The sequence below is a fragment of the Vibrio fortis genome (assembly GCF_024347475.1).
GTDB lineage: Bacteria > Pseudomonadota > Gammaproteobacteria > Enterobacterales > Vibrionaceae > Vibrio > Vibrio fortis.
The window spans coordinates 173,014-230,684 of the sequence record NZ_AP025488.1; the positions used below are offsets into that span (position 1 = coordinate 173,014).

Consider the following 57,671-nt stretch of genomic DNA (forward strand, 5'->3'; position numbering starts at 1 on the left):
CGGTATGGCTGCAACGCCTAAGCGCGCCGCTCGTTGTGAAAATACGTTATTAGGCAGCCCTTGGACAGACGCTACAATTAAAGAAGCGATGCAGGAACTGTATCAAGACTTCGAGCCACTCTCTGATTTTCGAGCGAGCCAAGAGTACCGTTCACTGTCGGCCGCCAATATGTTGCGCCGTTACTTCATTGAACAGCAGAACAAGCACAATCAAATCGAAACAAGGGTAACGTCTTATGTCTAACAAAAACAAACAGGCGATGACCCACGAAGAGATGGTGACCATCGCAAAACAAGATCTAAAAACTGGCGTGGGTAAAAGCGTTAAACACGACAGTGCACCAAAGCAAGTAACGGGCGAAGCGGTATACATCGATGACCGTTTAGAGTTCCCAAATCAACTCCACGTTTACGCGCGTCTGAGCACACAAGCGCACGCAAAGATTACCAAGATCGACGTGTCGCCATGTTACGAATTTGACGGCGTAGCCATTGCCATTCAAGCCAAAGACGTACCGGGTGAACTGGATATCGGCGCGATTCTTCCGGGTGATCCGTTACTGGCTGACGGCAAAGTGGAATATTACGGTCAACCTGTGATTGCCGTAGCCGCCAACGATTTAGAAACCGCTCGCAAAGCCGCACACGCCGCCATTATTGAATACGAAGAGCTGCCAGCGATTCTGGATGTCAAAGAAGCGTTGGCAAAAGAGCACTTCGTGACAGAGAGCCATACACAACAACGCGGCGACTCCAAAGCTGCGTTAGCCAAAGCGAAACATGTGATATCTGGCGATCTTGAGATCGGCGGGCAAGAACACTTCTATCTTGAAACTCAAGTCAGTAGCGTAATGCCAACCGAAGACGGCGGGATGATTGTTTACACCTCGACACAAAACCCGACCGAAGTACAAAAATTGGTTGCAGAAGTGCTAGGTGTGCCAATGCACAAAGTAGTGATTGATATGCGCCGCATGGGTGGTGGCTTTGGTGGTAAAGAAACCCAAGCCGCGTCTCCTGCTTGTATTGCTGCAGTGATTGCGAGTCTAACGGGTCGACCAACCAAAATGCGTCTATTGCGCAATGAAGATATGCAGCAAACGGGTAAGCGTCATCCATTCTACAACCAATACACGGTTGGTTTTGACGACAACGGCGTGATTCAAGGTGCCGATATTACCGTAGCAGGTAACTGTGGCTACTCACCTGACCTTTCGAGCTCGATTGTTGACCGTGCGATGTTCCACTCAGACAACGCCTACTACCTTGGCGATGCAACCGTCGTTGGACACCGCTGCAAAACCAACACTGCATCCAACACCGCTTACCGTGGTTTCGGCGGCCCTCAAGGCATGATGACCATTGAACACATCATGGATGAGATCGCTCGTTACCTGAAAAAAGATCCATTGGAAGTACGTAAGGCGAACTATTACGGCGAAGAAGGCCGCAACGTGACCCATTACTACCAAACCGTTGAAGACAACTTTCTTCCTGAGATAACCGAACAGCTTGAACGCAGCAGTGACTATCACGCTCGCCGTAAAGAAATTGATGAGTTCAACAAGCAAAGTCCTATCTTAAAAAAAGGCTTGGCAATCACTCCGGTGAAATTCGGCATCTCGTTTACCGCAACTTTCTTGAACCAAGCTGGTGCACTTATCCATATCTACACCGATGGCAGTATTCATTTGAATCACGGTGGTACGGAAATGGGCCAAGGCTTGAACATCAAAGTGGCGCAAATCGTTGCAGAGGAGTTCCAAGTCGATGTCGAACGTATCCAGATCACCGCTACAAACACAGACAAAGTTCCGAACACATCACCAACCGCGGCCTCATCGGGCGCCGACCTCAATGGTAAAGCCGCGCAAAACGCCGCAATAACCATCAAGCAACGACTGATCGACTTTGCAGCTTCGCACTTCAAAGTCTCGCAAGAAGAGGTAGTGTTCAAGAACGGTATGGTACAGGTCCGCGACGAGATCATGACCTTCAACGCGTTTGTCGAACTGGCTTGGTTTAACCAAATCTCGCTCTCCAGCACTGGCTTCTACCGCACTCCAAAGATCTATTACGATCACGAAAAAGCGCGCGGTCGTCCGTTCTATTACTACGCCTACGGCGCGTCATGTTCTGAAGTGATCATCGATACGCTTACAGGTGAGAACAAGATTCTACGCGTCGATATTCTGCATGACGTAGGCGCTTCACTGAATCCTGCTATCGATATCGGCCAAGTGGAAGGTGGCTTTGTGCAAGGCGCAGGCTGGCTGACTACCGAAGAGTTGGTATGGAATGAGCAAGGTCGTCTAATGACCAACGGCCCTGCAAGTTACAAGATCCCAGCAATTGCCGATATGCCGATCGATTTCAGAACACATCTATTGGAAAACCGCAGTAACCCTGAAGACACTGTGTTCAATTCAAAAGCGGTAGGTGAACCGCCGTTTATGCTAGGGATGTCGGTGTGGAGTGCACTCAAAGACGCCATTAACTCGGTGGCGGTCGATGGCGCCATTCCGAAACTGAATACACCTGCGACACCAGAGCGCATTCTGATGGCCGTTCAAGCCGTTTCAGAGCCCGCAAAGGCGTCGGTAGACAGTGAACAAGAGACTGCGTAGTGATTAACATCATCAAGGTGTGACAAACAGGTAACAAGGACACTCGCCAGTCCGCAGTATTGAGCAGGAAGCTCTTTAGGCTGGCGTAAGAAGCATCAAGTTGGAGCTTTTGGAGGAAGTATGTTTAAGGATAATTGGATTCACGAACTGGCAAAACTGGAAGAGAACTACGAACCTTGCGTCATGGTGACGGTTCTTGAAGACAGAGGCTCTGTTCCTCGTGATGCTGGAACAAAAATGCTGGTCACCCGCGATCGTATCATTGCGACCATTGGCGGCGGCCACCTTGAACATGTTGCCACCAAAATGGCACGCGAGATGCTGATCGCCAGCGAGAAATCTCTTAAAGTCGAGCGTTTCAATCTTGGTGCTCGCCTCGGCCAATGCTGCGGCGGCATGGCGACTCTGAGTTTCGAACCGATTGGTACTCAGCAGAACCATCTGGTGTTATTTGGAGCAGGTCATGTGGCCAAAGCTCTATTACACATTGTTGCCACCCTGCCTTTCCGCGTGACTTGGATTGATGAACGTGAAGAAGTGTTCCCAGATACCTTACCCCAAGGCGTTAAGAAGCTCGTCACTGATGATCCTGTCGGTGAAGTAAAACAGATGCCACCCAACAGTTACTACCTAGTGATGACGCACAACCACCAGTTGGACTTCGATCTGGCCAAGGCCATCATTGATCGTGAAGACAGTCGCTATTTCGGCATGATTGGCTCGCTAACAAAGCGTAAGAAATTCGACTTCCGCTTAGAGCAGCGCGGCTATAACCAAGATCAGATCAACACCATGATTTGTCCTATTGGTATCAGTGCCGTGAATGGAAAACATCCGGCAGAAATCGCGGTATCGGTTGCCGGTGAACTAATCGCACACTATCAAGGGCAAGCGCTTGAACAGAAACGCCCTACCCAACATTATCAAACTGAGGGTCGTAACGATCCCAACCAAACAAGCGATGTAGACGAACAGCCTCTGGAAGAGAAGATCGCCTAACACAAATCGCAGACTCCCGTCGCCATAACGTGACTGGAGGGCATTAAAAGGAAGTAGACATGACAACGCAACGCAAAGCTTATCGCGCCAGTATTCTTCATAGCGTGGCCGATCCAAAGGATGTCGGTTTAGAAGAGTCATATGAGTATTTCGAAGACGGAATTTTAGTAGTTGAGAATGGCCATGTGGTTGATTTAGGCAATGCCGATGAAGTGCTTGCTCGACAACCGAAAACTCTCAATGTCAAAGAGTACAAAGATAAGCTGATCACCTCGGGCTTTATTGATACGCACATCCACTATCCTCAAACTGGAATGATCGCGTCTTACGGCGAACAGCTTCTCGACTGGTTAGAGAACTACACCTTCCCAGAAGAGAAACGCTTTAAAAACCCCGTCTACGCGCACAAAGTAGCGAAGCTATTCCTAGACGAGCTGGCGAGCAACGGTACTACTACCGCACTTGTGTTCGGCACCGTGCACAAAGAGTCGGTTAACGTGTTCTTCGAAGAGGCAGAGAAACGTAACCTGCGTATGATTGCGGGTAAGGTTTTGATGGATCGCAACGCGCCAGACTACCTCACCGATACACCAGAGTCTGGCTACATCGATTCAAAAGAGCTGATCGATAAATGGCACAACCGAGGTCGCTTGCTGTATGCAGTGACACCTCGCTTTGCACCAACCAGTACCCCAGAACAACTTGCAACCGTGGGTAAGCTTTTGGAAGAGTACCCAGATGTATACATGCACACACACTTGTCTGAAAACGAGAAAGAGATTGAGTGGGTGAAAGCACTCTTCCCTGAGCGTGACAGCTATTTAGATGTGTATGACCACTATGGCTTGCTGCACAAACGCTCGGTTTTTGCACACGGCATTCACTTGTCTGATTGCGAGTGTAAACGACTAGCTGATACCGAATCCGCCATCGCTTTTTGTCCAACGTCAAACCTATTCTTAGGCTCAGGTCTGTTTAGATTACCGGAAATGGAAGAGCATGGAATCCGTGTTGGTATGGGTACCGATGTGGGCGCAGGTACGAGCTTCTCTATCCTCCAGACCATGAGTGAAGCGTATAAGATCATGCAGCTTCAACACAAGAAACTGCACCCAGCTAAATCGTTATTCTTAGCGACTTTAGGCGGCGCTCGCTCTCTGCACCTTGAAGATAAAATTGGCAACCTGGAAATCGGCAAAGAAGCGGACTTTGTTGTACTCGACTTGCACGCAACTCAGTTAATGCGTTTTAGAATGGAGCAAACAACAAATCTTGAAGAAAAGCTGTTTGTGTTAATGAGCTTGGGCGATGACAGAACCGTGAGCGAGACTTATATCTACGGAGAAAAGGCGTACGACGCCAATTTCAAGGAATACAAAAAACTCGTCAGTTAGGCTTAAAAACGAGTAACACCTGCTAGGTACCAACGACAATCGTTGCAAATAATCCGTCCAGATTCGCCTAGCCTTCTAAGACCAGTCGCCCCCAGCTTCTGGTCTTTTTTGCATCCTTATCAAATAACAATAATTAAATCTCTAGTGTGTGCTAAATGCCCACGACGTAAGCAATTTATGTTGGTAACTTAAGATACTTATATAAGCTGCTCACTCTTCCCTGACCATGTGAGCGCACTCTTACTTTACCCGTCACTTAGAAAAGGAATTCTATGTTCGAGCAGGTTGTTGGCATTCTGTTTCCCGTCTTTGCGCTCGCCGCTGCTGGCTTTGCCGTGGGTCGTTGGCTCAAACCCGACTTCAAGCCTATCAACCGCATTAATATGGATGTGTGCATCCCAGCTTTGGTGTTTGCGTCGCTCACGACCATGCCACTCGATACAGAGCAAGTGCCGCTGATTACCGCCTCATTGGTTGCGGTATTAGTGCCTGCTCTATTAATGATTCCTATCTGTAAAATCTTTAAACTCAACTTCAAAGCTTGGGCCCCTCCGCACATGTTCCGCAATAGTGGCAACCTTGCGATTCCCCTATTCACCTACACCTTTGGTGACACCGCACTCGCTCCAGCGGTACTGCTGTTCGTGGTTTCTGCCTGCATCCACATTAGCTTGGGCTTGGCGCTGTTGAGTGAAGGAAACCCGATAAAACAGATCTTCAAGATGCCGATTTTCCTTGCAGCAGCCGTAGCAATGACTCTCAACTTGTCTGGCGTTGCAGTTTGGAACCCTATCTACGAGGCAACATCGCTACTCGGCCAAGCTGCTGTACCTATCATGCTGTTATCCCTTGGCTCACAAATGGTCAACCTAAGACTCAGTGGACTCAAAGTGGGCTTACTGTGTACGGCTCAATCTCTGTTCACTGGTGCTATCGCATTCGCCATCATCTACTTTTTCATTCCACTGCCAACACTGCATCTACAAATGATGGTTCTGTTCACCATGCTGCCACCCGCAGTGATGAATTACTTGTTTGCTGAACGCTTTAACGTAGAGCCACCTAAAGTGGCGTCTATGGTGCTGTTTGGGAACTTCTTAAGCGTAGTGACCCTGCCTATATTGCTGACGTTTGCACTGTCATTTGGGTAACACCGCAACGTAGGCTAGGTTACATCACACAATATTGTTTTGACCTAGAGCGAGAAAGCTATCACAACCCACTACGACGACGCTTTGTCCAGTTTGAGTTCGGCAGTGACCTTAGTGAGACGAAGCGCAATCGCAAAGCAGACTAAGTAAGGACTAACATACCAGAAAAGGCTTTCTATCGGCTGTTTAAGCTGCGCTTCCCGAGTTTTGATGTATTGATTTTTCTGCTTCTCGTATTGATTTAGCATCCCACTCACCCACACAGAATCGCTCTCTAACAAAGCAATATCAGGGGCTGGAACCATTAATGTTTTGGCGCTCGGCAGCAGAGAAAAATCAACACCTCTAAAGGTTTTGGCGGTTGCGAGGTACCACATGCATGCTTGATGATAATCAGCTTGATCACTTGCTGAGGGCTGACCCGAACAAACATCACCACGTAATCGTTCAAGAGAAAACTGCTCAATAGACTCCAGAATCACTACGGCCCTTGTCTGTTCTGTTTCCACCCAATCACCGGCAACCTTAGCGCGAATCTCAGAAACCGCGCCAAGCATGCCAATCCCTGCCAGAAACGGCCATAAATAGTCCATACGCTTCCACTTTCTTCGGCTCAGATTAAACCCACACCAAATTGGGATATGCAGCAGAAGAGTCAACCCAACAGACAATAAAACAAAGTTAAGCGAGCTAGAGAGCATCAACTCACTTTCAAAGAAATGCTTCATAATTAGACACTTGCCTATATGAATAAGAGTATTTCGATAGTAAATATGAATTGCTTGAAGAGTGTAAGAAACACGTCAGAAAAGAGAGAAATGTCTGACTAAGAAGAGAAAACAAAAAGCCCCGGTATAGGAACCGGGGAAACAGGGTGGGACGAGTTTGGCGCGTGCCCGTGTAACCAAACTCTCCCCAAGCCTCACCTAAGACTCACGCTCTTAGGTAAAGGATTCTGGACAAATTATTGAAGTTTCGCTCCTTGTGCGGCCCAATCACCAATCAGTGCACGTTCGTCGTCTGTCATTTGGGTGAGGTTTCCAAGTGGCATGACTTTCGTAGTAACAGTTTGAGCGATGATTCTCGGTACGTTGGCTTTGATCTCTTCAGGTGTATCTAAGATCACTCCAGCCGGTGCCGCAGCAAAAGCGGCATGAGTTGGTGAAGCTGAGTGACACACCGAACAGCGCTCTTGAATGACCTGGTTGATGGTCTCAAAGCGAATGCCTGCGTCCGACGTTGCTGGAACACTGGTAGCTGCAGTTTGTTGTGCCTGAGCGCCGTTATCAGATTCCACAGCTCCTGCCGCGACTTCCTCTACGACTGGCGCAGCTTGAGCATTGCTTTGTACCTGCTCAACCACAGGCGCTTTGGCGACTGGGGTCGGTGTCATCTGCTTTTTCGCGTAAGGTGAGGTAACGAACGCAAGCGTGATCATTCCGAGAGCTGCCACTGGCACTGTCCAAGCAAATTTCTGGCTACCATGTCGGGTATTAAAGTAGTGGCGAACCAAGATACTGAATACCGCCAAACCCGCTAGAATCAACCAGTTGTACTCCGAACCATAGGTGCTTGGGAAATGGTTACTGATCATGATGAACAATACTGGTAGCGTCATATAGTTATTGTGACGAGAGCGCAGCAAGCCTTTTGCTGGAAGAGCTGGATCAGGCTCGCGCTTCTCTTCAATCGCTTTCACTAGATTGCGCTGCGCCGGCATGATCACGCGGAATACGTTACCTACCATGATGGTACCGATAATCGCACCAACATGGATGTAAGCACCACGGCCACTGAATACTTGAGTTAAGCCGTAGGTTGCAGCCACCAACAGCACGAACAACACGATACCAAGCAATACTGGCGTTTTACCTAATGGAGAGTCACACAATAGGTCGTAAATGAACCAGCCAGCAACAAAAGAACCAATACCAATAGCAATTGCGGTTGTCGAATCAAGGCCAGAGCCCGGTGCAATCAGGTAAATCTCGGCGTTGAGGTAGTAAACAACTCCAAGTAGACACACACCGGTGATCCATGTGAAGTAAGCTTCCCACTTAAACCAGTGCAGGTGCTCTGGCATCTCTGGTGGCGCAAGTTTGTACTTCTCTAGGTGATAGATACCACCACCATGAATTGCCCATAAATCACCAGATAGACCAGTTTTTGGGTTTACTCGGTTTAGGTTGTTTTCAAGCCAAACAAAGTAGAATGATGCGCCGATCCATGCGACACCAACGATCATGTGAATCCAGCGAATCGCCAAATTCAACCATTCTGTAATATGCGGATCCATAATAAACTCCTGTATCACAGCGCATTTTCAACGCGCTGCTCTTCCTTATTGTTGTCCGTCGGCAGGTCTTCCAAGTGCAGTGCCACGAGGTCGCTGTCAAAGTAAACTTCATCACAGTTATGGCCTTCGCCGCCTCTGTCTACAATCAAGAACTGGTCTTGATCGGTAAGCGCGAGAACGGGATGGTGCCACACTCCTTTGTGGTAGTTCACGCCTTGACGACCGTTACTAAGAAACGCTCGGCAGCTGGCTAGTGTCGGGTTTTCGCCCTTTGGCGCGACAACAATTAAATAGGGTTGACCAAGTAATGGAACGAATGCCTGAGAGCCTAAGGGATGGCGCTCTAGCATCTCGATAGTCAATGGGTAACTTAGCGGTGTGGCTTGGAAGATGCTAATGATGGCTTCTCCACCTTGGTCTTGCACATCCGTTGCCGCAAGCTTATGGTAGCGGCGGGTTGACCCATTATTGATCATGAAAAAATCACTGTTATCTGACTCGATAACATCACCAAACTCAGCAAAAGCTTGCTTAGTTAATGGCTCAATCACTAAACGACGTATTCCATTACTCATACTCTTTTCCTTACCTATTTCGCTTTAGTACCAAATAGACGTAAACGGCTAATACCACCATCAGGGAAGATGTTGGCACGTACGTGTGTTACAGCGCCAAGGTCGTTCACTTCGGAAATAAATTCATGAATATTGTGTGCCGAAAGCTTTTGTGCAGGCAGAAGCTCTCGCCAGAATAGGCTTTGTGTTTCAACTTGGTCGTCGGTACCGCCTTTCACGTATGCTGCTTGAATTGAACAGCTATCAGGGAAATTGCCTTTAAAGTGTGCAGTATCGACAACAATACGCTCGATGTTACCCGGGTGGCCTAATGCAACAATCACCCAATCATTGCCCGGTGTACGACGACGCGCGGTTTCCCAACCATCACCCATGTTTTCACCGCGGCCTGGGCCAAGAATGTTCGCTTTGTTCCCATAGTGCTCATCGCTACATGCCAGTGCGCGTCCGCCATGTTCAACCGCTGCAAGATCGATTTGCTGTTGCGCATCAATCGCATCCCAATCAACGCTCGGGCGACCGTAAACGCGCAGACGTGCAACACCACCGTCTGGGTAAATGTTTAGACGCAGGTGGGTAAACACTTGGTCACTTTCAATCTCTTCAAGGTGATGATGGTCGCCTTGCAGACCAATAGAAGGCAGGATCTCTTGCCACTCGGTAGAATCTGTTGGCTCGCCTTGTGGTGAATAGCATGCATCAATCGATGCAGAAGGCGGGAAGTTACCCGTAAAGAATGAAGTATCAATATCAACGCCTGCGATAGTGCCAGCCAAACCAAGGCGAATCACACAGTAGTCATAACCTTCGCCACGTTTACGACGGCTTTCCCAACCGTCCATCCACTTACCATTGTCGTCGTATAGATCATCTTTCCATACTGGCGCGGCGTGGCTAAGTAGGCGGCTTTTATCAGCGAAAAAGTCGTCCGTCGCGAAAGTCGCTTCCGCACCGAGTTTTTCGTCTGCAAGGTTTATGTACTGTTCAAATTTATGGGTCATGTCCGTGTAATCCTATGAAATTAATAAAGTAATAATAAAATGAGAACTTCATGTTTCAGCGACTGACTACTCAGATAGCTGAGGCATCAAGTTGATTCTGAGATAGCTGTTAACTCCGTTAACCTACATATCCCAGAGACGAAACATTGCGATCTTGTTGATCTCTTGAATCGCCGTAGCAAACTCAGTTTCACTATCATTTCCTAATCGCATCTCGAACGACTCAAGAATTTGGTAACGATTGGCTCCCTTTACCGCCATGATAAAAGGGAAGTTGAAGCGACTTTTGTAGCTGTTGTTGTAAGAAGTGAATTTTTCAAATTCTTCGGCGCTGCATTTGTCGATGCCCGCCCCCGCTTGTTCCTTAGTAGACGACTCTGTAAGTTCGCCATTTACTGCTGCTCGACCTGCTAAATCTGGGTGAGCATTGATCAAAGCCAACTGCTTGCCGTGGTCAGCTTGCAAAAGCGTGGATGCCATCTTCAGGTGCAGATTCTCGATATGATCATCTTCTGCATTTAAGCCTTGGTCATACACCGCTTCAGCAACCCAAGGGCTGTGCTCGTACACATCGGCAAAATGGGCGACAAATTCATCGCGAGCCATTTTGGTGGGTTGGCATGATCGAAATACTGTCACTGTTAGCCTCCTTGCTATTGCTCTCTTTGCTTGTGTTGTTTTTATCGTTGTTAGTTACTACTGCTTTTTATTCACTATCCCGCTTTATACGGATGGTGTTCATGCCAGTGATTGGCAATATCGATACGACGGCATAACCACACGCTGTCGTGTTGTTTTACGTAATCTAGAAAACGTCTCAGCGCCATGATTCGCCCCGGACGCCCCACCAATCGACAATGAAGCCCAACCGACATCATTTTCGGTGCGGTTTCACCTTCCATATAAAGAGCATCAAAGGTGTCTTTCAGGTATTGGAAAAACTGCTCACCAGAGTTAAAGCCCTGCGCCGTCGAAAAGCGCATATCATTGACGTCTAGGGTGTAAGGGATCACCAGTTGTGGGCGGCCAGTCTCGGTATGCCAGTATGGTAGATCGTCGTCGTAGGCATCAGAGTCGTACAAAAAGCCACCCTCTTCTGCGACAAGTCGACGCGTATTTGGACCTGTTCGGCCTGTGTACCAGCCGAGCGGGCGTTGACCCGTGACTTGTTGGATGATCTCAATCGCTTTCACCATATGGTCGCGCTCTTCAGACTCATCGATATATTGATAGTCAATCCAGCGGTAACCATGGCTACAGATCTCATGACCTGCTTCGATCATGGCTTTAGCGACATCAGGGTGGCGCTCGATCGCCATCGCAACTGCAAAGACGGTTAATGGGATTTCATATTCATCAAACAGGCGAAGTACACGCCAAACCCCAGCTCGACTACCGTACTCGTAGATCGATTCCATGCTGATGTGACGTTCACCTTTGATCGGTTGTGCTGATGGGATCTCTGAAAGAAATGCTTCTGACTCATCATCACCATGCAATAGACAACGCTCACCGCCTTCTTCGTAGTTCAATACAAAGGAGACCGCGACACGCGCATTACCCGGCCATTGAGGATTTGGAGGGGTCGCTCCATACCCGATCAAATCTCTTGAATAATCCTTATTCATCCAAGTACTCCTAACATTAGTGTTTGGTTTAGTCGCTCATTCACAGGTTTTCTCTATGAGTTGAAAACAGCGAGCAACCTCACCCCATACATTCATTGTATACAATTATTTATCTTAATGTAAAGATTTCGTTATTAAAGTTAAATATTGCAACCACGATCATTAAAAAACAATAACTTAATAAACAATGGTGCAAGATTTTATTGGTATCGCACAGACTTGGTGCATAAAAAAACCGACTTAAAGTTAACATTTTTTCTACAATTGGCTTTACTAATTGTATACAGTTCGTTCATAGTTAGTGCTGACAAAGTGAGCAGACATTCATTTTGTCAGGCAAAAAATCGCAGATGAAACACAGCATAAGGACAGGACGCGACAACGCGCCGTGAAGGATTATGGGAAGATTAACAACACATGTTTTAGATACCACCCACGGCCTACCTGGAGCAGAGATCAAGGTAGAGCTATACAAGGTAAACGAAGGCTCAACGGAAAAACTGGCGACGGTTGTGACCAACTCAGATGGCAGAACCGATGCACCCATTCTTGCTGGTAACGACTTTGTTCCAGGCAAGTATCAGTTGGTGTTCTATGTGGCAGATTACTATAAGAGCAAAGGCATCGAACTTGATGGCGTGCCTTTCTTAGATGATGTCGTGATTCGTTTCGGTCTTGACGACCCAGATGCGCATTACCATGTCCCCCTCTTAGTGTCCCCTTACAGCTTCTCGACATATCGCGGAAGTTAACCCCAATAAAAGACATATAAAGGAAATTTAGCCGCACTTATTTTTTTGCTAGGCCTTCGCTAACCGATATCGTCAGCGAGCTTGGTCAGGCTTGTTCGTGCCCAAGAAAGAGAAATCACCTTAAACACATGAAACCTTAATATTGAAATCTCGCTGTATTCAATACATGGATCACAACATAAAAGGACTTGCTGACATGAGTGAGAGTAAAACTGAAATACTCAACCAAGATGCGAATAACGGAATTTTAGAGAAGTTTTTTAAAATTAAGGCCCACGGAAGCAGTGTAAAAAATGAATTGGTTGGTGGCGTGACCACTTTCGCAACCATGGCTTACATCATCTTCGTTAATCCACAGATCATGGCGGCATCCGGCATGGATTCTGGCGCGGTGTTCGTCGCAACCTGTATTGGTGCAGCGATTGGCTGTCTGTTAATGGGGTTATTTGCTAACTGGCCGGTTGGCCTTGCGCCGGGTATGGGCCTCAACGCCTTCTTCTCATTCACTGTGGTGAGTGAAATGGGTTATAGCTGGGAAGTGGCGCTTGGAGCCGTGTTTATCTCTGGTGTGCTATTTGTCGGGATGAGCTTCTACAAGGTTCGTCAATGGATCATAGAGAGCATTCCAGAGAGTTTACGCTACTCCATGACCGCAGGTGTCGGGCTATTCTTAGGGCTTATTGGTCTCAAAACTGCAGGTATTGTCGTCGAAAACCCAGCAACTTTGGTCTCATTAGGTGACTTTACCAAGCCAGAAGCATTGCTTGCTGCTATCGCCTTTCTAATTATCGCAGTACTGAGTGAGCGCAAAGTGTTTGGTGCCGTACTGATTGGTATTTTGAGCGTCACGCTTATCGGCATGATGTTAGGTCTAGTGCAATACAACGGCTTCTTCGCAGCGCCACCAAGTTTAGCGCCAACCTTTATGGCAATGGACATCGCTGGCGCACTGAACGTGTCTATGATCAGCGTTATCTTAGCCTTCCTTTTTGTCAACATGTTCGACACCGCGGGTACATTAATGGGTGTTGCGGAGCGTGCGCATCTAACTAACCCAGAAACGGGCAAGATTGAAGGTTTGAGCAAGGCATTAAAGGCCGACAGTATTTCGAGTGTTGCCGGAGCTTGTGTGGGTTGTCCTCCTGTAACCAGTTACGTTGAGAGTGCAGCCGGTGTTGCGGCAGGTGCTCGTACAGGCCTTTCTGCAATTGTGGTTGGCGCGCTATTCCTAGCCGCAATTTTCCTATCACCACTTGCTGGTATGATTCCAGCGTATGCGACTTCAGGTGCGCTAATCTACGTAGCGTTTGTGATGATGAGCAGCATGCAGCACGTTGACTGGAAAGACTTCACCAACGGTGCACCAGCAGCCATCACCGCTTTGATGATGCCGCTCACTTTCTCAATCGCGAATGGTATTGCGCTTGGCTTTATCACTTACACGGTATTAAAGCTGGCAACAGGTAAGACGAAAGATGTCTCTATCTCTATGTATTTCTTAGCGGCTATCTTCATCGCTAAATTGGTGTTCATTGGCTAAGTGACTGTTTATTAGTTAACCGCCATTGAGTCACACACCATGAGCGCTTGGTTTATCCATCAATCAAGCCAGGCGCTCATATCACTTTTTAAGAAAGCTAATTGTACGGCGCCAATAGCGTGTCTATGCGCTTGTCGTGCACCTTTTTTATGACCCTACGCAGTTTGTAGAAGTCATTGTTTGACTGTCATTCGCTTGTGCACATAAACACAAACAGAGGAATATCAAATGAAACTTCTGTATACCCTAAATGAAAGACCGCCTCATGGGCTTACCCTCCTACTTGCACTACAACATATGCTTGCCTCTATTGGTGGGATCGTTGCAGTACCATTGATTGTTGGCGCATCCATTGGTTTGCCCAACACTGAAATCGTCTCACTTATTAATGCAGCCTTATTGGCATCGGGAATTGTCACCGTCGCGCAGTGTCTCGGTTTCGGCCCAATTGGTATCCGCTTACCGGTGGTGATGGGCTCTAGCTTCGCCTTCCTCGGCGTAGCAATCTCGATTGGTAATGAAGGTGGCGTGAGCGCAATTATGGGCTCAGCATTGATCGGATCATTCGTAGTGATTGCGGCCAGTTTTTACATGGATAAGGTGAGGAAACTGTTTCCTACCGTAGTAAGTGGTGTCGTAGTGACCTTGATCGGCTTAACCATTTTACCGGTTGCCATGAACTGGGTCGGAGACTCTCCAGCCAATAGTGAACAATTCGCCACACTCCCGAAACTCTTTCTCGCGCTGGTCTCTTTAGGGATTGTGGTTTGTGTCTCTGTCTACTGTAGAGGCGCTGTCGCTGCATCGGCCATCGTGATCGGGCTTGCTGGCGGCTACATAGTGGCGCTATCACTTGGCATGGTAAACCTCGACCAAATTAGCTCTGCAGCTTGGATTGGCGGCCCCGAGCCATTCAAGTATGGCTTCACATTCTCAATGAGTGCCATTATTAGCATGAGCTTGGTGTACATCGTCGTGATTGCTGAAGCGACGGGCGATTTCATGGCACTTGGCAATAACTGCCAAACCCAAGTCAGCGGTAAAGATCTAAAACGCGGCCTATTAGGCGATGGCCTCGGTAGCACACTTTCCTCTGTTTTAACCGCAATGCCGTTGGCATCATTCAGCCAAAATGTCGGCATTGTCGGTATCACTGGAGTTGCGAGTCGCTATGTGGTTGCGGCAACGGGCGGCTTACTTATCCTCGGTGGTCTATTCCCAAAACTCGCCGCTATTGCCGTTACTATCCCTAAGCCAGTATTAGGTGGTGTCGGCTTTGTGATGTTCGGAATGATTGCTTACGCAGGTATTCGCATGCTGATAAAGGCGGCGGACACCAAACGAAACGCCCTTGTGATTTGTGTTGGTCTTGCTTCTGGGCTAGCGGTCACGTTCGAACCAAGGCTGCTACAACACTTACCTCATGATTTAGCCAACTTCCTACACTCAGGCATTACTACCGGCACCATCATGACCGTACTGCTTAATCTAATTTTGCCGAAGTCATCAAAAGCAGAAGAGCAAGAAGCGCTAGCAGAGAGCCAAGCTCAAGTTCAATTAGAAATCCAAGAACAAGCAGAAATGCACGAGCAGGTAGAACGAGAAGAACACGCTGAACTGCAGCAAAAAGAACAAACCGAGACAACGGAAGTAAAAGCAAACTAAAGCGCTTAATCTGGCTAGCGACTTAAGGCTTAACGACTCAAATAGATAATGAGTAAGTGTGCACTCACATTACTTAAACAGAATACTGCAGTGTGTTGAATCAATACACTGCTTTATCACCCTTATCACTAACAATACAAAACCAAAGACCCTCTTCCCTGAAAAGGCTGAGATGGCTAAGGACTATTATGAATGGAAACCATCTGGATTAAGAATCCACTCGCAATCTACACTGGCTCACAAGCTGATGCCGAAGGCGGGATTGTCATTCAAGGCAATAAAATCATTGAACTGGTAGGTAAACACAAAGAGCCTACCTTACCTGTCGATTATAGCGTTGATGCCTCACGTCATGTTGTCACCCCGGGGCTTATTAATGCCCACCATCACTTCTATCAAACCCTTACTCGTGCCTATCCAGGCGCGCTGAATAAAGAGCTGTTCCATTGGCTGCAAAGCCTCTACCCAGTTTGGGCAAACCTTGATGCTGAGATGATGAGCCTAGCAACGGAACTCGCGCTCGTTGAGCTCATGATGTCGGGCTGCACCACCGCATCCGATCACCATTATCTACTCCCCAATGGGCTTGAACATGCAATTGATCTGCAAGTCGAAGCCGCCGAGAAGCTCGGTGTTAGGGCTATCTTTACCCGAGGTTCGATGAGTCTAGGAGAAGATGAAGGTGGACTTCCGCCAAGACACACCATTCAGACCGAACAAGCCATCATCGACGATAGCGAGCGCCTGATTCGTGACTACCACCAGCGAGATGAAGGCGCGATGGTTCAAATCGCTCTCGCCCCTTGCTCACCATTTTCGGTCACCACTGACTTGATGAAAGAGACTGCTAAGATCAGTGAGCGTGAAAACGTAATGATGCACACTCACCTCTGCGAAACCCTCGATGAAGAGGATTTTTGTATTGAGAAGTTTGGTCTACGTCCTGTTGATTATCTCGAAGACGTTGGCTGGCTCAATGATCGAACATGGCTAGCTCATGGTATCCACTTCAACCCTGAAGAGATAAAACGCTTAGGGACGGCTGGCGTCGGTATTAGCCATTGCCCTACGTCGAATATGATGCTCGCTTCTGGCATCTGCAAAAACAACGACCTTGAAGCTGCAGGCGTAAAAGTGGGTCTCGGCGTTGATGGTTCAGCGTCCAATGATGGCTCCAACATGATTGCCGAAGTACGCATGGCAATGTATCTGCAAAGGCTGCAGTACGGCTCTGCCAATGTCTCGCATTTTGATGCACTGCGCTGGGCAACATCCGGTTCCGCACGTGCGATGGGACGCTCTGACATCGGCACTATTGAGGTTGGTAAACAAGCCGATATCGCTATGTTCAAGCTTGATGATATTCGTTTCTCTGGCAGTCATGATCCGCTCGCCGCACTGCTTTTGTGTGGTGCCCAGCAAGCAGATAAAGTCATGGTAGCCGGACAATGGAGAGTGAATGATGGTACGGTCATCGGTGTGGATATGGAACATCTAATGCACCGCCACCATGCTGCCGCAATGAAACTTGGTATGGCAATGAAAAACCACTAGCGTTCATCTTTGTCTATCACAGTCTGAGTAGATGACCGTGATAGACAAAGCGATACACATTTCACGCAAACATCTTTATCTTCTGCTTTGATTGCTCACCCTTTCCTGATGAAAGCTTCCCTCAACCATATCTTCATTTATATCTTTTTTGAATATTTCCTACTTTGAAAACGAAAACATAATAATAAACTAATAAAAAACAAACTAATTTAATGAATACTAATTTACCTTTTAATTAATATAAAGCACGCGCATTATTTGGCACAGATCAAATTTAAAACGATCGTTCTAATTATATATTCATGAAATGAATCAACAGATTTGGTAATAACCACAAAACAATCGATAATTATAGATTTATCACTTAAAGCGACAATGCATAGAATAAAATTCTATTGAGGCCTTTATATGCCTAGCCTGAGAAGAAAAACAGAATAAATGACTTAAATATCACTTAAACCCATAGATCAACAAACGATCAATGTGAATTCAAATATGTGATCTGAATAGAACTTTTCATTATAAATCTGCTATAGATTGAGCGAATCTTATAAAAACAAAATTCACATTAGAGGAGGGAAATTTAAAAACCACATAATTACTACAAGTAATAACAAATAAAAACTATTCAATAACACCTTATAAATATTTAAAAATACCAGAAAAGTGGTAGGGGTATTATTGTCTTTGAACAAATCTAATAACAGATCAAGCAGGGTTAAAAAATGAAAAAAATCACTAAGACACTTGTATTATCTTCGATTTCCATTGGGCTACTTTCCTCTTTTGCACTCACTTCTCAAGCAGCCTCAATTCAAATAAACCAAGCGTCGGTTGAACAAAATATACCTCAAGTGACCTACGAAACGATCATTGGTGAGAATGGTGTCTTTATCGATTTAGATACCGACAACTTTATTCTCAAACAACAAGAGTGGTACCAAATCCAAGCCTATGTAGAGGGTGCATTGGCGCTACCTGTAACTGAAGCGAGTATGAAATCTACGCTCGGCATCCCCAATGATATCCCTTTCTCCAACTTCCAAGCACTCGTTGAACAGTACTCTAATATTCACGATACCGCCTTCTATTGGAAAAAAGACCTCTATCCAAGCATTGTTAACCTCTCATTAAGCTTGTCCAATTACGCACAAATCAAAGACTACATGCTTAAACCGTTAAGTAATGCGCTCAATGAAATGTTAGACAAAGCCTTCTCACCACTACCAGAAGACATTGAAGCTGTTGAGCGCAATAGAAAAATGGCGATTGCTTACCTAAAAAGCCTGCAAAATTTCTCTATGAGATACCAGCAAGAGGTGTCTGATGTAGGCGATAATTTACTGGAGTTTTCTGCCACATTAGACACTCAAAAGCTGCAATTGGATGTGTTGGAAGGCACACATAACGGTTATCTGAGTGATGATGGCAGTGCGTTACAACAGAGAGTGAACGACATAAATGCTCGTATTGCTCAGCTGAATAAAGACTACACTCACTACGTTACTGTCGCTTCAACTGCAGTCACTTATGCTTGGTTCCCGATGGTGGCAGTGCCTATTATGGGTGTATATGGCGACAAAGCAGAGAAGGCACGTAAGCTTCGTAATGAGCTACAAAAAGAGGTGGATGATCTTCAAGATCAATTAACTTACACTCAGAAAATATACAACTCTTACCATCGTTCATCAGAAAGCATCGATATAATTTCTCAGCAGATTGAAAACGCAATTCCACATATTAATGAATTGAAGCTCAACTGGCAGAAAATGAATTCAGATTTCACCTCGTTGCTTGCTGCATTAGATGAAGCTCAGAATAATGCTGACATCATGAAAGATGATGCAATGCTTGGCGCAATAGGCGCTCTAGCCAATACATCGGTAGCCGAAATGAACTGGAATAATATCAGTGAAAAAGCCAAGGCATTTGCAAATAACGCCTATATTCAGAAAATGGAATAGTCTACTTCCAGCTCGATAAAATAATAACCCTAATAAATTAAGCCAAATAATAGAGCCACGCCTTATAACAATAAGGTGCGGCTTCTGCTACCCAAAATTTGGTAATACTCATTTCGACAGGATTTTAATATGAGACTTCTACCTATTGTTATTGCTCTTTCATTTTCTCAACAGGCTTTTGCTAGTGATTGGCTAGAGTTGAATAATTTACCAAACTCCACTGAATACCCAACATGGATTCAATCTGCCTATTCAGAGGTGGGCGTATTAACTCGATCTACATCAGACTTACATATCAACCTTAGTGATTGGATTGCACAGCAGAACCTTTACGTTACCAAACCTTCAAAAATCGTCGTTTTTGCAGATACCATAGAGGTACCTGAGAACTTCAACTTAGTCGTCAATAATCAAAACATCCTCATTTTTGCACGCAAGATTGTTGGTCGAGGCACCCCGACATTTGTGCTTGGGCAACAAGGCTCTGCAGCATCCGTGTCTGTTATCGCGGGAGAGATCGAAACACCAATTAATGTATTGGCCTTCCAAAGTGATGGCAGTATCACCCGAGACGCCGTTTCAGGTGAAGAAGGCAATGGTACGTCTGTGGTATTGGCTGGTTCGCATTATCGAAGAACCACTATCGACTCCAACATTACTGGGCAAATGAAACTGGCATCCGATCCGTTTGCCGACATTGTTAATCGCTCTTTTGATATGGCCGCCACGCTATTCGATACGAACCCCGAGCTTAGTCTCGATCTCATCAACTGGATTGAGCAAAGCTTGCGCCACGCTGGTTCCGTTGTTGAGGATGACCCGATTCTTTCAGATCTGTACCTGCAAACCGTCGCTTTCAAACAGTTCATTAGCTTCAGCACCAAAGAGAGCAATTACGTCCCATATCTCGACAAAGTTTTATACCAAGACAAGTATGAGGCGTATCTGAACGCCATGATCGCCTATCAAACACAATGGGATATTATTCAAGACAGAAATACCGTTATTGAGGACAAGATTGAAGCAGCTAAGTTAGCGCTCGCTAACATTGAGGACGTTCTTAGAGCTCAAAGCTCGATCATCACGCAAACTCAGTCCAACATAGATAAAATCGGTGATAGCCTGACCGAAATCGACGCTCAATACAAAGCACAAGAGCTTGTTACCCTTGATGCCAGAACCACCTACCTAGTGGGGGTAGAGAATTGGAAAACGCAACAACAACTCAATGCCGCTTTAGCGATATTCAAGGCGATAGCGGAAATCGGAAGTGCGGTCAGTGGTGTGTTCACAGGCAATCTTTCTGGAGTGAATGACTTAACCGAGCAGCTAGCAAAAACACCTGAAGCACTGGAAAAGGCAAAGAACCTCGTTACCAACATTAAATCTGTCACTGGTATTATTGATAGTGTGACCAAAACGATTTCTGGTATTTCACAGCTGACTAACGATGTTAAGTCTGCCATCAAATTCCAAAAAGTATCGGAAGCGATGGACAGCTTTAACTTTAATATCCCAACACTCAATGAGAGTAATCTTGCATGGGATCTGATGATCACAGAGATTCGCAGCAATCTCAGATATGCTGATAGCTTAGGTATTAAAGGCGCAAGGCAGTATCTGTTAGAGCTTGAGAAACAAGTCCTACTCGGCAAAGCCATCAACATCACTCAGCTTAACTTTGCCCATGAGCAAGTAAAACTGGTTGACCTGCTATTAACCAATAATGTCACTGTCAATCAACAGCAACGACTGAACGCAGCCATTGATGGTTATCAGCTAGACAGTGCTGGCTTTGAATCCGTTGAACGTGAACTTTCTAGAGTTTTAATGCACTTCAAGCGTCCGATGTACGTTGCTCTATCGAACTACGTTCAAGCATACGAATACTGGGCATTGAAACCAAGCGAGATCACCCCTTCTCTGAACAAGAGCTACCTAGACTATCAATTTGACTTGGCCTCTATCGAAAGTGAGTATGTGAATGCTCTATCTTCATTCCAGCCTGCGCCACAAGACTTCACTATTGATAATTACACCATCTCTAGCCCAGAGCAGTTGGAAAGCTTTGCCAATACAGGGGAATTGAACTTCACGATTCCACTAGAGCAAGTTCAACTCTGTTCATTTGACCGCGTTAGGCTCTCTACCGTTCGAGTGTTCCTTGAAGGTGAAAACTTACCTTACGGCAAGCAACTTAACTTGCGAGTTTCCAGTTCTGGTGCCTATGCTGACCGATATGAGAATCAGGACTACCAGTTCAGCTCTAACCCTGTGTCGCGCGCATTCTACTACCGCCTTGATGATCCAACCACCAATGACGTAAGCATCATCACTGATGGCTCTGTGGCGAATAAGTTTGAGTACGCGTATTTCCAACCAACGCCATTCTCTTCTTGGAATGTCACGCTCAACAACTTTGATAAAACCGACCAAGCCAACAACCATTACCTTAAAGATGTCGAACAGATTCGTGTCGAGTTCCTTGGTAGTGGTATCCCCAATGGCAACAGTTGTTCTCATTAAAGACAGCCTGTTTTTGACCAGAAAAACTTAGGTTCTCACAGGAGAGCACACTAAAAAGGCCGACGAATTGTCGGCCTTATTTGTTCAATCTTAGGTTCAGGCTAAGACCTAATCCATCAAACTCTTTGATTTAATGGCCTTCTTCGCCAACTCCTTTGCAAACTCAGCAATGTCTGCTTCGAATTCATCCACGCTTTGGCGGATGTCATCCAGTTGTACCGTCTGCATCACGCGATTTTCCATCACGATTTGACCGTTAATGATCGTCGTATCGATGTTGCTTGGGTTCGCTTGATAAACCAAGGTGGCGTACGGGTCATAGCTTGGCATCATGTTCGCTGACTGAGTCTCTACAATCACGATGTCCGCTTTTTTACCGACTTCCAATGAACCGATTTGGTCTTCCATATGCAGAGCCTTGGCACCGCCTAGAGTCGCCATCTCGATCACTTGTTCAGGAATCATAATGGTACGGTCTGAGTACTTTAAGCGCTGCATGTTTGCTGCGTAGCTAAGGGTGCGCATGATATCCACTTGGTTAGAGCTCATTGGGCCATCGGTACCCAAACCTACTCGCATGTCTGCGCGGTACATATCCCATGCAGGAGCGATGCCGGTCGCCCCTTTAGCGTTTGCCATTGGATTGTAAGAGATCCCGGCGTCAGCCTGTTTTAAAAGCCTCTGATCGTTCTCAGACAAGTGAATACCGTGAGCAATCACGACACGCTCATCGAGTACGCCGATTTCATCCATGTACTCCACTGGTGAACTTGCTGTGGTTTCATCTTTAATGCGTTTTTCTTCATTAGGAAATTCCGCAACGTGAATCAACACAGGCACATCGTATTGAGCAGACAGTTTATTGATTTCTTGTAGCTTATCTTTGCTCACGGTATAGACGGCGTGTGGCGCATAAGCTGGCGTAATCAAGTCATCATTCTGGTACGCTTCGATGAACCCTTTTGCGTAATCAATACCACCATAAGGTTCTTTCGCATCAACAACCGGGAACTTAATAACAGTTTCACCAAGCACGGCACGCAGACCAACCTCTTTGGTTGCCTTGGCCATCTCATCCATGTGGTAATACATATCGGCATACGTTGTGACACCACTTTGTGCCAATTCAATACTGCCTAGTTTGGTCGCATTATAGATAAGCTCTCGACTCAGTTTTTCTGCTTCAAGCGGAAAGAAGTAGGCAAAAAGACGATTCGAGATCCCCTCTTCTCCCAATCCACGAAATGCAATCATAGGAAGGTGGTTGTGAGCGTTGATCATACCAGGCATGACGATACCGTCTTGAGCATCGATCACTTTCTCCGCGCGATATTGAGTCAACAGCTCCTCACTACCAACCGCGATGATCTGGTCGTCTTTCACCACGACAACCCCATCATCAATCACGTCCTTGTTCGCGTTAATCGTCAACACTTGGCCATTAGTAATCAATAAGTCTGCGTTGTAATCGTTGGTCGCTACAGTCGAGCCACAGCCAGTTAACAGAACGGCGCTAATCGTGTATGCCAAGCTTTTGAGAGTCATCAGTGTACCTTTAAGTTGTGCGTCCATTTATAGAGAGCGATAGCCCCTTGATAAAACAAAGTAGCTTGCCTGCGAGATTTCGCTACTTTCGATTTTGATGGCGGATATGACCTTGCCATTAAATAAAACGACATACTAAATCGAGTCGAGCGGATAATGAAATCGGTTATTGCACAGCAAATCACAATTATGGAAATACGAGGCGCAATCACTGCAATTGAATATCTTGAGGCCAATATGAAAAAGACCTGCAATTGCAGGCCTTGTATGAAACTGAAACAGCTTAGCTCTTAACACCACATCCTTTTATCACCAGCTGTGTGATGAACTTAGCGGCGTCTTCATAATCTTGGTCATCAAGTTGATCTTTTTTCATCACACTGCAAATCTGCCAACCAAAATCAGCATAGGTTTGCGTGGCCGCCCAGATGGTGAACATTAGGTGATGTGCAGGAACGTCATCCATTAGCCCTTGTGCAGACCAAGTAGCGAACTTATCGATGATCATCTGAGATTGCTTATAAAGCTCATCACCAATCTCTTTCGGCAAAACCTTAGCGCCCGACATCACTTCATTGGCAAAAACCTTAGAAGCGTGTGGGTGATCACGAGAGATAATTAACTTAGTTTGAATGTATTGAGACAGTGCTTCGACAGGATCATCGAGCTCTTCAATTGGGCGCGAGGCTTCTAACAACGGTTGCGTCACTGACTCTAACACTGCGTTATAGAGCTTATCTTTTGAACTGAAGTAATAGAACACGTTAGGCTTAGGAATGTCAGCAGCTTTGGCGATATCAACCATCTTTGTCGCTGCATAGCCGTGCGTCGCGAATTGCTCACACGCCACTTGAATGATTAAGTCTTGGTTCTTCTGCCTGATCTTAGACATATCATATCCCTACAACCGATTGATTTAGCTTTAGTGTCCTTCGCGATACAAATAACTTTGGCCGCCCCTTTATTGTGCATGAGACGGCCAATCGATTGGTTCATATATTTTAATAAATGAGAGGGAGGTTAACTTTAAAGTATCAAAATCGCTCGAAAGTCATTCACGTTGGTCAATGTTGGCCCCGTCGTAAGCAACACATCGACCTTATCAAAGAAGGCATAGCTGTTGTTAGCATCTAAATAGGATTCCGCTTTTAAAGACAATGCCTCACTCTGATGCCACGTGTTTGGTGTGATCCAAGCCCCCGCGTTATCTTCAACCCCATCAATACCGTCGGTATCTGCCGCCAATGCGTAGATGTTGTCATGCCCTTTGAGCTCATTAAACAGGCTCAACAAAAACTCACAGTTGCGCCCGCCTCGACCATTCCCTTTTACCGTTACGGTCGTTTCACCTCCTGAGAGCAATACGCAAGGCGTCTCAAAAGGGTGCTGTCGACTAGCCACTTGTTTCGCGAGCGCGGCGTGAACCTTGGCCACCTCCCTTGCTTCACCCTCAATACAATCACTCAAAATATACGCGGGAATGCCAAGTCCTTCCGCTTCTGCAGCGGCAGACTCTAACGCAGACACCGGAGTTGCAATAATATGATGTTCAGCGGTCTTCCAACACGAATCATCGGGTTTGATGGTCTCTGATTCGGGGCTATTAAGCCATTCGAATACTGACGCTGGCAGATCAATTCGATAACGCTCTAAGATAGCGAGCGCATCAAAACGAGTCGTGGTATCTGGAACGGTTGGGCCCGATGCAATCACACTGATGTCATCACCGGGTACATCTGAGATAGCCAATGAAACCACTTTGGCAGGGTACGCTGCTTTAGCAAGACGCCCGCCTTTGATTAGCGATAGGTGTTTACGAACACAGTTCATCTCATCAATTGCTGCGCCAGACTTCAGCAGCGCTTTATTAATCTGCTGCTTCTCGGCAAGGCTAATATCTCCACCAGGCAAACTCAGTAACGCAGAACCACCGCCCGACAACAAACAGATCACGGTGTCATCTGCACTTAAGTTATTCACCAGTTTCAACATTCGCTGGCTCACTTCTAATCCCATTTGATCAGGTACTGGGTGCGCCGCTTCAATCACTTCAATATGCTCACAAGGCGCGGTATGTTCGTAACGAGTCACCACTAAACCTTCGAGCTCTCTTAGTGCTAAGTCTTGTTTTTTCTTGTCACGCCACACGGCTTCTAGCTCTGCAGCCATCGACGCCGCTGCTTTTCCGGCGCCAATCACCACAGTACGTCCAGCCTGATTAGAGGAGCGATAAAAAATCGACTCTGAAAGAAATGGTTCTATGTGGTTTCGCGGCAGCGCTTCATTAACGGCACTTGAAAAGAGGGTATGTAAAAACTGTTTAGCATCGATGTCCATCAGCCACTCCTTAGTCGACGGAAGAAAAAAGAACCCTAATACAAGGACACAGGTGCCTGCTAAGAAATAAGTTGGAAAGGAACAACTTCAACCTTCACCTTATATTAGGGACGCGCATAAAAGGAGACGAAACTACGCGATTTATAAACAAACTGCTCGAGCCTGTGGGGTTGGCCGCCCACCCTGGAGAAGTGGCAGCCTAAGTTCGTTACTCTGATTTCGTGAACCATGCATTCAATACCAGAGTAACGAATGGATTTACCCAAGATTGGGTACTATCGGATTGAGTGATCCGAACGTTTTTCAATGGCTTGGATAAGAGCTGAGTGGTCCCAACCTTCACCACCCATCTCGGCACACTCATCAAATAGCTGCTGAGCAGTGGCCGTGTTCGGTAGCGCAACGCCAAGTTCTTCGGCACCAGTCAGTGCAAGGTTTAGGTCTTTTTGATGCAGCGAGATTCTAAAGCCCGGGTCGAATGTGCCCTCTACCATACGCTCGCCATGTACTTCTAAAATCTTAGAGTTTGCGAAGCCTCCCAATAGAGCCTGACGAACTCGGGCAGGATCAGCCCCCGCTTTAGAAGCAAATACTAGCGCCTCGGAGACAGCTTCAATATTCAGCGCCACGATGATTTGGTTGGCAACTTTACAGGTTTGGCCTGCACCGTTATCGCCCACTAGCGTAATGTTTTTGCCCATCACTTCAAATAGAGGTCGCGCCTTATCAAAAGCCGCCTGTTCACCGCCTACCATAATGGTCAGTGTCGCATTGATAGCACCCACTTCACCCCCTGATACCGGAGCATCAAGATAAGCTGCACCACCTTCATTAATTCGGGCAGCAATCGCTTTAGTCGCGATAGGCGAGATCGAGCTCATATCAATCACCAGCTTTCCGGCTGCACCACCCGCGATAAGGCCTTGCTCTACGCCGTTGTCACCAAACAGAACATCTTCAACTTGAGGTGTATTTGGCACCATTAGAATGATCACATCGGCCTGTTCTGCTACTTCCGCTGGCGAGTGGTAAACCGTAGCACCAGCAGCGACAAGATCAGCAGGCGCCGGATTGAAATGGTCTGAGAGAAGGATTTCATGGCCAGCTTTTTGAAGGTTGCTTGCCATTGGTTTTCCCATGATACCTGTACCAATAAATGCAATTTTAGACATGTTGTTCTCCTTAACGTTTTAAGATAACCAGACGCAATTAACGGTACTGGTGCAGCCAACCAAGGCCTTCTGTTGTTGTCGTTTTCGGTTTGTATTCGCAGCCAACCCAGCCTTGGTAGCCAAGCTCATCAAGGTAGTTGAGAACAAATGGGTAGTTGATCTCCCCAGTTCCTGGTTCATGGCGTCCTGGGTTGTCAGCCAACTGAACGTGCGCTATTTGGCCGATGTTCTGTTGCATGGTTGGCGTAAGATCGCCTTCCATAATCTGCATGTGGTAAATGTCATATTGAATCGAAAGGTTATCGCTCCCGACTTCTTTAATAATGGCTTTCGCTTGTTCAGTGGTATTGAGGAAGAAGCCCGGAATATCGCGCGTGTTGATCGCCTCAATCACTAAGCTGATCCCCTCAGCTGCTAATGCGTTTGCCGCGTAGTGAAGGTTAATCACAAACGCAGAATGCGCGTCTTGTGGTGTAACACCTTGAGGCACAATACCCGCTAAGCAGTTCACCTGTTTACAACCTAACGCCTTAGCATAGGCAATGGCTTTAGGCACGCCTGCTTGGAACTCTTCCACTCTTGCTGGGTCGACCGCTATCCCGCGATCACCGGCATCCCAATCGCCCGCAGGTAGGTTAAACAACACCTGTTCTAGATTGTTCTCAACCAACTTCTGCTTGATCGCTTGCGCATCAAAGGCATAAGGGAATAGATATTCGACCCCTTGAAAGCCTGCGTCGGCCGCTGCTTCAAAACGATCCATAAAATCAACTTCGGTGAATAACATTGACAAATTAGCCGCAAATTTCGCCATGACTCTGTCCTTCTTATCTGGTTTCTTAGGGCACGAGTTTGTACCCATTGATGCTCCGTTAAGCTGTTATGGGCTTAACGGAGACATATTATTTGTGTGCAAGCGCTGTTGGTGCGTCTTCGCGAGTCTCCGCTAGTGGCTCAAACTCGTTAATGGCATTGATCTCTACACCCATCGAAATGTTGGTCACTCGCTCAAGGATCAACTCCACAACCACCGGTACCTTATGCTTGTTCATAAGCGCTTTAGCTTGCTCAAAAGCAGCTGCAATTTGCTCTGGTTCACGAACTCGAATCGCCTTACAACCCAAGCCTTCGACAACAGCAACATGGTCTACGCCGTAGCCTTCAAGCTCTGGCGCATTCTGGTTATCGAATGCCAGCTGTACGCAGTAATCGATATCAAACTGACGCTGAGCTTGACGAATCAAACCTAGGTAAGAGTTATTCACCAACACATGGATATAAGGAAGATTAAACTGTGCACCTACCGCCAACTCTTCAATCATGAATTGGAAGTCGTAATCACCAGAGATAGCAACAATGTCACGATTTGGATCCGCTGCACGAACGCCTAGTGCCGCAGGTGTTGTCCAACCCAGCGGGCCCGCCTGACCACAGTTGATCCAGTGACGCGGCTTATACACATGTAGGAACTGAGCAGCAGCAATCTGCGATAGACCTATCGTGCTTACGTAACAGGTGTCGCGACCAAAGGCTTTGTTCATCTCTTCATAAACGCGCATCGGCTTCATCGGTGCTTCTTCGAAATTGGTTTTACGTAGCATGGTAGCCTTGCGCTGCTGACACTCACCCGCCCAATCACTTCGATTTGGCAGCTTGCCTGCATCGCGCCACTCTCGAGCGACTTCAACCATCAGCTCCAGTGCCGATTTAGCATCAGACACAATGCCTAAGTCCGGGCAGAACACGCGGCCAATTTGGGTTGGTTCAATATCAACATGCACGAATTTTCGACCTTCGGTGTACACATCCACAGAACCGGTATGACGGTTTGCCCAGCGGTTACCAACACCGAAAACAAAATCCGAGTTCAGCATGGTTTCATTACCATAGCGATGGGAGGTCTGTAGCCCTACCATACCGGCCATTAATTCATGGTCGTCTGGAATCGAACCCCACCCCATTAGCGTTGGAATAACAGGAACGCCTGTGATCTCTGCAAACTGTTGAAGCAATTCAGAAGCACCTGCGTTGATCACGCCGCCACCAGAGACAATCAATGGTTTCTCCGCTTGCGCCATCATAGCGAGGGCTTTTTCAACCTGCTGTTTGGTTGCTGTTGGCTTGTATGGCTCTAGGGGTTCGTAAGAGTCAATATCGAACTCAATTTCTGCCAACTGAACATCTAGCGGCAGATCAATTAGAACTGGGCCAGGTCGGCCAGAACGCATTAAATGAAACGCTTTTTGAAACGCACGAGGCACTTGCGCTGGTTCGAGTACCGTGGTCGCCCACTTAGTAACAGGCTGAGCGATGGATTCAATATCTACCGCTTGAAAGTCCTCTTTGTGCAGCCTTGCTCGTGGAGCCTGACCTGTAATACATAGGATAGGAATAGAGTCAGCCGATGCTGAATATAGACCGGTGATCATATCCGTTCCCGCAGGGCCAGAAGTACCGATACAGACACCAATATTATCCTGATTGGATCGCGTGTATCCCTCCGCCATATGCGAAGCGCCTTCTACATGACGAGCCAGAACGTGATCAATACCACCAAGCTTTTTCATCGCCGCATACATTGGGTTAATCGCTGCGCCAGGAACACCAAATGCGATATCGACTCCTTCACGTTTAAGCACTTCAACCGCTGCTTCAATCGCTTTCATAATTGCCATTCGAACCTCCAGTTCAGATTGTATACAATTAAACAAACTTTTGTGTACTATGAGCCATTCTCAGCATTTATCAAGTCCGATCTGAAACATTTTCATTACATCAAACGCGCGTTTTAAGTGAGCACTAACCCCTAAAAGCTTACAATTCATTGCTTTACATAAAATATCTTTATATAAAAATAAATTTTAGATTTTTCAAATGATAAATAAATGTTAAATAGGCTTTGATTGTTTACAGTTTTTGCCATATAAATAAGCTTAAAAATAGAATTTTGTATACAAAATGACATCGTATTGTTCAAAGGAGACAGACAATGATGAATGACGTAAAAGAGAGAGAAGACGCTTTGTGTATGCAGGTACTTGGCAACATGGACAATGCCGAGTACAAAAAGATCCTGTCTAGAGACGCTTTGATCTTCTTAGAAGCACTGGTGAAAAAGTTTGGAGAACGCCGTCAGAACCTGCTAACTGACCGCGAAACAAAACAAGCACAATTCGATGAAGGTGCGTTGCCTAACTTCCGAGAGGATACTGCGGCAATTCGTGACGACAAAACGTGGAAGGTTGCGACACCACCACCAGAACTATTAGACCGCCGCGTTGAGATCACCGGTCCTATTGAACGTAAAATGGTCATCAATGCGCTAAACTCCGGCGCCAAAGTTTTCATGTGTTGCTTTGAAGACGCCTCATCTCCAACCTGGGAGAACATGGTCGACGGTCAAATCAATCTAAGAGATGCCAACCTCGGCACCATCAGTTACTACGATGAAAAGAAACAGAAGAACTACCAGCTGGTGAATAACCCTGCGCTGCTAATCGCGCGACCACGTGGTATTCACCTTCCAGAGCAGTCTATCCAGTTTAATAACCAACCTATAGCGGGCTGCTTAATGGATTTCGCTCTCTACTTTTTCCATAACTATCAATCACGAGCAGAACAAGGCTTAGGTGTGTACTACTACATTCCAAAACTTGAGAGCATGGAAGAAGCACAATGGTGGGACGATATCTTCAGCTTTACAGAGCAATACTTCAACGTACCAAAAGGCACGATTCGAGCAACGGTATTGATTGAAACACTGCCTGCTGTATTCCAGATGGATGAGATCCTTTATGCGATGCGTGACCACATTGTTGCAATGAACTGTGGCCGTTGGGACTACATTTTCAGCTACATCAAAACATTAAAGAACCATCAAGATCGTATTCTGCCTGATCGCCACGGCATCGGCATGGATCAAGAGTTTCTTAACGCTTATAGCCAGCTGCTGGTACGTACCTGTCACGCACGTGGCGCGCTAGCGATGGGCGGCATGTCGGCATTCATCCCAGCGAAAGATCCTGCAGAAATGGAGCGCGTAACTGCCAAGGTTATTGAAGACAAACAACGAGAATCTAAAAACGGTCACGATGGGACTTGGGTGGCACACCCAGCACTGGTTGATCTTGCGATGTCAGAATTCGACAAACACCTAGGCGGTAAGGTCAATCAGATCGATTTCCAAAGTCCACAACACGAGATCAATGCTGAACTACTGTTAAAGCCTTGTGAGGGAACGCGCGACGAAGCTGGCGTGCGCAAGAACATTCGCATCGCTCTCTACTACATCGAGGCATGGATTCAAGGTCATGGTTGTGTACCAATTTATGGACTGATGGAAGATGCCGCTACAGCAGAGATTTCAAGAGCCAATATTTGGCAATGGATCCACCACGGCGTCACGCTAGACGATGGCCAAACCTTTACCAAAGAACTCTTCCACTCTTGGCTATACCAAGAATTAGACACCATTAAACAAGAAGTCGGAGAGCCGCGCTATGCAGCAGGTCGATTCGAAGAGACAGCCGATCTCTTCTATCAACTGTCTACAGCAGAAGCGTTCGCCGCCTTCCTAACTTTACCCAGCTATGGGCTGCTACAAGCGTCATGACCTGACGCTTGGCCAACTTGAACTTGCGCCGCTTTAATACTTAAACGAAGCGAGAACAAGTTGGTTTAAGCCCCTGAAAAACAGGAGATAACATGGGAAGTTTGACTCTACAACAAGCGCTAACCATCATAGATGGAACCTTTAAAGCAGGCAGGAAGATTCATACCGAGCCTCTGACCGTCGCGGTTTTAGACAGCGGTGGCAAGCTCATCTCTCTGCAGCGTCAGGACGGCTCTAGCATGATGCGACCAGACATCGCGATTGCTAAAGCTTGGGGAGCACTCGCACTGGGTTGCTCATCCAGAAAACTCGCCCAAGATGCAGATAACAGACCAGCATTTATCTCCGCGGTCAATGTGCTCGCACATGGAAATATGGTGCCCGTACCTGGGGGGCTACTCATTCGAGATAAGGATAGAACCGTACTCGGTGCCATTGGTGTCAGTGGTGATATCTCGGATATCGACGAAAGCTGTGCGATTAATGGCATTGGTTGTGCAGACCTTTACAGCGATGAGATGCTGCAAGCCTAATCGAATACCTATTTGTTGTGTTACCCATAAACAGGTATCTACACACTAATAAAAAAACCGAAGCACTGAGCTTCGGTTTTTCATTTTAACTTGGTGGCAATCATTAGACAGCTATCAATATTGACGTGCAACAAGCGCTTATTCGTATGCACTTAACCATGTTTTGAGCAGTTGATTGGTATTCTTTTTCTGACTCGCTGACAGGGTTTTCACCAATTTCTTCTGCATTTCAACATGCTCAGTCATCATTTCGTCAATGAGCGTTAATCCGCTTTTGGTCAACTTAACACTGACACTGCGACGGTCTTCTTTACTGTGCTCGCGACTGATCAGCCCCTTGGCTTCTAACTTATCTAATCGGTTAGTCATTGCACCAGAGGTCAGCATCATAGAACCAATCAGTTCTGATGGGGTGAGTCGATAAGGCTTGCCCGAACGTCGCAAGGTCGCTAATACATCAAACTCTCCTAGCTTCATATCATACTGCTTATGAAGGTCGGCAACCTGTGTCTCCATGTATTTAGCGATACGCATTACTCGGCCCATAATCGCCATCGGCTCTGTTTCTAGGTCGGGCTTTTCCTTTGCCCATTGCTCTACTACGCGGTCAATAGCATCCATTTGCAATCACGCTCCGTTATTAGTCTTAGTTGCTTCAAACTAGTTTAACATAAAGATACTTTACAACCACTAGTTATGGGTATACTCTTCACACCAAGAGTTATCTTAACGTAAAGATATTTTAGATGAATATATTATTAGCAATGATCCCCGCCTTCTTCTGGGGTACAACTTATGCAGTGACGCAGTTTACGCTACAGGAGTGGCCACCCTTACTACTCGGTGCTCTGCGTGCTTTGCCTGCAGGTTTATTATTGCTTGCTGTAAAACCTACTCTACCGAAAAAAGGTGAGTGGCAAATCATTTTCACACTGGGTTTAATCAATATTGCGACCTTCTTCGGTCTGATTTTTGTTATGGCTCTCACCTTGCCTTCTGCCATTTCCGGCGTAGGTATGATCTCAGTACCTGTATTTGCAATGATCTTCCATTGGGTTGTGAAAAAGCAGCGCCCTAACCTGATTCAAGCTTTGTCGGGTGTCGGACTGATTTCACTGGCGTGGATGCTGTTTAATCCAAGTCAAATCTCACTCAGCCCTGTAGGACTAGGTGCTATGTTTGCCGCTATCATGTGTATCATTGTTGGCAGCAGCATTACTAAGTCACTCGGCGATCGCATGCACTGGTGGAAAGTACTGACTTGGCAGTTAATTCTTGGTGGTGTAATTTTGTCTGTGGCTTCGGCGACTCATGCTTTCATCGACCCACAACCATACGCAAACGCAGTAACGCACTTCGATTCGCGTAACTTTATGGGTCTATTGTGGGTGATTGGTTTGAATACGGCACTGGGTTACGGCATGTACGTTTGGTTGCTACAACGTATGTCAGTGGTCGACTTTACCTTTGGCGGTATTGCTAACCCTGTAGCAGGGATCGTGATGGGAATGCTGTTGATGGGTGAGTCTTTCACTGCCACTCAGTACTCACTGATGACAGGTATGATTGTGATGTCACTCTTACCTCAAGTCATCCTTGCGATTCGACAACCTAAGACAATATCAACACCAAATAAGCCGTTAAAGGCAAGATAACCTCTTCAAACTTAAATAAAACCCGTTTCACACGGGTTTTATTTATTTGACCGTAACGTCATACGAATTTTCCATTTGTCCTACATGAATCGTCGTCATATGATTAAAGAGTATACGTGACGTTAGGGGGCAAAATGGCAAAAGACTTATTCGCAAATCTCGATCTCAACCTTCTTCGAACTTTCATCATACTGCATCAAGAGCGCAATATGAGAAAAGCATCAGAGCGACTTTTTGTATCCCAACCCGCGGTAAGTAAAGCCCTACAACGTCTGCGTGACCACTTTGGTGATGAGCTATTTGTAAAGACACATCACGGCCTGCGAGCCACGGAACATGCCAATATGCTCGCTGAAAGCATTTCACCGATTCTAGACGAGCTGTCGTGTGCGATAAACACCAGTAATGAATTCAACCCAGCTGAGTTACAAGGCATCATCAAGGTTGCACTCTCCCCCTATCTGCTCAGCTCTCTTTCTAGCAAACTGTTCAAAGCCATTCGTGCACAAGCCCCTCATGTACAGATCCAGTTATTGAACTGGTCTGGCACTACTATGACTGACATCATCAATGATGAAGTCCACATTGGGCTTAACTACGAGATCAATCACGCACCAAAAGAGCTGCTTCAGCAACACATAGCTCAAGATACATTCAAGGGTTATGTACGTGAAGATCACCCATATCAAGATGACTACATAGAGGTCAAAGATGGCGTGAATTTCGAATTAGCCTCAGTGATCGCCGTCGATTGGAACTCACATCAATCCCTTGCAGAGAAGATACTCAAAATCAAAGGTCATAAAGCTCGCATTGGATTTCGTTCAGAGCTACCTTCAGCGGTCATAGACGTTGTGCGCAATTCAGACATGCTCTTCCCCGCCTCAAAATTTCTAGAGATCGAGCAGAAAACGTCGTTAAGAGCGATCAATTTGTTGTTCGACAGCACAGATGTACAGCCAATGATGTGTGCCTACTATCACCACAAGAATCGTAATAGCCCTACCACATTATGGCTGAAGAAGATTCTAGAGAACCTTCTAAACAGTGCTTCGAGTAAAACTCAATAATAACCTAGAGTTATCACGCTGTTTCTTTTCTCTCATTAATAACCGAACGTTAAAGCCTCTATTCCATCAAGCAATTAGAGGCTTTTTTGTCCACTCCATATACTTCTCTCATCGGCTAGGAACGCCATCAATACTGCAAGACGCAACACGAGTTCCTTAACTATTTTGAGAGTAGATCAATGAAACTAAAATTACTAAGCACCCTAATCGCCGCTTCTTTCCTAGCTGGCTGTTCTTCTTCTGGTTCAAGTAGCAATCCACCAGCAGCTCAAGATGGGATTGCGGATGTAACTTACATGCAAGGTGAAAACGTGGACGCAGCTCGTGTAGTCGGTGATGAAGGCAACCACAACGCATTAATTATCCGTGATATATCGAGTGACAATGGTGAAACAACCACTTTAGTTTTAATTGATGGCAACCTGTATCACATTGAAGATGGTGTCGTTACTGATAACGATCACAATGAAATTGGTCACATCGAAAATCAAGGCGACCAAATCGTGTTTAACGGCGTGGTAAACGGTGAAAAAGTCGAAGTTACACTTACGGTTGTCGATGGACGTTTGATTGCAGATTCTGTTGTTATTGAAACACCACCAAAGTGGGGTGACGAAGGCGCAAGCTCAATTAAGTTAATTCCTGTTGATGGAAAAACACTGATCTTTGTTGGAGATGAACTAATCGGCTCAGTTAGTGATGATGGTTACGTTATCAAAGATGGACAAATTGTAGGTGAATTCAAAGGTAGTTCTGACGGAGGCACCGTGACACTGTACAACGGGACATCCCTCAATTACTCAGTATCGACTGAAACTACCATTGTCACCGTACACAAAGACGGAATGATCTACACATGGGATAGTGCGACAGGAGACACTAATGTATCTATTGATGGCGATACTGACAATGGCTGGGGTTTAACGGATCCTGACTACGGAGTTGGCTTCGAATTCGAAATGGTTGACGATAATAAACTCGTTATCACTTTAGGTGCGAGTGAAGTAACTATTACTGATACAGCTACCGGTGTCATTATCTCAGGAGATGAAGGTCGCAGCACCGTTTCTGTAAAGACAGTGAACGCTTACAAAGAAGCAATGACTCATCTAACAAAAGAAGAACAGAAATTCCTGGCACTTGCGTTTATTGCCAATGAAGGTGCTGGTGCCATCAATGAAGATATGCGAGTGAAAGCTTGGACTGTAACTAAAGAGATGACGAAAGAGTGGTCTCAAGACAATAAGCTAACCATGCTGAAAATCGCGAACATTGAAATGGATCTTCAAGGCAATTCTTTGGGCTACTACTTATTAACTGGTGAAAAGAAAACTGTAGATGAACTTCGCACTGCTGCGAAAGGAGCTATCTCAGATGCAATCCATGATTGGATTCCTGCAAAGCCAAATCTAACTGCTGAGCAAAAAGCAGAACTAAAACAGAAAGTTCAATCACTTTCACAAGAGCAACGTCAGCAAATCAAACAAGCTGTAAAAGACCGTGTTAGCCGCGGCTAAATAAAACAGTGAATAAAAGCAAAGGAGCCGCTTTCTAAGTGGCTCCTTTTTGTTTGAACCAAGGTTGAAAGTGAAATGAGACGAATATCTTTGGCAATGGCTATGCTGGTGACACTCAGTGTTTCCGCTAACGACCACCAGCTACAACAACTGAGCTACCACGAACCTAGCCTCAGCTTCCAAACCGCTAAGGCCGGTGATACTTGGGTCGGCACGGTATCAGGCGTGATTCAAGCGACCGATGCGATCAACATTAATGCAGAGATCGACAGTGAAGGCTACCTTGAGCTTGGAACTGGCTATGGCTTAGTCTTAGGGCAATTTTACACCGAAGCTTTCGTTAGTTATGGCCGCGCTGACCTTATTGATATCTATGACATTGGTATTTTTAGCGGAACGGCGCTTTCAGAAAATATCATGCTATTTGCCAACACTTCACATGAATGGCGGAAATTCTCGCTAGCCGATCTTCACGATGCGAATCGCGAATGGAAAAGCACCATAGGTACGAGCTATTCACCTTCCGAGCACATGAGCTTTTCCTACTCTTTCAGCCATGATCGCCAATTAACGGGCGAGAAAGGCTATTACAACAGCCAAGATGTCACGTTTACTTTAAAACCTAAATGGGTAGAGCCTTATGTGAAATACACCTTTGGACAGAAGCGTGTCAGCCCTGGGGACGTATTTCGCTCTGATGGCAGCGTAGAGCTTGGGTTCAACTTAAGATTCTAGAGCCCTGTTGAGATTCAACCCTTTTTACCGTTTCATTTGGTAACTCTCACCCCCTTTATTTTCTGTATCTTCGATAAAGGGGACTTTTCTCCTTCAGTCTCCACAAACCCTCACAAAGAACAATGATATTATTAAAAATCGCATTGCGAGAAATTATTTCTTATAAAGAACAATTTAACAGAAAAATTTTTTAACAAAGATAGAAATCAGAGATAAAAAGGAAAACTATTTCTCTTGAGAGCTCCTTATACTGTGGCACATCAATTAGGCGGCACAAGCCTATGATTTAAAATAATAAGTATTGGGAAGTCACCATGAATTCGAAGTCTTTTACTATTTTGCTCTTTTTGTCGGTATGCCTTATCTGGGGTACAACTTGGTTTGCGATGGAAGTAGCCTTGCACTCTATCCCACCAATCTTTGCGACAGCGTTGCGCTTTCTCCTTGCCGCACCTCTATTGGCCGTACTCTCCAGAGGGTTTAACCAGCCTTTGATGTTTCCAAAAGGAAAACGCCAGTGGATCTTAATTGTCGCGCTGATGTACTTTGCGATTCCGTTTACCCTAATGATCTATGGTGAGCAGTACATTTCTTCAGGCTTGGCCTCTATTATCTTTGCTAACATGCCGGTTGCCGTGATGCTGATGTCGGGGCTGTTTCTTGGTTTACGCCTTGCCAAACACCAAATTTTCGGTCTTCTTACAGCTGTAATTAGCCTGTGTTTGATTCTTGGGAATGAGATGCAAATGGGCGGTGAAGATTACCTGATTGGCACTGTGTCTTTAGGGCTTGCTGTAGCGATTCACGCAGTCATGTATGTTCTGGTTCAAAAGCACTGTAAAGAGATTCAAGTTCTGACCTACAATGCAGTGCCGTGTTTCATTGCTTCTCTTTTCCTATTCGCAGTTTCTGCTGTTGGTGAAAATGTCGATGTGTCTGCATTTACTTGGGACTCTATCTCTGCCGTTGTCTACCTAGGTTTTATCGCAAGTGTTGGTGGTATTGTGGCTTACTTCAAACTGGGACAAGTATCGACGCCTTTCCAAGCTTCAATCTGTTTCCTGATTTTCCCGGTGGTTGCGCTCGTTATCTCAGCCATCATCAACGGTGAGATGCTTGCGGAGCAGTCACTGATTCTCATGTTGCCGTTATTATTTGGTATCTTACTCACCAAGGCGCCGAAGAAAATGTTCAAACTGCGCAACGGTTTAAAGGTAAGTCAGTAATAAACTCGACCTCGTAAACTCAACGAAGTCATTAAAATCGTTCAGAGACAAAAAAGCTCCAATGGCGACATTGGAGCTTTTGTTTTATTCAATTTACCTAAGAGTGCTTATCGCCAACTGAAGTAACGCACCTCGTTGCCATCTTCCGGTACTTTAGGAATATTTAGAGAAAGCATTAGGGAAACTGCAGCCATCGCAGCACCGATATAGAATACGGTGGCAGGAGACGCTAACCAAATCACACCGAACACCACTGGGATCACCACCGCCGCAATATGGTTAATGGTGAAAGAAACACCCGCGGTCGAAGCCATATCAGCCGGATCCGCAATCTTCTGGAAATAGGTTTTGATTGCTAAAGCCAATGCGAAGAAAAGGTGATCAATTACATACAAGGCCGCCGCCCACTCAGCGCTTTGAACTAGACCATAACCCACAAACACACAAATCAAACCCACGTATTCAAATATCAGTGCCTTGCGTTCGCCCACAACACCAATGAACTTACCAATACGTTTAGCAAACAAGAAGTTAAATAGGTAATTAATCAAGAAAAGAAGCGTGACATCCGCAGCTGAATACCCGAACTTCTCCACCATCAAGAAGCCTGCAAATACAGTGAAGATCTGTCGACGAGCACCACTCATAAAGGTCAGTGCATAGTAAAGCCAGTAGCGCTTACGCAGCACTAGCTTCTTATTCTGCTGCGTCTCGGTTTTGAACTCAGGGAAACCAAATGTCATCACCAGTACGAGTAAGAAGCCTATCCCGCCAGTAATGCCGTAAACCCAAACAAAATCGAGCTTGAGTTGCTCTAACATCACCCAAATAGAGCCATAGGTGATAAGAGAAGCAAGAGCCCCAACCGAGATCATTTTCCCTAACATCTCTGGTGCTTCTTCTTTGCTCAGCCATTGCAAAGAAAGCGACTGCTTTAACGTTTCAAAGTAATGGAAGCCCGTCGACATGAGGACTGTAGTAAGCAATAACCCAGTCAATGACGGAAACAAACCTGTGATTGCTGTGCCTATAGTCAGCATCGCCAGCGATACCAGCATGAATCGTTGCTCGCGAATAAAAGCCAACACAAACACAACCGTAAATGCCAGAAAACCAGGGATTTCACGGACACTCTGAAGTAATCCGATATCGGCACCATCAAAGTTAGCGCGCTCAACAACAAAGTTGTTCAACAGCGCCATCCAGCTAGAAAATGCGATCGGGACAATAATCGAAATCAGCAACAAAAAGTTCTGCGGCGTCTTCCAACTTGCAGTTTTATCGAACATCAACAAACTCCTGTTCGTTCATCTCACTGAGCGCTTTCTTTGTTAGCTGCTCAGTGTATGGGTTAATCTTCCAGTGATTCGGGCTCCAACCCTTAACAAAGCGTTGAAAGTCGGCCCATGCCGTGGCAAACATAGGGCGCCAAGCCGCTTCGACTTCTGCCGCTGCTAGGTGTGGCTGATAGATTGCCAACGCGTGAGCAAACAGATCAAAATAGACGTTCAATACCTCGCTCTCTAGCTCTGCACAATCTCTGGGCCTAATTGCACTGCTCATAAACAGCGCCACATCCTTCATCGCACAGCCAAGCCCTACGTATTGAAAATCGACCGCGGCCGCATTTTGATTTTCCACATCAAAACAGAAGTTGGCTAATTTAGCATCGCCATGTACGAGCGTCGGATAAGGGCAGTTCTTTAGCTTCTGGTCAATCCGCTCGGCTTTTTGCTTCAGTGCTTGGTCTGCCAATGCACTGAGTTCGTCCGGGCGTGTTGCCAAATGCCAATAGGTTCCTGTTTCCCACAAACTCGCGACGTCACTTGGATTGATTTGGATATGTTTAGCGTGAAAATGTGCGAGCCAATGTAAACAAGCATGACGTTGATGCAACTCCTCTAGACTATAACCCTCAACGTCATTCGCTAACACATCAAAGTTAGATGTGTTTGGGAAGCCGAGTGTCTTGAGATCTTGCATCACGATTAACCACTCCCCTTCAGTTTGCTGGCATTGCAAGCCAACGGGAACGGGACAGTTCACATCATACTTTTGAGTAAACTCTTGATACCATGAGGTTTCCACCTGATAAGACTTTACTTTTCTTTGGTGCGAGAGCTGAGTATTCCACCCTTTCGGATGTTCTGTTTTCTCTGGCAGCGCAACGTGTTTGACGATAACGCTGTTCACGCCTTGTGTATCAGGGAAGTGCAGGCGAACCAGCTCTCCGTAGCCTCCCCATAAGCGCTGAATGACTTCGACGTGATGACTCTCAGAACCATGAATTGAGCGCGCGATATCATTGTATAGAAGCGTTGTTGAATCGGTGGTTGAACAAGACATACTTTCCTCGTTATGCCTCATCCGCCAGTAGATGAGCCCACTGCTTTTGCCTTGCCATATAGTGCACAACATAGCTGCAGACAGGGACAATTTTGAAGCCTGCCTTCTCGATCTCTGGGAGAATCGCTTCCATCATCACTTTACCCATGCCCTGCCCTTGTAGCTCATCTGGGACGCGAGTTGAGGTAATATGAAGCACTTGTCCTTGCTGCTGATATTTCACCAAGGCGTATTGTTCGGGAGCTAGCTCTACCGTTATTTGCTGGGCTTCCTGATCCCATTTTACTGCCTGCATTCTCAACTCCTATAAATATTCGACATGCTAAACGATAAACGATTGAAGTCTTAGATTGATGTTAATAGACTAACGCACGTGCATATAAATAAAACGATAAAGTGGGAATTACAAATAAATCTGAAATGGACACCGCCACCAGATTCAATATCCAATCCTCTCACTTACCTAAATCTAGCACGTAAGAACCGTCTATTGTCAGACAACGCATGTTGGCGCATGGAGAACACACAATGAACGCACCACTAAAGAAACCTGTGGAGCCAAACCAATCACTGCAAGATCCGCGAAATCGCACCGTATCCACCATCAACAGCACGGATGCATTGGCGATGATTGAGCATGGCAGTGAACTGACTCTCAACATTACCACCCCAGTTGGCAGTAAATTCTTAGCCACCACCAAATTCATTGGCACACACAGTGAAAACTGCATCTTGATTGAAGTTCCTGAAGTCTCATCAGACGATCTTGGCTTTTTCTTCCAAGAGGGCTTCTGGATGACCGTTCGCGCATACTCTCTTCGAGGTGAAGGTGCACTGATCCACTTTAGAAGTCAGATTCACCACAACATCGGCGAACCATTCCCGCTGCTGATCTTGTCTACACCCAGCACGATGCAAGTAACGCAACTGCGTAAAGAGACTCGTTATGAGGTCAACTTAGCGGGCAAGATCAACATCAATGATCAACGCACTGATTGTGAAATCCGTGACCTTTCTAAGAGTGGCTGTCGATTTGTCACATCGCCAACATCAAGAAACCTTCAAGTAGCCGAACGTGTTTCGATTGAGATCTCATCAGACAATTACAATGGTCCTTTGATACCCCCTCTGAGAGGCGTGATCTGTAACCTGCAAAAGTCGACCCACTATGCGAGATATGGCGTTGAGTTCGACGAGGTAGGCCGAGCTAATGCTCGCAACCTGCTAAGCAAGTTAAAGTTTGATGGCACCAAATTACGCCTAAGACAGGGCTAAGCGTTACCGAAACATATCCAATAAAAAAACAGCCATCGTTTGATGGCTGTTTTCGTTGATGACGATGACACAAACAAAGCCAGTCGTTCGCTTGTGTCGATCTCACTACTTTCTCAACGCATTGAGCTTCGCTTGGGCAATACCAAAGACAGTGTCAATTGGATAGCTGCCTTCATCACTTGGCTCGCCGGCAGGTTTACCCGTAAACAGCTCAATCGCTTCTGTCACATGCTCGATAGCCCAGATGTTAAACTCACCTTTCTCTACCGCCTTGACGATATCGCTACGCAGCATCAGGTTATGGACGTTAGAGCGAGGGATAATCACCCCTTGCGTATTACTGCGCCCTTTGATTTCACATACATCGAAGAAGCCTTCAATTTTCTCGTTCACACCACCGATAGGCTGAGATTCACCAAATTGGTTCATCGAACCCGTGATCGCAATGTCTTGTCGGTTAGGCTGTTTTGAGAAGGCAGATACAACGGCACAGAACTCAGCCATACTCGCACTGTCTCCGTCGACCCCACCATAAGACTGTTCGAAGGTAATGTTGGTCGTCAGTGGTACTTTTGCCGTCTTACCAAACACAGAAGATAGGTAAGCCGACAGAATCATCACCCCTTTTGAGTGAATACTGCCACCCAAATCGACGTTTCGCTCAATATCAATCACCTCACCATCACCGTAAGCGGTGGTCGCTGTAATACGGTTCGGCGCACCAAACATATGGTCAGTTGTACTGAGTACAGATAGCGCGTTGACCTGTCCGATCGCTTCGCCTTCCACACGCATCAAGGTTGTACCATTGGTAAAGGTCTCCATCACGCTGTCTTGCAATCGACCAACACGCAACTGCTGATTTGCCAATGCCTGTTCAACATGACCCGCACGAATCAGATTCGAGTTTGAACCTTTGGCTACATAGTTAGATTCACGCAGCAGATTGGCGATATGAGCTGAATGCAGCGACAGCTTACCCTGATCACCCGCCTGACGAGAACTGTGTTCAATGATGCGCGCAATCGCTTTACGGTCACAGTGCAGCATGCCGTTGTCGTGAACGATACTCGAAATAAAACGTGCGTAGTGCAGTTCTGAATCAGGGGTTCGCTTCATCTCGTCTTCGAAATCAGCCGTCACACGGAACAGCTCACCAAACTCCGCATCATAATGTTGAAGCAGTTGGTAAGTGCGGTAATCACCAAACAAAATGATCTTCACATCGAGTGGGATCGGCTCTGGATCAAGCGACACCGCGCCCGTTAAGGTGACCTCTTTTTCCAGAGAAGTCAGGCTTAGTTGACGAGAACGAAGTGCACGCTTGAGGCCATCCCAAACATATGGTTGCTCTAGTACTTTCACCGCGTCCATCAACAACACGCCACCATTCGCACGATGTAAGCTACCGGCACGAATCAGTGAAAAGTCGGTAAATACCGTGCCTTTAAACGTCGCCGTTTCCACATAACCAAACAGTGAGTGGTAGTTCGGGTTATCTTCAACCACGATGGGTAATTGATGCTCTTTCTGACTCACCAACACGTTAACTTTGTAGCGACGAGGCAGCTTCTTGTCTAACGAAGCGGTCGCGATTTCTGCCTGCTCGTTACTCTCTTCCAAGAAGATTTCCGCATTCTCGACAATGTCTTTGCGAAGCGCTGTGAGGTACTTTTTGATCTCTGGGTACTGGCTGTAATCCTGCTTCAGCTGCTTGATGAAATGAGTGATTACATCACGCGTGGTATCATCATTCAGTTTCTGGATCTTCTCAGTGTATGTCTCTTCCAGCTCGGTCAGTTCTCTAGAGATGGTACGTAGCCCGACTTCAAGCGCGTCAATGCTCTTATCGAACTGCTCTTGCTCTTCAGCAGAGAGTTGATCAAACGTCTCTTCGGTGTGCAGCTCCTCACCATTCATCGCAACAAACTGATAGTCACCTTTCGAAGTAATCGTTAGGTTAATACCCTTCTCTTTGGCTTCTAAACTGATCGCCTCAAGCGCCACTTGCTGTTTACTCGCCAACTGGTTCTTTAAGGTGTCAGCTCGACCAAAATACATCTCGTTATCAAACGCCAATGGCATCGCTTTTAAAAGCTTACGCATCAACTTTTCGATATCTTGTTTTAAGCTAGTACCAACACCACTTGGTAACTTAAGTACCTTTGGGGTCCGAATATCGTCGAAGTTCGCGACATAACACCAGTCGAATAACTGCTCTGGCTCTGCGGTGTGACGATTGAGATAACGCAAGATCATGGTTCGCTTACCAAGACCGTTGCGGCCAATCGCATAAATGTTGTAACCCTTTTCCTTGATCGACATAGCAAACTCGACCGCTTTTTGTGCGCGCTCTTGTCCAACTATCTCATCAATGGGAGCCAGTTCCTTGGTCGACTTACAAGGCAACTTTTCAAGTTCAGCTACCTGATACAGTTGCTCTGAGTTGAGTCTTTGAATCGCCATCGCCGCCTCCTTAATCCTTTAGTTCTGGGTATAGTTCAAATAAGTGTAGATGTAATTTCCCATAAATTTAGTGACTTACGCTACACCACAGCTCAACCGAACAAATAACGAACAATTTCACGCTAAATCCATGAAACTAACAGAAATCGATGACACTATAATGATTTAACATTTGCAACAAAATCAAATGATTTTAGTTTGCATTTGATAATAAATATCATTAACATTCTTTGGTCTTATAAATTAGAGGCCGAGAAGATGGATTTAGAACGATGCTGGATGCACTACCTTAAAGCGGAACAACTCATGGAGCAGGGTCATTGGCCAGAAGCTCAGCGTCTCTACGGCGATGTTTTGAGTTCACTTCCTCATCATATTCAAAACGCTGCATTCCAGAATGACATCAAGCCTTGTCAGTTTGCTTGCCTGTTAACAGGGTTAAGAGACGCCAGTATTTCTCAGGCAGAGATTCTAAACAAACTCGGCAACCAACAAGATGCGTTCGACACACTGAATCAATCTTATGCCTTAATGCAGTTCATCTCTTTAGAAGATAACTCTCTAATCAAGCGCACTCACTCGCTGCTAGAGCAACAGAGTGAAGAGCTACTCAAACACTTAATCGCTTTTTGTAGTGCACAGCGCAATGCTCAATGGATGATAGAGCTAGAGCAACTTCAAAGAGCGCATCACTATTTTGGACAATTGAAGTCGACACACGACACCTACCCATCACCCAATGTCTTAAACTGAATAAGGACGTATCATGTCAGACAAAGCCATCCTTAAGGTCAACAACCTTTCCGTGAGTTTTAAAACCAATGATGGAATCATTGATGCGGTAAAGGGCATTAATTTCACGCTCAACTCAAGCGAAACCCTCGCAATTGTGGGCGAGTCAGGTTCGGGTAAATCGGTATCGTCTAACGCCCTAATGAGCTTACTGCCAGATAACGCCATTATTCATCCAGAATCGTATATTGAGTTTGAAGGTGAGTCGATTCTCGATAAATCTGAGCGTGAGATGCAGGCAGTGCGTGGCGATCGCATCGGCATGATCTTCCAAGAGCCGATGACCTCGCTTAACCCTTACCTACGCGTCGGCATTCAAGTCGCAGAAGCGATCATGTGTCACCGTAATGTGTCGAAAGCACAAGCCAAAGCGCGCGTATTAGAACTATTTGATCTGGTGCATCTACCGAATCCAAGTCAAGCCTACACCAAATACCCACACGAATTTTCTGGCGGTCAACTGCAACGCATCATGATCGCAATGGCATTGATTAATGAGCCTGACATTCTTATCGCCGATGAACCAACAACGGCATTGGATGTAACGGTACAAGCCGAGGTCCTGTCTCTGATTAAAGAGATTCAAGCCAAGATGGGGATGGCGATTCTGTTCATTACCCACGATTTAGGCGTAGTAAAACACTTTGCCGATCGTGTACTGGTGATGTGTAAGGGCGAACTGGTTGAAGAGGGCGAGACTGTCCCGCTTTTTGAAGCACCAAGACATGAATACACCCGCATGCTGATCAACTCAGTACCAAAAGGCGCGAAAACCCCAATTGAAGAGTCTGCACCGCAATTGCTGGAAGCGGACGACATTCGCGTGAAGTTCTTGGTTAAGCCACACTTTATTAAGAGCCGTTGCCAATATTTTGAGGCAGTGAAAGGTATCTCTCTCAAGCTTAAGCAAGGTGAAACTCTAGGTATTGTGGGTGAGTCCGGTTCAGGTAAATCGACTCTGGGTCGTGCTTTAATCGGCCTTCTGCCATCCACTGGCCGCATCGTCTACAAAGGCCAAGATGTCAGCTTATTAACAGATAAAGAGCGTCACAACCTCAAGAAAGACGTGCAGATGGTGTTCCAAGACCCATACGGTTCGCTATCACCACGTATGACGGTAGGTGAGATCATCACGGAAGGATTAACCGTCCACCAGCCTCATTTGACTAAGAAAGAACGCTTGGAACGTGCACGAAAAGCCCTGCTCGAGGTGCGCTTAGAACCAAACTCGATCAACCGCTATCCGCATGAGTTCTCTGGCGGGCAACGTCAACGTATCGCAATTGCTCGTGCGCTTATCCTTGAACCATCATTCATCTTACTAGATGAGCCAACATCGGCGCTTGACCGCTCGGTTCAGCTAACGGTGATCGATCTTCTGAAGGATATTCAAGCTAAGCACAACATCGGCTTCTTGTTCATCAGCCATGACTTATCCGTGGTGAAAGCCTTATCTGATCGCGTACTGGTGATGCAAAAGGGTGAAGTGATGGAGCAAGGTACTGCAGAAGAGATTTTCCAAAATCCACAGCATGAATACACGCAGAAACTCATCGATGCTTCTTTCGATCTTGATGAAAAACCTAAAAAAAGTGCTGCATAAGTGGAACTAATTCACATTAACAACGTCATATAAGTACATTCTGAAAATTTGCATTAATGGATTGCTACAGAGTGGATATAGCAAATTGGTTTGGCCGCCAAAAATGAAAAAAGTCGCACGGATGCGACTTTTTTTGTACCTATAGAATCAGTTAAAGCAAAAACTAAACCGTCAATTCCTTAATACCCATATTCCACAAAGTAAAAGCGTAAGTATCTGCAGATAAGTCAATCGCTTTATTCAGTGGCATACCTGCTCCATGGCCCGCATTCACATCAATACGAATCATCACAGGTTGATCACCTTGGTGCTTAAGCTGAAGCTCGGAGATGAACTTGTAGGAGTGTGCAGGGACAACACGATCGTCATGGTCGGCCGTAGTCACTAATGTCGCAGGATAAGATTGCCCCTCTTTAACATTGTGCACAGGCGAATAACCCAGCAGGTACTCAAACATCTCTTGGTTTTGCGCAGACGTACCGTAGTCATAAGCCCAACCCTCACCAGAGGTAAAGGTGTGGTAGCGCAACATATCTAATACGCCAACCGCTGGTAGAGCAACTTGGAACAGGTCTGGGCGTTGCGTCATACACGCTCCAACCAATAATCCACCGTTCGAACCACCACGAATCGCAAGCTTGTTTGAGCTGGTGTAGTTTTTCTCAATCAAAAACTCCGCCGCAGCAATGAAATCATCGAACACGTTCTGCTTCTGAAGTTGTGTTCCCACTTTATGCCAAGCTTTACCATATTCACCGCCACCACGTAGGTTCGGTACCGCATAAATACCTCCCAGTTCTAACCAGCTAGCTACATTGCCAGAGAATGAAGGAGGAAGGCTAACGTTAAAGCCACCGTAGCCATACAAAATAGTCGGAGCCGAGCCATCTAGCTTTGTACCTTTCTTGTAAGAGATAAGCATAGGCACTCGGGTACCATCTTTTGAGCTATAGAATACTTGCTCTGACTGGTACTGCTCACTGTCAAATGGCGCTTGTGATTTCTCAAACACTTTCGACTCGCCCGTCTCGACATCAAACGAGAAGATGGTTGGCGGCGTTACGTAGTTAGTAAACGTGTAATAAAGCTGAGTGTGCTCACGCTTCCCTTCAAGGCCACTTGCCGCTCCTTGTGCTGGCAATTGGATATCGCGCACCTTGTTACCCTGATAATCAAACTGCTCATACTTTGAAAGCACATCCACCATGTAATGTGCTAACAGATAGCCACCACCGGTACTGATATCCAGCGGTTGCTCACGTTCAGGGATAATATCGTTCCACTGCTGAGTATCTGTATCTAAGCTCACCACACGACCGTTTGGCGCATCAAGGTTAGTATATAGAATGAAACGAGCGCCTTGATTATCAATCAAATAGGTGTCGCTATCGACGTGGTCGACAACCGTATTAATTGGTTGCGACTCGCTGTTTAGGTCGATGTAGAACATACGATTACCCGACGTCGACTCTTGGGCCAAAATGATCAGGTAGTTGTCATCTTCTGTGGTGTAGCCGTGGACGTAACGATGGGCTTGTTCTTGCTCTGCACCAAATACAACCGTATCGCTGCTCTGAGGCTGTCCTAGCTGGTGATAGTAGAGCTTATGCTGCTCAGTTCGCGCAGACAGATGGCTACCATCAGGTTTATCGTAACTAGAGTAATAAAAACCTTCATTCCCTAACCAAGACACTCCAGTAAATTTGGCATCAACGATCTCTGGCTCTAGCTGCTCCTTAGTTTCGGCATCAATCACAAAAATCTTACGCCAATCACTGCCACCTTCCGAAATGCTGTAAGCCACTAAGGTGTTGGATTTGGAAAAAGACACTGAACCCAATGATGTCGTTCCATCTTGCGAAAAGGTATTTGGGTCTAAGAACACTTCCGGCTCACCGCCAGCTTTGCTGCGATAGAGGATGCTGTGATTCTGCAATCCATCATTTTTATAGAAGTAGGTATAGTCACCACGTACAAAAGGTTGCGAGATCTTTTTGTAATCTTGCGCTGTCGCGATGCGTTCACGAAGGGCATCACGAAACGGAATCTGAGACAGGTAATCGAAGGTCAGCGCATTTTGCGACTCTACCCACGCAGCCGTTTCTTCACTAGTGTCATCTTCTAACCAGCGGTACGGGTCAGATATTTGCGTACCAAAGTAGTCATCAGAGACATTCTGTTGCTTTGTGTGTGGGTAGACGTTCTTATCCATTCTTATCGCTTCCTTAGATTTTAAATGATAACAATTCGCAAATAAGATGACGAATCGCCGTGTTTAAATCAAGTAACCATTTGCACTAAAACGTAACTTTAGATGTCGCTGTCATCAGTCAACATCATCACGACCAAACTCTATTCACGTGATAATTGTTCAACAAAAAAGCCGAAATGCCTATTTAAAAGTAGTGCGAAATGGCCAGATAACGGGCACGGATATGCTCAATCAACATCTTGATTTTATTCGGGGGTTGGCGTGTAAACGGATAAACCGCGTAGATACCCAGTTTTTTACCTACGATATCAGGGAACAGATCCACCAGTTGACCGTTACGTATGTCGTGGTAGACCAAACAGCGCGGTACGTAGGCAATGCCATGACCACCCAATGCCGCTTTTCTTAACGCTGTTGCATTGTCAGTTGAGAAAGAACCCGAAACACGCACTATGTATTTGCTATCACCCTGTCCTTCTCGAATAAATTGCCACTCACCCGCCCCAGTTGTCTGGTAGGCATATTGCAGACAGTTATGTTTGACTAAATCGGTGGGAATAAGTGGTTTACCATTACGAGCAATATAAGAAGGGGATGCGCACACCACCCATTGAGAGTCCAAAATGTGGCGTGCGATTAAGCTCGAATCTTCCAGATAACCCGTTCTGATCACCAAGTCGAAGCCATCATTCACCAGATCGACAAAGCGATTATCGAGTGACATGTCGACAGTAAGGCCAGGGTGCATGTTACAAAACTCAGCAACCGCATCTGCCAGTATCAAATCACCCGAAATACTCGGTACAGACATTTTGATGTGACCGCTGACATTTTCACCAAAGCCTGAAACAGCATCCATAGCCTCTTGGGTTGCCTGCTTCACATTTTTGGCTCCATGCAAGATTGCCTTACCCGCCTCAGTCAGCGTTAATTTACGCGTTGTACGATATAATAATTGAACACCTATCTCTTCCTCCAATCGAGCAATTCTTTTGCTAACTACCGAATTTGTAAGGTTATTTTGCTCTGCAACCTTACTAAATGAACCCATTTCTACCACCTGTGAAAACAGGATTAAGTCGTCTGCACGCATGTTATTATGCCAATTTTGGAATTAATTATTTTCATTATTTCCCTATATCAATAAAAAATAAAGAGGTAAATTCACGCCAAATTAACAAACCCATTACAACCACTGCCGTTGTAATAACAAAAAACAATAACGTGTAAGTCACTTCAAACCGACAAGGATTGAGGCAAGGACGAGGAAGTACCCATGAATGAAACTCTATTAGCTCTGTTGGCATTTTCGCCAATAGTTATGGCAGCTATCTTGCTGGTTGGCCTAAATTGGCCAGCGAAGAAAGCGATGCCGGTGGCCTTTGGTCTAACCGTACTTATCGCACTATTTGGTTGGGACATGTCAGGCACTCGTGTGTTGGCATCTGTATTCCAAGGTTTTGGTATCACTGTATCGGTTCTCTGGATTGTGTTCGGCGCTATCTTCTTACTAAACACTTTGAAGCACACCGGAGCCATTACAACGATTCGTAACGGGTTTACTGATATTTCAGCAGACCGTCGTGTACAAGCCATCATCATCGCTTGGTGTTTTGGCTCTTTCATTGAAGGCGCATCAGGCTTTGGTACGCCAGCGGCCATTGCAGCACCACTACTGGTTGCTATCGGCTTCCCAGCACTTGCTGCGGTACTAATGGGCATGATGATCCAATCTACTCCGGTATCGTTCGGTGCGGTAGGTACGCCTATTATCGTGGGTGTAAACAAAGGTCTGGATACGCACAATATCGGTGAAAGCCTAGTTGCTCATGGTTCAACATGGGACGCTTACCTACAACAAATCACATCAAGTGTTGCGATGATTCACGCAACTGTAGGTGTGATGATTCCTGTACTAATGGCAATGATGCTGACTCGCTTCTTCGGTAAGAACAAGAGCTGGACTGAAGGCCTAGACATTCTACCGTTCGCACTATTTGCTGGTGCAGCATTCACTATCCCTTACGCACTGACTGGTGTATTCCTAGGCGCTGAATTCCCATCTCTAATTGGTGGTCTAGTTGGCCTTGCTATCGTCGTGACAGCAGCGAAACGTGGCTTCCTAGTGCCTAAATCAAAATGGGACTTCGAGAGCGAAGACAAGTGGCCTGCAGAATGGTTAGGTTCTCTAAAAATCGACCTTGATGAGAACAAAGGCCAACAGAAGATGAGCATGACTCGCGCTTGGGCTCCATACGTACTGCTTGCTGTAACTCTAGTTGCTAGCCGTGTTAGCCCTGAGTTCAAAGGTTTCCTAAAGAGCGTTAGCCTATCGTTCAGCAACATCCTTGGTGAAACAGGTGTGAGCACTGCGATTCAACCTCTTTACCTACCGGGTGGTATCCTAGTATTCGTTGCATTGATTGCTGTACTGATTCAAGGCCGCAGCGCTGCGCCACTTGCGAAAGCGTTCGGTGAATCAAGCAAAACACTGATTGGTGCAGGTTTCGTACTGGTGTTTACTATCCCTATGGTTCGTATCTTCATCAACTCTGGTGTGAACGCCGCTGACCTAGCGAGTATGCCGGTTACAACCGCAAACTTCGCCGCTGACCTTGTAGGCTCTGCTTTCCCTGCACTAAGTGCAACAGTGGGTGCGTTGGGTGCATTCATTGCAGGCTCAAACACAGTATCAAACATGATGTTTAGCCAATTCCAATTCGAGGTTGCGCAAACTCTGACCATCTCGAGTGCAGTAGTTGTCGCTCTACAAGCGGTAGGTGCAGCAGCAGGTAACATGATTGCAATTCACAACGTGGTAGCCGCATCTGCAACCGTAGGTCTGCTAGGCCGCGAAGGTGCAACGCTACGTAAGACCGTAATCCCAACGTTCTACTACCTAGTTATGACAGGCATCATCGGTCTTGTGGTTATCTACGGATTCAACGTGACTGACGCTCTGATGCGTTAAGCTTAAATTAGGCGGTGTTCATTGCACCGCCACCCAACTTGGCGTCAGCGTTCATTCCCCGACACCGCGACGTTTGTACTGGTTACTCGTTGACTACGCACCTTCTGGAAGCCAGCAGCCTAGCAATTACTGTGTACGCTGACGCCATTTTATTTCCAAACGCCTGTTCCAACTGGCACCACATTCGACAGAGTAAGCCTTCGAAGAGAGGCGAGCCCTAAACTTAGGATAAAGATTATGATTATCTCCGCATCTACAGACTACCGAGCTGCCGCTAAATCTAAGCTACCTCCGTTCCTTTTCCATTACATTGACGGTGGATCTTATGGCGAGCACACTCTGCACCGCAACACAGCAGACCTAGCTGAAATCGCGCTTAAGCAACGTGTTCTGAATGACATGTCGGAACTGAGTTTAGATACTGAATTGTTTGGTGAAAAGCTGGCGATGCCTATCGCACTGGCTCCAGTTGGTCTTACTGGAATGTACGCTCGCCGCGGTGAAGTTCAAGCAGCGAAAGCAGCCGATAACAAAGGCATCCCATTTACGATGTCGACAGTATCGGTTTGTCCAATCGAAGAGGTTGCACCTAAGATTGAACGTCCAATGTGGTTCCAACTTTACGTACTGAAAGATCGTGGCTTCATGAAGAACGTTCTAGAGCGTGCGAAAGCGGCAGGCGTAACAACACTTGTGTTCACTGTAGACATGCCTGTTCCGGGTGCACGCTACCGTGATATGCACTCTGGCATGAGCGGCCCGAACGCGGCAGTGCGTCGCATTTTCCAATCAATGCGTCACCCAAGCTGGGCATTCGATGTGGGTGTATTTGGTAAACCACACGACCTTGGAAACATCTCAACGTACCGCGGCACACCAACCAAACTGGAAGATTACATCGGCTGGTTAGGTGATAACTTTGACCCATCTATCTCGTGGAAGGATCTCGAATGGATTCGTGACTTCTGGGATGGCCCAATGGTGATCAAAGGTATCCTTGACGAAGAAGATGCAAAAGACGCAGTTCGCTTTGGTGCCGATGGTATCGTTGTTTCAAACCACGGTGGTCGTCAGCTGGATGGCGTTCTTTCAAGTGTAAGAGCCCTACCTGCGATTGCCGATGCAGTAAAAGGCGATACTAAGATTCTGGTCGATTCTGGTATTCGTACTGGCCTTGATGTGGTTCGTATGATGGCACTGGGTGCAGACTGTACTCTACTGGGCCGTTCATTTGTGTACGCACTCGCAGCACAAGGCCAAGCAGGTGTTGAGAACCTTCTCGACCTGTATGACAAAGAGATGCGTGTAGCGATGACGCTAACAGGCGCTAAAACAATAAAAGATCTTACGCGCGATTCACTGGTTAACTTGCCCAAGTAAGCGACAATAAGTAAGACGGAAGCCTAAGAAAACATTTGGGCCACCTCTACCTCCGGAGTGTGGCCTTTTTTATACCTGATGATTTGGTATTTACTGCCTCTCAGCCAACTCACCGAGCGCCTTCGCATCCAACGCTTCTGCTTGAGCGCCTTGGGCAATCAAATCAATCACCTTGTAATCACTCATATCACCAAATTCCTTTTTCAAATAGTCTCGAAATGCCTGTTCATTTGGCCACTTACCGCGGACTACGTAACCCTCATCAGGGTCAAAATCTTCTGTTTCAAAGAATGAAAAATCGGTGCTGCCGATGTTGTGACAATAAAGAACAAGGTACATTGCGCTTCCTTAGTAATTAAAATTAGTAAAAACTGACTGGGAGATAAAAGTCCAACACAAAGGCTTCATCATGATTAAGAAAGTGATTTTGATGGTAATGAACGTACGCTGGTGTCGATCGTTGCTTGAAGCCAGAACTTGGCAACCATTGCTCTAGAACCTGACTAATCTGGGGCAACAGTTCACCATAAATACCAGTAAGGCGAAACACCGCATGTAAGCCACCTGGTATCACCATCTGATTAACCACACTGCGATACTTGATCGGCTCACCAATCGCGATACAGGCCACGTATCGACACTGATCCATCTCCACCCAAGCAGGATTGGAGTGATGCAAACCAAACTGACGGCTAAAATCTCGCTCTTCGGCATTCGCCCACGCTTTTAGGATAAGCCAAGCATTACGTATCGAGCGATTATATCCGGTATGCCTCACATAGGCCGCCAAGCGCGGTGCGACCTCCATGATCTTAGGATCAGGAAGCTCTCTCTGCGCGACACGGTGATAACCTGCGGCAATCTCGGCATCTTTGAGGTACGGCTTTTCTGCTGTTTGTAAGTCGTGCTTTCTCCACTCCCCCGGCGCCATATGAAAGGTAGCCTTAAACGCGCGGCTAAACGATGAGAGCGAGCTAAAACCACACTTGTTGGCTATCTCGGCAACAGAAGAACGGGTATCAAACATCAACTGATTCGCTGCATACTCCATACGAGTACGACGGATATATTGATGAATCGACTCTCCCACCACACTCTTGAAAATGCGGTGAAAATGTTGCTCCGAATATGCCGCGACTTCAGCCAGTTCTTTGGCTGGAAGTTCCTTGCTGATGTCTTGATGAATATAGAAGAGGACATCATTGATTCTGGATATGTGTTGGCGTGACATTCTCTAAACAGCATAAATGGACATATTTAAGAGCATAAATGGACACATCGTTTTTTTCAATGCCATGTAATATCACTGGATAAATAAAAAAGCAGACACAACGAGATAACTACACATGGAAATCGCAAAATCATTACAACAAATCCAGTCTTCCTATATCCGTGAAATTCTTGCCGCAGCAAGCGACAAAAACGTCATCTCATTGGCCGGTGGTCTGCCAGATGAACAAACATTTCCGATTGAACTGATGAAGCCGACTCTTGAAAACCTATCGAACATGCCTGAGGTATTTCAATACGGCTCAACAGCAGGTTACGGCCCGCTGATCGATCACCTCAGCGACACTTATCAATTGCCAGAGTCACACACTGCGATGATCTGTACAGGCTCACAACAAGGCTTGGATTTGATCGCTCGTGCTTATGTTGATCCGGGCGATACGGTTGTAATGGAAGCGCCAAGCTACCTAGGTGCAATGCAAGTATTTGGTTTAGTGCAAGCGAACATTGTGACCGTTTCTCAAACCGAATTTGGACCAAACCTAGACGAACTAGAAGCCTGCTTTAAACAGCAAGCACCAAAGATGTTCTACGCGGTACCCGATTTCCATAACCCAACCGGCGTATGCTGGACATTAGAAAGCCGTCAGCAAGTGGCTGCGCTTTGTGAACAGTACAACGTTGCTTTCATTGAAGATGCACCCTATCGCGAACTGCGCTTTACAGGTAGTGAACTGCCACTAGTGTCTTCGTTCTGCCCTGATCATTCTATCGTTCTGCGTTCATTCTCTAAGATTGCTTCTCCGGGTCTACGTATCGGCGCGGTAACCGGCAAACGCAGCTACCTTGAGCCGCTTATCAAGGTAAAACAAGGTGCAGATTTGCACTCTAGTGTTCCAATGCAGGCACTGCTACTTGGTCTTCTCAAGCACCAAGATTTTGGCCTACACATGGAGAACATCCGCAACCTGTACAAATCTCGCTATGAGGTGCTGTTCTCTGAACTGGAGCAAAAATTGCCACAGGGTTGTACCTTGAAGCCCGTTGACGGCGGCATGTTCATTTGGGTTGAAATCCCAGAGTGCGATACGTTTGCCTTGGCTAAAAGCCTGCTTGGTAACGGCGTAGCAGTGGTACCAAGCCCTGTGTTCTACCCAGATGCGAACGGTGCCAAGGCTGCATTGCGTCTAAACTTTACTAACGCAAATCCAGATGAATTGCGCGAGGCGGTATCTCGCTTAGCAGAAGGCTTAGCTGCGATTGGCTAATGACAAAAGCAAGAGTTGATGACGAAAGGGCAATTGCTGTTTCACCCTAATGGCAGCCAGTGCTAAAATGCCCCGAAATTAACAGTCGCTAGTTTAAAGGTAAGGTAATGAACCCAATTATTGCGCTATTAAAAGAGAACAACATCGGTGATGAGCAGATCAACAGCATTTTCAAAACGTTGACTGAAAACCCGCTAGCTGCAATGGCAACCATCAGCCAACTTGGCTTGCCTCAAGAGAAGCTACAACTTCTTATGGGCCAAGTAATGCAAAACCCTGCGCTAATTAAAGAAGCAGTTGAAGAACTTGGCCTAGACTTCTCTAAAGTAGAAGCAGCAAAAGAGCAGCTTAACAAGCAAGGCTAATTTGTTCTAAACCAATGCGAAACTGGCCCACTAGATAATCTAGTGGGCCAGTTTTTTATTTTGACAAGGTTAAATGATTATTGAGCAACCACAGCAGAGATGATTGGATCTTTATCGGCTTCCATCACTTTTGGGTTTACCCCGTAGTGACGAGAAGTGAAGGTATAATCTTGCCCTTTGGTATCAATGTTATTTTTCGCAGTTTCGCCACAGTTAAAAGAGACTGTAATCGTACCGTCTTCGTTCTTGTCCCATGTATGTGAATTAACATTTCGTACGCCTTCCATCAGATACTTATCACCATCATAAGCCGTTATCGACGTGAAGAATTTGTTCTCTGGATCTTCAAAGGTCGAGGTGTAACAAACATCGGCCTTCATCTTAGGGCTGTTTGAGTATTTGTTACCAACAAACGCCTCTGGACTCGCACCACCCCAACCTGCCGCGTTTTCCAAGTTCCACTGGTGAAGATCCGTCACCTTGTCAGATGTTCTTGGGAAGGTATAGGTAAAGTTGCTCGTGTCGTTGACCTCTTGAGTAAACGCCTGCACCCACGCTTCCACTTCTTCGTAATTGTATGGCTGAGTTTTATAGTCTGTTGCAAAATTGAACTGAGATGAGTTCACTTGGTCCAATGACGCCTTGGCAGCTTCAATGCCATTTTCTGTACCAGAACGATAAAGTAGAAATGCATATTCCGACTCTACAGGTAACTGATAAGTGCCATCTTCGACCACGTAGTGCTGGCCATGACCGCGCTCTGTTACCACTTGAACTGCCATGTAGTTGTCGGTTTCTGGAATCGAGAAAGTGACTTGGCCATCAACGCGCTTCACAATCGCTACCCCGTAGAGCGTGTCATCGTTCATTTGCACGGTCGGAGCCGCTTTTCCGCGTGGAGGTAAACCCTGCATCTTCACGAACTCTTGCGTCGCACCCTTGCTCGCCCAATTACGGTAGTTACGAGCGGTTTCTGCATGAGTGAAATTCTCGGCAGTAACTTCAATAGAGTTAGATTGTGCTGCCAAGACTGGTGTAGACATCAAAAGACCAGCGATAATAACACCTGAAACTTGAGCGATTGGAGTACGTTTAATAGCTTTCATAATGCTTCTCTCTTAGAGTCAAACTTACCGAGTCACATCCATTCACTGCGCTAACGATAAGTCATTAAGGTTAACTGTTCAGCTCGCGGCTAGGCTTGCTTTTACAAGGCTCTGGCTTCCAGTGCGGCTAACAACTTGATGACTACTTTACCGACTGAATGACATTACCGGAAATGATTCATAATTATCTTAGAAATGCATCAGACACATATCATGGTCGATGACCTACACAACCAACTGAACTTACTGCTCACCCGCTAATGTTGAGAGGATCAACGCTTTCAACCACTGATGAGGAGCGCTATTACTGGTTCGTTTGTGCTCAATAAGATAGATATTCAGGCACAGCTCAGGGAAGGCTTCCATCGTAAGCACAGGGACAAGTTGTTGTTTAAGGTATGAAGAGGTCAACAGCTTATTAGAAGAGACCATCACCGTGTCCGTCTGCTGCATGACCGAAACTAATGAGTGAAGCTGACCACTTTGGAAAACCACATCCCTTTTTCTACCATGTTTGGATAGGTATTTATCAATCGGATTAACCAAACCAGACGCAGAGCGAATATCCAGACTCATATCGACA

The 57,671-nt window shown here is 46.2% G+C and carries 47 protein-coding genes and 2 pseudogenes (2 of these 49 only partly in view); 25 read left to right on the forward strand and 24 right to left on the reverse strand.

Annotated elements, in window-relative coordinates; translation table 11 throughout:
- The 5 genes from xdhA to OCV50_RS15400 all read left to right on the forward strand — a co-directional run.
- Positions 1 to 244, forward strand: partial view of a xanthine dehydrogenase small subunit gene (xdhA, locus tag OCV50_RS15380; RefSeq protein WP_261904794.1) — the end only. 1,202 nt of this gene lie to the left of the window's left edge; only the last 244 of its 1,446 coding nucleotides appear in the window; its start codon lies beyond the left edge, outside the window; it ends in the stop codon at positions 242 to 244.
- Positions 237 to 2,627 carry a xanthine dehydrogenase molybdopterin binding subunit gene (gene xdhB / locus OCV50_RS15385; protein WP_261904795.1) on the forward strand — a complete coding sequence of 797 codons (2,391 nt, stop codon included), beginning with the start codon at positions 237 to 239 and terminating at the stop codon, positions 2,625 to 2,627. Before xdhA ends, xdhB begins: the two co-directional genes overlap by 8 nt.
- A gap of 120 nt (positions 2,628 to 2,747) precedes the next feature.
- Positions 2,748 to 3,626 (forward strand): xanthine dehydrogenase accessory protein XdhC, encoded by an 879-nt coding sequence (xdhC, locus tag OCV50_RS15390; RefSeq protein ID WP_261904796.1) that lies wholly within the window; start codon positions 2,748 to 2,750, stop codon positions 3,624 to 3,626.
- A gap of 59 nt (positions 3,627 to 3,685) precedes the next feature.
- On the forward strand, positions 3,686 to 5,020 hold the full coding sequence (guaD, locus tag OCV50_RS15395) for a guanine deaminase (RefSeq protein ID WP_239839250.1): 1,335 nt from the start codon (positions 3,686 to 3,688) through the stop codon (positions 5,018 to 5,020).
- Positions 5,021 to 5,292: 272 nt separating this feature from the next.
- Positions 5,293 to 6,171 (forward strand): AEC family transporter, encoded by an 879-nt coding sequence (locus OCV50_RS15400; RefSeq protein ID WP_261904797.1) that lies wholly within the window; start codon positions 5,293 to 5,295, stop codon positions 6,169 to 6,171.
- Positions 6,172 to 6,242: 71 nt separating this feature from the next.
- Here the strand turns inward: OCV50_RS15400 and OCV50_RS15405 are convergent, their stop codons facing one another.
- From OCV50_RS15405 to puuE, 7 genes and pseudogenes are all read right to left on the reverse strand, one after another.
- Positions 6,243 to 6,899, reverse strand: a complete 657-nt coding sequence (locus OCV50_RS15405; protein ID WP_261904798.1) for a hypothetical protein — start codon at positions 6,897 to 6,899, stop codon at positions 6,243 to 6,245.
- Positions 6,900 to 7,135: 236 nt separating this feature from the next.
- Positions 7,136 to 7,411, reverse strand: a pseudogene (locus OCV50_RS23310) (urate hydroxylase PuuD); the annotation flags it as partial.
- A 113-nt stretch (positions 7,412 to 7,524) separates the two neighbouring features.
- A pseudogene (locus OCV50_RS15410) lies at positions 7,525 to 8,467 on the reverse strand (urate hydroxylase PuuD); the annotation flags it as partial.
- A gap of 14 nt (positions 8,468 to 8,481) precedes the next feature.
- Positions 8,482 to 9,042, reverse strand: coding sequence for an ureidoglycolate lyase (locus OCV50_RS15415; RefSeq protein WP_261904800.1), 561 nt, complete (start codon positions 9,040 to 9,042; stop codon positions 8,482 to 8,484).
- A 14-nt stretch (positions 9,043 to 9,056) separates the two neighbouring features.
- The gene (gene alc / locus OCV50_RS15420; RefSeq protein ID WP_261904801.1) at positions 9,057 to 10,043 is read right to left on the reverse strand and encodes an allantoicase; all 987 of its coding nucleotides are present in this window, start codon (positions 10,041 to 10,043) and stop codon (positions 9,057 to 9,059) included.
- Between the two features lie 123 nt (positions 10,044 to 10,166).
- On the reverse strand, positions 10,167 to 10,682 hold the full coding sequence (uraD, locus tag OCV50_RS15425) for a 2-oxo-4-hydroxy-4-carboxy-5-ureidoimidazoline decarboxylase (protein WP_032553523.1): 516 nt from the start codon (positions 10,680 to 10,682) through the stop codon (positions 10,167 to 10,169).
- Between the two features lie 74 nt (positions 10,683 to 10,756).
- Positions 10,757 to 11,671 carry an allantoinase PuuE gene (gene puuE / locus OCV50_RS15430; protein ID WP_239839256.1) on the reverse strand — a complete coding sequence of 305 codons (915 nt, stop codon included), beginning with the start codon at positions 11,669 to 11,671 and terminating at the stop codon, positions 10,757 to 10,759.
- A 398-nt stretch (positions 11,672 to 12,069) separates the two neighbouring features.
- On the opposite strand from puuE, the gene uraH reads away from it, so the two are divergent.
- The 6 genes from uraH (at position 12,070) to OCV50_RS15460 (ending at position 21,672) form a co-directional block, all read left to right on the forward strand.
- Positions 12,070 to 12,423 (forward strand): hydroxyisourate hydrolase, encoded by a 354-nt coding sequence (gene uraH / locus OCV50_RS15435; RefSeq protein ID WP_261904802.1) that lies wholly within the window; start codon positions 12,070 to 12,072, stop codon positions 12,421 to 12,423.
- 196 nt (positions 12,424 to 12,619) lie between these two features.
- A complete protein-coding gene (locus OCV50_RS15440) occupies positions 12,620 to 13,963 on the forward strand; it encodes an NCS2 family permease (protein ID WP_032553527.1) in 1,344 nt (447 codons plus the stop codon).
- Positions 13,964 to 14,191: 228 nt separating this feature from the next.
- Positions 14,192 to 15,628, forward strand: a complete 1,437-nt coding sequence (locus tag OCV50_RS15445) for a purine permease (protein ID WP_261904803.1) — start codon at positions 14,192 to 14,194, stop codon at positions 15,626 to 15,628.
- 192 nt (positions 15,629 to 15,820) lie between these two features.
- Positions 15,821 to 17,182 carry an 8-oxoguanine deaminase gene (locus OCV50_RS15450; RefSeq protein WP_261904804.1) on the forward strand — a complete coding sequence of 454 codons (1,362 nt, stop codon included), beginning with the start codon at positions 15,821 to 15,823 and terminating at the stop codon, positions 17,180 to 17,182.
- Between the two features lie 725 nt (positions 17,183 to 17,907).
- The gene (locus tag OCV50_RS15455; RefSeq protein ID WP_239839260.1) at positions 17,908 to 19,146 is read left to right on the forward strand and encodes an alpha-xenorhabdolysin family binary toxin subunit A; all 1,239 of its coding nucleotides are present in this window, start codon (positions 17,908 to 17,910) and stop codon (positions 19,144 to 19,146) included.
- A gap of 129 nt (positions 19,147 to 19,275) precedes the next feature.
- Entirely contained in the window at positions 19,276 to 21,672 is a 2,397-nt protein-coding gene (locus tag OCV50_RS15460; protein WP_261904805.1) for a hypothetical protein, read from the forward strand.
- Between the two features lie 108 nt (positions 21,673 to 21,780).
- On the opposite strand, the gene OCV50_RS15465 is transcribed toward OCV50_RS15460, so the two are convergent.
- The 6 genes from OCV50_RS15465 to gcl all read right to left on the reverse strand — a co-directional run bounded on the left by OCV50_RS15465 (position 21,781) and on the right by gcl (position 29,401).
- Positions 21,781 to 23,217, reverse strand: coding sequence for an amidohydrolase (locus OCV50_RS15465; RefSeq protein ID WP_261904806.1), 1,437 nt, complete (start codon positions 23,215 to 23,217; stop codon positions 21,781 to 21,783).
- Positions 23,218 to 23,500: 283 nt separating this feature from the next.
- Positions 23,501 to 24,109: a TetR/AcrR family transcriptional regulator gene (locus tag OCV50_RS15470; protein ID WP_239839263.1), complete on the reverse strand. Its 609-nt coding sequence runs from the start codon at positions 24,107 to 24,109 to the stop codon at positions 23,501 to 23,503.
- Between the two features lie 134 nt (positions 24,110 to 24,243).
- Positions 24,244 to 25,554, reverse strand: coding sequence for a glycerate kinase type-2 family protein (locus tag OCV50_RS15475; protein ID WP_261904807.1), 1,311 nt, complete (start codon positions 25,552 to 25,554; stop codon positions 24,244 to 24,246).
- Between the two features lie 275 nt (positions 25,555 to 25,829).
- Entirely contained in the window at positions 25,830 to 26,726 is an 897-nt protein-coding gene (locus OCV50_RS15480; RefSeq protein WP_261904808.1) for a 2-hydroxy-3-oxopropionate reductase, read from the reverse strand.
- 37 nt (positions 26,727 to 26,763) lie between these two features.
- On the reverse strand, positions 26,764 to 27,540 hold the full coding sequence (gene hyi / locus OCV50_RS15485; protein WP_239839266.1) for a hydroxypyruvate isomerase: 777 nt from the start codon (positions 27,538 to 27,540) through the stop codon (positions 26,764 to 26,766).
- Positions 27,541 to 27,628: 88 nt separating this feature from the next.
- Entirely contained in the window at positions 27,629 to 29,401 is a 1,773-nt protein-coding gene (gcl, locus tag OCV50_RS15490; protein WP_261904809.1) for a glyoxylate carboligase, read from the reverse strand.
- Between the two features lie 314 nt (positions 29,402 to 29,715).
- Between gcl and aceB the strand changes: the two genes are divergently transcribed.
- Both aceB and OCV50_RS15500 read left to right on the forward strand, forming a co-directional pair.
- Positions 29,716 to 31,338, forward strand: coding sequence for a malate synthase A (aceB, locus tag OCV50_RS15495; protein WP_261904810.1), 1,623 nt, complete (start codon positions 29,716 to 29,718; stop codon positions 31,336 to 31,338).
- A gap of 92 nt (positions 31,339 to 31,430) precedes the next feature.
- Complete coding sequence (locus OCV50_RS15500) at positions 31,431 to 31,871, forward strand: GlcG/HbpS family heme-binding protein (protein ID WP_032553543.1); 441 nt, start codon at positions 31,431 to 31,433, stop codon at positions 31,869 to 31,871.
- A gap of 138 nt (positions 31,872 to 32,009) precedes the next feature.
- Here OCV50_RS15500 and OCV50_RS15505 read toward each other — a convergent pair whose 3' ends face one another.
- Positions 32,010 to 32,492 (reverse strand): MarR family winged helix-turn-helix transcriptional regulator, encoded by a 483-nt coding sequence (locus tag OCV50_RS15505; protein ID WP_239839269.1) that lies wholly within the window; start codon positions 32,490 to 32,492, stop codon positions 32,010 to 32,012.
- A gap of 125 nt (positions 32,493 to 32,617) precedes the next feature.
- Here OCV50_RS15505 and OCV50_RS15510 point away from each other — a divergent pair, with 125 nt between their 5' ends.
- The 5 genes from OCV50_RS15510 (at position 32,618) to OCV50_RS15530 (ending at position 38,074) form a co-directional block, all read left to right on the forward strand.
- Positions 32,618 to 33,526, forward strand: a complete 909-nt coding sequence (locus OCV50_RS15510) for a DMT family transporter (RefSeq protein ID WP_261904811.1) — start codon at positions 32,618 to 32,620, stop codon at positions 33,524 to 33,526.
- Positions 33,527 to 33,660: 134 nt separating this feature from the next.
- Positions 33,661 to 34,596, forward strand: a complete 936-nt coding sequence (locus OCV50_RS15515; protein WP_261904812.1) for a LysR family transcriptional regulator — start codon at positions 33,661 to 33,663, stop codon at positions 34,594 to 34,596.
- A gap of 179 nt (positions 34,597 to 34,775) precedes the next feature.
- Complete coding sequence (locus OCV50_RS15520; RefSeq protein ID WP_261904813.1) at positions 34,776 to 36,113, forward strand: WD40 repeat domain-containing protein; 1,338 nt, start codon at positions 34,776 to 34,778, stop codon at positions 36,111 to 36,113.
- Between the two features lie 75 nt (positions 36,114 to 36,188).
- Positions 36,189 to 36,848 (forward strand): hypothetical protein, encoded by a 660-nt coding sequence (locus OCV50_RS15525; protein ID WP_261904814.1) that lies wholly within the window; start codon positions 36,189 to 36,191, stop codon positions 36,846 to 36,848.
- A 314-nt stretch (positions 36,849 to 37,162) separates the two neighbouring features.
- Positions 37,163 to 38,074 (forward strand): DMT family transporter, encoded by a 912-nt coding sequence (locus OCV50_RS15530; protein WP_261904815.1) that lies wholly within the window; start codon positions 37,163 to 37,165, stop codon positions 38,072 to 38,074.
- Positions 38,075 to 38,181: 107 nt separating this feature from the next.
- On the opposite strand, the gene OCV50_RS15535 is transcribed toward OCV50_RS15530, so the two are convergent.
- The 3 genes from OCV50_RS15535 to OCV50_RS15545 are packed head-to-tail and all read right to left on the reverse strand — an operon-like array spanning position 38,182 to position 40,715.
- Positions 38,182 to 39,363, reverse strand: a complete 1,182-nt coding sequence (locus tag OCV50_RS15535) for an MFS transporter (protein ID WP_261904816.1) — start codon at positions 39,361 to 39,363, stop codon at positions 38,182 to 38,184.
- Entirely contained in the window at positions 39,353 to 40,420 is a 1,068-nt protein-coding gene (locus OCV50_RS15540) for an aminoglycoside phosphotransferase family protein (RefSeq protein WP_261904817.1), read from the reverse strand. The genes OCV50_RS15535 and OCV50_RS15540 overlap by 11 nt, the downstream gene beginning before the upstream one ends.
- 10 nt (positions 40,421 to 40,430) lie before the next feature.
- Positions 40,431 to 40,715 (reverse strand): GNAT family N-acetyltransferase, encoded by a 285-nt coding sequence (locus tag OCV50_RS15545; RefSeq protein WP_239839277.1) that lies wholly within the window; start codon positions 40,713 to 40,715, stop codon positions 40,431 to 40,433.
- 233 nt (positions 40,716 to 40,948) lie between these two features.
- On the opposite strand from OCV50_RS15545, the gene OCV50_RS15550 reads away from it, so the two are divergent.
- Positions 40,949 to 41,695, forward strand: coding sequence for a flagellar brake protein (locus OCV50_RS15550; RefSeq protein ID WP_261904818.1), 747 nt, complete (start codon positions 40,949 to 40,951; stop codon positions 41,693 to 41,695).
- 105 nt (positions 41,696 to 41,800) lie between these two features.
- Here the strand turns inward: OCV50_RS15550 and OCV50_RS15555 are convergent, their stop codons facing one another.
- Positions 41,801 to 44,161: a Lon protease family protein gene (locus tag OCV50_RS15555; RefSeq protein ID WP_261904819.1), complete on the reverse strand. Its 2,361-nt coding sequence runs from the start codon at positions 44,159 to 44,161 to the stop codon at positions 41,801 to 41,803.
- Positions 44,162 to 44,419: 258 nt separating this feature from the next.
- On the opposite strand from OCV50_RS15555, the gene OCV50_RS15560 reads away from it, so the two are divergent.
- The gene (locus tag OCV50_RS15560; RefSeq protein WP_261904820.1) at positions 44,420 to 44,914 is read left to right on the forward strand and encodes a hypothetical protein; all 495 of its coding nucleotides are present in this window, start codon (positions 44,420 to 44,422) and stop codon (positions 44,912 to 44,914) included.
- A 13-nt stretch (positions 44,915 to 44,927) separates the two neighbouring features.
- Entirely contained in the window at positions 44,928 to 46,556 is a 1,629-nt protein-coding gene (locus tag OCV50_RS15565) for an ABC transporter ATP-binding protein (RefSeq protein WP_239839281.1), read from the forward strand.
- Between the two features lie 163 nt (positions 46,557 to 46,719).
- Here OCV50_RS15565 and OCV50_RS15570 read toward each other — a convergent pair whose 3' ends face one another.
- On the reverse strand, positions 46,720 to 48,768 hold the full coding sequence (locus tag OCV50_RS15570) for a prolyl oligopeptidase family serine peptidase (protein WP_261904821.1): 2,049 nt from the start codon (positions 48,766 to 48,768) through the stop codon (positions 46,720 to 46,722).
- A 184-nt stretch (positions 48,769 to 48,952) separates the two neighbouring features.
- On the reverse strand, positions 48,953 to 49,861 hold the full coding sequence (locus OCV50_RS15575; protein ID WP_239839283.1) for a LysR family transcriptional regulator: 909 nt from the start codon (positions 49,859 to 49,861) through the stop codon (positions 48,953 to 48,955).
- 183 nt (positions 49,862 to 50,044) lie between these two features.
- Between OCV50_RS15575 and OCV50_RS15580 the strand changes: the two genes are divergently transcribed.
- Both OCV50_RS15580 and lldD read left to right on the forward strand, forming a co-directional pair.
- A complete protein-coding gene (locus tag OCV50_RS15580; protein WP_261904822.1) occupies positions 50,045 to 51,739 on the forward strand; it encodes an L-lactate permease in 1,695 nt (564 codons plus the stop codon).
- Positions 51,740 to 51,976: 237 nt separating this feature from the next.
- Positions 51,977 to 53,119, forward strand: a complete 1,143-nt coding sequence (lldD, locus tag OCV50_RS15585) for an FMN-dependent L-lactate dehydrogenase LldD (RefSeq protein WP_239839285.1) — start codon at positions 51,977 to 51,979, stop codon at positions 53,117 to 53,119.
- A gap of 90 nt (positions 53,120 to 53,209) precedes the next feature.
- Here the strand turns inward: lldD and OCV50_RS15590 are convergent, their stop codons facing one another.
- On the reverse strand, positions 53,210 to 53,458 hold the full coding sequence (locus OCV50_RS15590) for a hypothetical protein (protein ID WP_261904823.1): 249 nt from the start codon (positions 53,456 to 53,458) through the stop codon (positions 53,210 to 53,212).
- Between the two features lie 22 nt (positions 53,459 to 53,480).
- Entirely contained in the window at positions 53,481 to 54,350 is an 870-nt protein-coding gene (locus tag OCV50_RS15595; RefSeq protein ID WP_261904824.1) for an AraC family transcriptional regulator, read from the reverse strand.
- Positions 54,351 to 54,465: 115 nt separating this feature from the next.
- Here OCV50_RS15595 and OCV50_RS15600 point away from each other — a divergent pair, with 115 nt between their 5' ends.
- Together OCV50_RS15600 and OCV50_RS15605 are read left to right on the forward strand one after the other, a co-directional pair.
- Positions 54,466 to 55,617 carry an aminotransferase-like domain-containing protein gene (locus OCV50_RS15600; protein WP_261904825.1) on the forward strand — a complete coding sequence of 384 codons (1,152 nt, stop codon included), beginning with the start codon at positions 54,466 to 54,468 and terminating at the stop codon, positions 55,615 to 55,617.
- A gap of 107 nt (positions 55,618 to 55,724) precedes the next feature.
- A complete protein-coding gene (locus tag OCV50_RS15605; protein ID WP_032553574.1) occupies positions 55,725 to 55,982 on the forward strand; it encodes a DUF2999 family protein in 258 nt (85 codons plus the stop codon).
- A gap of 77 nt (positions 55,983 to 56,059) precedes the next feature.
- Here the strand turns inward: OCV50_RS15605 and OCV50_RS15610 are convergent, their stop codons facing one another.
- Together OCV50_RS15610 and OCV50_RS15615 are read right to left on the reverse strand one after the other, a co-directional pair.
- Complete coding sequence (locus OCV50_RS15610) at positions 56,060 to 57,088, reverse strand: DUF1214 domain-containing protein (protein WP_261904826.1); 1,029 nt, start codon at positions 57,086 to 57,088, stop codon at positions 56,060 to 56,062.
- Between the two features lie 243 nt (positions 57,089 to 57,331).
- Positions 57,332 to 57,671, reverse strand: the 3' end of a protein-coding gene (locus OCV50_RS15615; RefSeq protein WP_239839290.1) for a LysR substrate-binding domain-containing protein. The gene runs 602 nt beyond the window's last position; only the last 340 of its 942 coding nucleotides appear in the window; its start codon lies beyond the right edge, outside the window; the stop codon is at positions 57,332 to 57,334.

Excerpts from the sequence above, each read along its gene's own strand:
- OCV50_RS15515 (WP_261904812.1), top strand. The coding sequence starts at position 33,661 with ATGGCAAAAGACTTATTCGCAAATCTCGATCTCAACCTTCTTCGAACT.
- OCV50_RS15545 (WP_239839277.1), bottom strand. The coding sequence starts at position 40,715 with ATGCAGGCAGTAAAATGGGATCAGGAAGCCCAGCAAATAACGGTAGAG.
- OCV50_RS15565 (WP_239839281.1), top strand. The coding sequence starts at position 44,928 with ATGTCAGACAAAGCCATCCTTAAGGTCAACAACCTTTCCGTGAGTTTT.
- OCV50_RS15510 (WP_261904811.1), top strand. The coding sequence starts at position 32,618 with ATGAATATATTATTAGCAATGATCCCCGCCTTCTTCTGGGGTACAACT.
- hyi (WP_239839266.1), bottom strand. The coding sequence starts at position 27,540 with ATGGCGAAATTTGCGGCTAATTTGTCAATGTTATTCACCGAAGTTGAT.
- OCV50_RS15535 (WP_261904816.1), bottom strand. The coding sequence starts at position 39,363 with ATGTTCGATAAAACTGCAAGTTGGAAGACGCCGCAGAACTTTTTGTTG.
- OCV50_RS15560 (WP_261904820.1), top strand. The coding sequence starts at position 44,420 with ATGGATTTAGAACGATGCTGGATGCACTACCTTAAAGCGGAACAACTC.
- OCV50_RS15475 (WP_261904807.1), bottom strand. The coding sequence starts at position 25,554 with ATGGACATCGATGCTAAACAGTTTTTACATACCCTCTTTTCAAGTGCC.
- OCV50_RS15575 (WP_239839283.1), bottom strand. The coding sequence starts at position 49,861 with ATGCGTGCAGACGACTTAATCCTGTTTTCACAGGTGGTAGAAATGGGT.
- OCV50_RS15580 (WP_261904822.1), top strand. The coding sequence starts at position 50,045 with ATGAATGAAACTCTATTAGCTCTGTTGGCATTTTCGCCAATAGTTATG.
- OCV50_RS15400 (WP_261904797.1), top strand. The coding sequence starts at position 5,293 with ATGTTCGAGCAGGTTGTTGGCATTCTGTTTCCCGTCTTTGCGCTCGCC.
- OCV50_RS15570 (WP_261904821.1), bottom strand. The coding sequence starts at position 48,768 with ATGGATAAGAACGTCTACCCACACACAAAGCAACAGAATGTCTCTGAT.
- OCV50_RS15595 (WP_261904824.1), bottom strand. The coding sequence starts at position 54,350 with ATGTCACGCCAACACATATCCAGAATCAATGATGTCCTCTTCTATATT.
- OCV50_RS15415 (WP_261904800.1), bottom strand. The coding sequence starts at position 9,042 with ATGAGTAATGGAATACGTCGTTTAGTGATTGAGCCATTAACTAAGCAA.
- OCV50_RS15450 (WP_261904804.1), top strand. The coding sequence starts at position 15,821 with ATGGAAACCATCTGGATTAAGAATCCACTCGCAATCTACACTGGCTCA.
- OCV50_RS15480 (WP_261904808.1), bottom strand. The coding sequence starts at position 26,726 with ATGTCTAAAATTGCATTTATTGGTACAGGTATCATGGGAAAACCAATG.
- OCV50_RS15600 (WP_261904825.1), top strand. The coding sequence starts at position 54,466 with ATGGAAATCGCAAAATCATTACAACAAATCCAGTCTTCCTATATCCGT.
- OCV50_RS15405 (WP_261904798.1), bottom strand. The coding sequence starts at position 6,899 with ATGAAGCATTTCTTTGAAAGTGAGTTGATGCTCTCTAGCTCGCTTAAC.
- lldD (WP_239839285.1), top strand. The coding sequence starts at position 51,977 with ATGATTATCTCCGCATCTACAGACTACCGAGCTGCCGCTAAATCTAAG.
- OCV50_RS15500 (WP_032553543.1), top strand. The coding sequence starts at position 31,431 with ATGGGAAGTTTGACTCTACAACAAGCGCTAACCATCATAGATGGAACC.
- uraH (WP_261904802.1), top strand. The coding sequence starts at position 12,070 with ATGGGAAGATTAACAACACATGTTTTAGATACCACCCACGGCCTACCT.
- aceB (WP_261904810.1), top strand. The coding sequence starts at position 29,716 with ATGATGAATGACGTAAAAGAGAGAGAAGACGCTTTGTGTATGCAGGTA.
- xdhB (WP_261904795.1), top strand. The coding sequence starts at position 237 with ATGTCTAACAAAAACAAACAGGCGATGACCCACGAAGAGATGGTGACC.
- OCV50_RS15470 (WP_239839263.1), bottom strand. The coding sequence starts at position 24,109 with ATGTCTAAGATCAGGCAGAAGAACCAAGACTTAATCATTCAAGTGGCG.
- OCV50_RS15550 (WP_261904818.1), top strand. The coding sequence starts at position 40,949 with ATGAACGCACCACTAAAGAAACCTGTGGAGCCAAACCAATCACTGCAA.
- OCV50_RS15590 (WP_261904823.1), bottom strand. The coding sequence starts at position 53,458 with ATGTACCTTGTTCTTTATTGTCACAACATCGGCAGCACCGATTTTTCA.
- OCV50_RS15525 (WP_261904814.1), top strand. The coding sequence starts at position 36,189 with ATGAGACGAATATCTTTGGCAATGGCTATGCTGGTGACACTCAGTGTT.
- OCV50_RS15460 (WP_261904805.1), top strand. The coding sequence starts at position 19,276 with ATGAGACTTCTACCTATTGTTATTGCTCTTTCATTTTCTCAACAGGCT.
- OCV50_RS15605 (WP_032553574.1), top strand. The coding sequence starts at position 55,725 with ATGAACCCAATTATTGCGCTATTAAAAGAGAACAACATCGGTGATGAG.
- OCV50_RS15505 (WP_239839269.1), bottom strand. The coding sequence starts at position 32,492 with ATGGATGCTATTGACCGCGTAGTAGAGCAATGGGCAAAGGAAAAGCCC.
- puuE (WP_239839256.1), bottom strand. The coding sequence starts at position 11,671 with ATGAATAAGGATTATTCAAGAGATTTGATCGGGTATGGAGCGACCCCT.
- OCV50_RS15440 (WP_032553527.1), top strand. The coding sequence starts at position 12,620 with ATGAGTGAGAGTAAAACTGAAATACTCAACCAAGATGCGAATAACGGA.
- guaD (WP_239839250.1), top strand. The coding sequence starts at position 3,686 with ATGACAACGCAACGCAAAGCTTATCGCGCCAGTATTCTTCATAGCGTG.
- xdhC (WP_261904796.1), top strand. The coding sequence starts at position 2,748 with ATGTTTAAGGATAATTGGATTCACGAACTGGCAAAACTGGAAGAGAAC.
- OCV50_RS15445 (WP_261904803.1), top strand. The coding sequence starts at position 14,192 with ATGAAACTTCTGTATACCCTAAATGAAAGACCGCCTCATGGGCTTACC.
- alc (WP_261904801.1), bottom strand. The coding sequence starts at position 10,043 with ATGACCCATAAATTTGAACAGTACATAAACCTTGCAGACGAAAAACTC.
- OCV50_RS15520 (WP_261904813.1), top strand. The coding sequence starts at position 34,776 with ATGAAACTAAAATTACTAAGCACCCTAATCGCCGCTTCTTTCCTAGCT.
- OCV50_RS15455 (WP_239839260.1), top strand. The coding sequence starts at position 17,908 with ATGAAAAAAATCACTAAGACACTTGTATTATCTTCGATTTCCATTGGG.
- OCV50_RS15465 (WP_261904806.1), bottom strand. The coding sequence starts at position 23,217 with ATGACTCTCAAAAGCTTGGCATACACGATTAGCGCCGTTCTGTTAACT.
- OCV50_RS15540 (WP_261904817.1), bottom strand. The coding sequence starts at position 40,420 with ATGTCTTGTTCAACCACCGATTCAACAACGCTTCTATACAATGATATC.
- OCV50_RS15610 (WP_261904826.1), bottom strand. The coding sequence starts at position 57,088 with ATGAAAGCTATTAAACGTACTCCAATCGCTCAAGTTTCAGGTGTTATT.
- OCV50_RS15530 (WP_261904815.1), top strand. The coding sequence starts at position 37,163 with ATGAATTCGAAGTCTTTTACTATTTTGCTCTTTTTGTCGGTATGCCTT.
- OCV50_RS15555 (WP_261904819.1), bottom strand. The coding sequence starts at position 44,161 with ATGGCGATTCAAAGACTCAACTCAGAGCAACTGTATCAGGTAGCTGAA.
- gcl (WP_261904809.1), bottom strand. The coding sequence starts at position 29,401 with ATGGCAATTATGAAAGCGATTGAAGCAGCGGTTGAAGTGCTTAAACGT.